General features: G+C 40.2%; 56 protein-coding genes, 4 tRNA genes and 1 riboswitch (1 of these 61 running past the window's edge). Of the genes, 22 read left to right on the forward strand and 38 right to left on the reverse strand.

What is annotated here, in order from left to right; translation table 11 throughout:
- Nucleotides 1-158: 158 nt before the first annotated feature.
- The 18 genes from ACS604_RS17060 to ACS604_RS17145 form a co-directional block, all read right to left on the reverse strand.
- Nucleotides 159-233: transfer RNA gene (locus ACS604_RS17060), tRNA-Thr, on the reverse strand.
- Nucleotides 234-246: 13 nt separating this feature from the next.
- Nucleotides 247-322: transfer RNA gene (locus ACS604_RS17065), tRNA-Gly, on the reverse strand.
- Nucleotides 323-359: 37 nt separating this feature from the next.
- Nucleotides 360-443, reverse strand: a tRNA-Tyr gene (locus ACS604_RS17070).
- A gap of 52 nt (nucleotides 444-495) precedes the next feature.
- Nucleotides 496-571: transfer RNA gene (locus ACS604_RS17075), tRNA-Thr, on the reverse strand.
- Nucleotides 572-669: 98 nt separating this feature from the next.
- Complete coding sequence (gene trpE, locus ACS604_RS17080; RefSeq protein WP_474772349.1) at nucleotides 670-2,163, reverse strand: anthranilate synthase component I; 1,494 nt, start codon at nucleotides 2,161-2,163, stop codon at nucleotides 670-672.
- 109 nt (nucleotides 2,164-2,272) lie between these two features.
- A complete protein-coding gene (locus tag ACS604_RS17085; protein ID WP_474772351.1) occupies nucleotides 2,273-2,941 on the reverse strand; it encodes a phosphoglycolate phosphatase in 669 nt (222 codons plus the stop codon).
- A gap of 65 nt (nucleotides 2,942-3,006) precedes the next feature.
- Nucleotides 3,007-3,636, reverse strand: coding sequence for an FHA domain-containing protein (locus ACS604_RS17090; protein WP_174731720.1), 630 nt, complete (start codon nucleotides 3,634-3,636; stop codon nucleotides 3,007-3,009).
- A gap of 40 nt (nucleotides 3,637-3,676) precedes the next feature.
- Nucleotides 3,677-5,950, reverse strand: coding sequence for a type II secretion system secretin GspD (gene gspD / locus ACS604_RS17095; protein WP_474772352.1), 2,274 nt, complete (start codon nucleotides 5,948-5,950; stop codon nucleotides 3,677-3,679).
- Between the two features lie 41 nt (nucleotides 5,951-5,991).
- The gene (locus ACS604_RS17100; RefSeq protein WP_474772353.1) at nucleotides 5,992-6,828 is read right to left on the reverse strand and encodes a type II secretion system protein N; all 837 of its coding nucleotides are present in this window, start codon (nucleotides 6,826-6,828) and stop codon (nucleotides 5,992-5,994) included.
- Nucleotides 6,828-7,571, reverse strand: coding sequence for a type II secretion system protein N (gene gspN, locus ACS604_RS17105; protein WP_474772354.1), 744 nt, complete (start codon nucleotides 7,569-7,571; stop codon nucleotides 6,828-6,830). Before gspN ends, ACS604_RS17100 begins: the two co-directional genes overlap by 1 nt.
- Nucleotides 7,572-7,902: 331 nt before the next feature.
- Nucleotides 7,903-8,229 carry an H-NS histone family protein gene (locus ACS604_RS17110; RefSeq protein ID WP_002053185.1) on the reverse strand — a complete coding sequence of 109 codons (327 nt, stop codon included), beginning with the start codon at nucleotides 8,227-8,229 and terminating at the stop codon, nucleotides 7,903-7,905.
- A 194-nt stretch (nucleotides 8,230-8,423) separates the two neighbouring features.
- Nucleotides 8,424-8,864, reverse strand: a complete 441-nt coding sequence (locus tag ACS604_RS17115) for an acyl-CoA thioesterase (RefSeq protein WP_023274336.1) — start codon at nucleotides 8,862-8,864, stop codon at nucleotides 8,424-8,426.
- Nucleotides 8,865-8,871: 7 nt separating this feature from the next.
- Nucleotides 8,872-10,065, reverse strand: coding sequence for a heme biosynthesis protein HemY (locus ACS604_RS17120; RefSeq protein ID WP_474772355.1), 1,194 nt, complete (start codon nucleotides 10,063-10,065; stop codon nucleotides 8,872-8,874).
- A 9-nt stretch (nucleotides 10,066-10,074) separates the two neighbouring features.
- Nucleotides 10,075-10,917 carry a hypothetical protein gene (locus ACS604_RS17125; protein WP_474772357.1) on the reverse strand — a complete coding sequence of 281 codons (843 nt, stop codon included), beginning with the start codon at nucleotides 10,915-10,917 and terminating at the stop codon, nucleotides 10,075-10,077.
- An 8-nt stretch (nucleotides 10,918-10,925) separates the two neighbouring features.
- Nucleotides 10,926-11,693 (reverse strand): uroporphyrinogen-III synthase, encoded by a 768-nt coding sequence (locus tag ACS604_RS17130; protein ID WP_474772358.1) that lies wholly within the window; start codon nucleotides 11,691-11,693, stop codon nucleotides 10,926-10,928.
- A 3-nt stretch (nucleotides 11,694-11,696) separates the two neighbouring features.
- Nucleotides 11,697-12,614, reverse strand: a complete 918-nt coding sequence (gene hemC / locus ACS604_RS17135; protein ID WP_474772359.1) for a hydroxymethylbilane synthase — start codon at nucleotides 12,612-12,614, stop codon at nucleotides 11,697-11,699.
- A 101-nt stretch (nucleotides 12,615-12,715) separates the two neighbouring features.
- Complete coding sequence (locus ACS604_RS17140) at nucleotides 12,716-13,456, reverse strand: LytR/AlgR family response regulator transcription factor (protein ID WP_474772361.1); 741 nt, start codon at nucleotides 13,454-13,456, stop codon at nucleotides 12,716-12,718.
- A gap of 60 nt (nucleotides 13,457-13,516) precedes the next feature.
- Nucleotides 13,517-14,656, reverse strand: coding sequence for a sensor histidine kinase (locus ACS604_RS17145; RefSeq protein WP_474772362.1), 1,140 nt, complete (start codon nucleotides 14,654-14,656; stop codon nucleotides 13,517-13,519).
- On the opposite strand from ACS604_RS17145, the gene argH reads away from it, so the two are divergent.
- Together argH and ACS604_RS17155 are read left to right on the forward strand one after the other, a co-directional pair.
- Nucleotides 14,647-16,080 carry an argininosuccinate lyase gene (gene argH / locus ACS604_RS17150; RefSeq protein ID WP_002121138.1) on the forward strand — a complete coding sequence of 478 codons (1,434 nt, stop codon included), beginning with the start codon at nucleotides 14,647-14,649 and terminating at the stop codon, nucleotides 16,078-16,080. The genes ACS604_RS17145 and argH overlap by 10 nt on opposite strands.
- Nucleotides 16,081-16,089: 9 nt before the next feature.
- Nucleotides 16,090-16,359, forward strand: coding sequence for an oxidative damage protection protein (locus ACS604_RS17155; protein ID WP_004795121.1), 270 nt, complete (start codon nucleotides 16,090-16,092; stop codon nucleotides 16,357-16,359).
- A gap of 306 nt (nucleotides 16,360-16,665) precedes the next feature.
- Here the strand turns inward: ACS604_RS17155 and phoU are convergent, their stop codons facing one another.
- From phoU to ACS604_RS17175, 4 genes are all read right to left on the reverse strand, one after another.
- Nucleotides 16,666-17,388 carry a phosphate signaling complex protein PhoU gene (phoU, locus tag ACS604_RS17160; protein ID WP_151964613.1) on the reverse strand — a complete coding sequence of 241 codons (723 nt, stop codon included), beginning with the start codon at nucleotides 17,386-17,388 and terminating at the stop codon, nucleotides 16,666-16,668.
- 105 nt (nucleotides 17,389-17,493) lie between these two features.
- Nucleotides 17,494-18,840 (reverse strand): multidrug efflux outer membrane protein AbuO, encoded by a 1,347-nt coding sequence (abuO, locus tag ACS604_RS17165; RefSeq protein WP_474772363.1) that lies wholly within the window; start codon nucleotides 18,838-18,840, stop codon nucleotides 17,494-17,496.
- A gap of 81 nt (nucleotides 18,841-18,921) precedes the next feature.
- Nucleotides 18,922-19,827, reverse strand: a complete 906-nt coding sequence (locus ACS604_RS17170; protein ID WP_474772364.1) for a DMT family transporter — start codon at nucleotides 19,825-19,827, stop codon at nucleotides 18,922-18,924.
- Nucleotides 19,820-20,401: a TetR/AcrR family transcriptional regulator gene (locus tag ACS604_RS17175; protein ID WP_474772365.1), complete on the reverse strand. Its 582-nt coding sequence runs from the start codon at nucleotides 20,399-20,401 to the stop codon at nucleotides 19,820-19,822. Before ACS604_RS17175 ends, ACS604_RS17170 begins: the two co-directional genes overlap by 8 nt.
- Before the next feature lie 107 nt (nucleotides 20,402-20,508).
- Between ACS604_RS17175 and ACS604_RS17180 the strand changes: the two genes are divergently transcribed.
- The 6 genes from ACS604_RS17180 (at nucleotide 20,509) to gluQRS (ending at nucleotide 26,894) form a co-directional block, all read left to right on the forward strand.
- A complete protein-coding gene (locus ACS604_RS17180) occupies nucleotides 20,509-21,594 on the forward strand; it encodes a hypothetical protein (protein WP_474772367.1) in 1,086 nt (361 codons plus the stop codon).
- Between the two features lie 34 nt (nucleotides 21,595-21,628).
- Nucleotides 21,629-21,763, forward strand: a riboswitch (TPP riboswitch).
- Between the two features lie 88 nt (nucleotides 21,764-21,851).
- Nucleotides 21,852-23,729, forward strand: coding sequence for a phosphomethylpyrimidine synthase ThiC (gene thiC, locus ACS604_RS17185; RefSeq protein WP_049838274.1), 1,878 nt, complete (start codon nucleotides 21,852-21,854; stop codon nucleotides 23,727-23,729).
- Between the two features lie 75 nt (nucleotides 23,730-23,804).
- Nucleotides 23,805-24,431: an NUDIX domain-containing protein gene (locus tag ACS604_RS17190; RefSeq protein ID WP_004795135.1), complete on the forward strand. Its 627-nt coding sequence runs from the start codon at nucleotides 23,805-23,807 to the stop codon at nucleotides 24,429-24,431.
- A gap of 4 nt (nucleotides 24,432-24,435) precedes the next feature.
- Nucleotides 24,436-25,248: a 3',5'-cyclic-AMP phosphodiesterase gene (gene cpdA, locus ACS604_RS17195; protein ID WP_004795136.1), complete on the forward strand. Its 813-nt coding sequence runs from the start codon at nucleotides 24,436-24,438 to the stop codon at nucleotides 25,246-25,248.
- 211 nt (nucleotides 25,249-25,459) lie between these two features.
- Nucleotides 25,460-25,996 (forward strand): RNA polymerase-binding protein DksA, encoded by a 537-nt coding sequence (dksA, locus tag ACS604_RS17200; protein ID WP_002121205.1) that lies wholly within the window; start codon nucleotides 25,460-25,462, stop codon nucleotides 25,994-25,996.
- Nucleotide 25,997: 1 nt separating this feature from the next.
- Entirely contained in the window at nucleotides 25,998-26,894 is an 897-nt protein-coding gene (gluQRS, locus tag ACS604_RS17205; protein WP_151964608.1) for a tRNA glutamyl-Q(34) synthetase GluQRS, read from the forward strand.
- A 50-nt stretch (nucleotides 26,895-26,944) separates the two neighbouring features.
- On the opposite strand, the gene ftsW is transcribed toward gluQRS, so the two are convergent.
- The 5 genes from ftsW to ACS604_RS17230 form a co-directional block, all read right to left on the reverse strand.
- Entirely contained in the window at nucleotides 26,945-28,141 is a 1,197-nt protein-coding gene (gene ftsW / locus ACS604_RS17210; RefSeq protein ID WP_004795141.1) for a putative lipid II flippase FtsW, read from the reverse strand.
- Between the two features lie 24 nt (nucleotides 28,142-28,165).
- Nucleotides 28,166-29,512: a UDP-N-acetylmuramoyl-L-alanine--D-glutamate ligase gene (gene murD, locus ACS604_RS17215; protein ID WP_049838276.1), complete on the reverse strand. Its 1,347-nt coding sequence runs from the start codon at nucleotides 29,510-29,512 to the stop codon at nucleotides 28,166-28,168.
- A 160-nt stretch (nucleotides 29,513-29,672) separates the two neighbouring features.
- Nucleotides 29,673-29,924, reverse strand: coding sequence for a DUF6587 family protein (locus ACS604_RS17220; RefSeq protein ID WP_013199125.1), 252 nt, complete (start codon nucleotides 29,922-29,924; stop codon nucleotides 29,673-29,675).
- A 20-nt stretch (nucleotides 29,925-29,944) separates the two neighbouring features.
- Entirely contained in the window at nucleotides 29,945-31,798 is a 1,854-nt protein-coding gene (feoB, locus tag ACS604_RS17225; protein ID WP_004795148.1) for a ferrous iron transporter B, read from the reverse strand.
- Entirely contained in the window at nucleotides 31,795-32,058 is a 264-nt protein-coding gene (locus ACS604_RS17230; RefSeq protein ID WP_013199126.1) for a FeoA family protein, read from the reverse strand. Before ACS604_RS17230 ends, feoB begins: the two co-directional genes overlap by 4 nt.
- A 143-nt stretch (nucleotides 32,059-32,201) precedes the next feature.
- Here ACS604_RS17230 and xerD point away from each other — a divergent pair, with 143 nt between their 5' ends.
- From xerD to thrC, 4 genes are all read left to right on the forward strand, one after another.
- Entirely contained in the window at nucleotides 32,202-33,122 is a 921-nt protein-coding gene (gene xerD, locus ACS604_RS17235) for a site-specific tyrosine recombinase XerD (RefSeq protein WP_151964605.1), read from the forward strand.
- A gap of 146 nt (nucleotides 33,123-33,268) precedes the next feature.
- Nucleotides 33,269-34,081 (forward strand): DsbC family protein, encoded by an 813-nt coding sequence (locus tag ACS604_RS17240; RefSeq protein WP_004795153.1) that lies wholly within the window; start codon nucleotides 33,269-33,271, stop codon nucleotides 34,079-34,081.
- Nucleotides 34,082-34,324: 243 nt separating this feature from the next.
- Complete coding sequence (locus ACS604_RS17245; RefSeq protein ID WP_005301642.1) at nucleotides 34,325-35,626, forward strand: homoserine dehydrogenase; 1,302 nt, start codon at nucleotides 34,325-34,327, stop codon at nucleotides 35,624-35,626.
- A 54-nt stretch (nucleotides 35,627-35,680) separates the two neighbouring features.
- Entirely contained in the window at nucleotides 35,681-36,820 is a 1,140-nt protein-coding gene (gene thrC, locus ACS604_RS17250) for a threonine synthase (RefSeq protein ID WP_004795157.1), read from the forward strand.
- A gap of 107 nt (nucleotides 36,821-36,927) precedes the next feature.
- On the opposite strand, the gene pbpG is transcribed toward thrC, so the two are convergent.
- Entirely contained in the window at nucleotides 36,928-37,974 is a 1,047-nt protein-coding gene (gene pbpG, locus ACS604_RS17255; RefSeq protein WP_147306163.1) for a D-alanyl-D-alanine endopeptidase PBP7/8, read from the reverse strand.
- Nucleotides 37,975-38,186: 212 nt separating this feature from the next.
- On the opposite strand from pbpG, the gene gacA reads away from it, so the two are divergent.
- The 3 genes from gacA to ACS604_RS17270 are packed head-to-tail and all read left to right on the forward strand — an operon-like array spanning nucleotide 38,187 to nucleotide 41,843.
- Nucleotides 38,187-38,822: a response regulator transcription factor GacA gene (gacA, locus tag ACS604_RS17260; protein ID WP_003654436.1), complete on the forward strand. Its 636-nt coding sequence runs from the start codon at nucleotides 38,187-38,189 to the stop codon at nucleotides 38,820-38,822.
- A gap of 10 nt (nucleotides 38,823-38,832) precedes the next feature.
- Nucleotides 38,833-40,401, forward strand: coding sequence for a sensor histidine kinase (locus tag ACS604_RS17265; RefSeq protein WP_238612804.1), 1,569 nt, complete (start codon nucleotides 38,833-38,835; stop codon nucleotides 40,399-40,401).
- A gap of 23 nt (nucleotides 40,402-40,424) precedes the next feature.
- The gene (locus ACS604_RS17270) at nucleotides 40,425-41,843 is read left to right on the forward strand and encodes a sigma-54-dependent transcriptional regulator (protein ID WP_174727229.1); all 1,419 of its coding nucleotides are present in this window, start codon (nucleotides 40,425-40,427) and stop codon (nucleotides 41,841-41,843) included.
- 2 nt (nucleotides 41,844-41,845) lie between these two features.
- On the opposite strand, the gene ACS604_RS17275 is transcribed toward ACS604_RS17270, so the two are convergent.
- The 4 genes from ACS604_RS17275 to lptF all read right to left on the reverse strand — a co-directional run bounded on the left by ACS604_RS17275 (nucleotide 41,846) and on the right by lptF (nucleotide 46,890).
- Nucleotides 41,846-43,030, reverse strand: a complete 1,185-nt coding sequence (locus ACS604_RS17275) for a S41 family peptidase (RefSeq protein ID WP_151821493.1) — start codon at nucleotides 43,028-43,030, stop codon at nucleotides 41,846-41,848.
- A gap of 15 nt (nucleotides 43,031-43,045) precedes the next feature.
- The gene (gpmI, locus tag ACS604_RS17280) at nucleotides 43,046-44,593 is read right to left on the reverse strand and encodes a 2,3-bisphosphoglycerate-independent phosphoglycerate mutase (protein WP_049838283.1); all 1,548 of its coding nucleotides are present in this window, start codon (nucleotides 44,591-44,593) and stop codon (nucleotides 43,046-43,048) included.
- Between the two features lie 126 nt (nucleotides 44,594-44,719).
- Nucleotides 44,720-45,790, reverse strand: a complete 1,071-nt coding sequence (gene lptG / locus ACS604_RS17285) for an LPS export ABC transporter permease LptG (RefSeq protein ID WP_151744796.1) — start codon at nucleotides 45,788-45,790, stop codon at nucleotides 44,720-44,722.
- Nucleotides 45,790-46,890, reverse strand: a complete 1,101-nt coding sequence (gene lptF / locus ACS604_RS17290) for an LPS export ABC transporter permease LptF (protein WP_013199136.1) — start codon at nucleotides 46,888-46,890, stop codon at nucleotides 45,790-45,792. The genes lptG and lptF overlap by 1 nt, the downstream gene beginning before the upstream one ends.
- A gap of 143 nt (nucleotides 46,891-47,033) precedes the next feature.
- Between lptF and ACS604_RS17295 the strand changes: the two genes are divergently transcribed.
- From ACS604_RS17295 to ACS604_RS17310, 4 genes are all read left to right on the forward strand, one after another.
- Nucleotides 47,034-48,482, forward strand: coding sequence for a leucyl aminopeptidase (locus ACS604_RS17295; protein ID WP_474772370.1), 1,449 nt, complete (start codon nucleotides 47,034-47,036; stop codon nucleotides 48,480-48,482).
- Nucleotides 48,475-48,882, forward strand: coding sequence for a DNA polymerase III subunit chi (locus ACS604_RS17300; RefSeq protein WP_474772371.1), 408 nt, complete (start codon nucleotides 48,475-48,477; stop codon nucleotides 48,880-48,882). Before ACS604_RS17295 ends, ACS604_RS17300 begins: the two co-directional genes overlap by 8 nt.
- Nucleotides 48,883-48,919: 37 nt before the next feature.
- Nucleotides 48,920-49,558: a cell division protein BlhA gene (gene blhA, locus ACS604_RS17305; RefSeq protein WP_004795179.1), complete on the forward strand. Its 639-nt coding sequence runs from the start codon at nucleotides 48,920-48,922 to the stop codon at nucleotides 49,556-49,558.
- A 130-nt stretch (nucleotides 49,559-49,688) separates the two neighbouring features.
- The gene (locus ACS604_RS17310; RefSeq protein WP_005301614.1) at nucleotides 49,689-49,907 is read left to right on the forward strand and encodes a hypothetical protein; all 219 of its coding nucleotides are present in this window, start codon (nucleotides 49,689-49,691) and stop codon (nucleotides 49,905-49,907) included.
- 61 nt (nucleotides 49,908-49,968) lie between these two features.
- On the opposite strand, the gene ACS604_RS17315 is transcribed toward ACS604_RS17310, so the two are convergent.
- The 6 genes from ACS604_RS17315 to glnK all read right to left on the reverse strand — a co-directional run bounded on the left by ACS604_RS17315 (nucleotide 49,969) and on the right by glnK (nucleotide 55,474).
- Nucleotides 49,969-50,628, reverse strand: coding sequence for a riboflavin synthase (locus ACS604_RS17315; protein WP_005301612.1), 660 nt, complete (start codon nucleotides 50,626-50,628; stop codon nucleotides 49,969-49,971).
- A gap of 43 nt (nucleotides 50,629-50,671) precedes the next feature.
- Nucleotides 50,672-51,964: a DNA adenine methylase gene (locus tag ACS604_RS17320; RefSeq protein WP_005301611.1), complete on the reverse strand. Its 1,293-nt coding sequence runs from the start codon at nucleotides 51,962-51,964 to the stop codon at nucleotides 50,672-50,674.
- Nucleotides 51,961-53,046, reverse strand: a complete 1,086-nt coding sequence (gene ribD / locus ACS604_RS17325; protein ID WP_474772373.1) for a bifunctional diaminohydroxyphosphoribosylaminopyrimidine deaminase/5-amino-6-(5-phosphoribosylamino)uracil reductase RibD — start codon at nucleotides 53,044-53,046, stop codon at nucleotides 51,961-51,963. The genes ACS604_RS17320 and ribD overlap by 4 nt, the downstream gene beginning before the upstream one ends.
- Nucleotides 53,047-53,061: 15 nt before the next feature.
- A complete protein-coding gene (gene nrdR, locus ACS604_RS17330; protein WP_004795187.1) occupies nucleotides 53,062-53,520 on the reverse strand; it encodes a transcriptional regulator NrdR in 459 nt (152 codons plus the stop codon).
- A 164-nt stretch (nucleotides 53,521-53,684) separates the two neighbouring features.
- The gene (locus ACS604_RS17335; RefSeq protein WP_474772375.1) at nucleotides 53,685-55,079 is read right to left on the reverse strand and encodes an ammonium transporter; all 1,395 of its coding nucleotides are present in this window, start codon (nucleotides 55,077-55,079) and stop codon (nucleotides 53,685-53,687) included.
- A gap of 56 nt (nucleotides 55,080-55,135) precedes the next feature.
- A complete protein-coding gene (gene glnK / locus ACS604_RS17340; RefSeq protein WP_000780326.1) occupies nucleotides 55,136-55,474 on the reverse strand; it encodes a P-II family nitrogen regulator in 339 nt (112 codons plus the stop codon).
- 278 nt (nucleotides 55,475-55,752) lie between these two features.
- Between glnK and ACS604_RS17345 the strand changes: the two genes are divergently transcribed.
- The 3 genes from ACS604_RS17345 to ACS604_RS17355 form a co-directional block, all read left to right on the forward strand.
- The gene (locus tag ACS604_RS17345) at nucleotides 55,753-55,980 is read left to right on the forward strand and encodes an accessory factor UbiK family protein (protein ID WP_474772379.1); all 228 of its coding nucleotides are present in this window, start codon (nucleotides 55,753-55,755) and stop codon (nucleotides 55,978-55,980) included.
- 65 nt (nucleotides 55,981-56,045) lie between these two features.
- A complete protein-coding gene (locus ACS604_RS17350) occupies nucleotides 56,046-57,533 on the forward strand; it encodes a YifB family Mg chelatase-like AAA ATPase (RefSeq protein ID WP_474772380.1) in 1,488 nt (495 codons plus the stop codon).
- A gap of 101 nt (nucleotides 57,534-57,634) precedes the next feature.
- Nucleotides 57,635-57,671, forward strand: the 5' end (the start) of a protein-coding gene (locus ACS604_RS17355; RefSeq protein WP_238612798.1) for an NADPH-dependent FMN reductase. 509 nt of this gene lie beyond the right edge of the window; only the first 37 of its 546 coding nucleotides appear in the window; its start codon is at nucleotides 57,635-57,637; its stop codon lies off the right edge, out of view.

Below are 57,671 nucleotides of genomic sequence, written 5' to 3' on the forward strand. Positions count from 1 at the left end.
AGCCTTAGCCATGTTTATAGTCCTCGTTTACGTCGAACACAATTCTGAGCAAGACTCAGCATCGACATATCGCCTAAAAAATCAAACACCCAATACTTGAAAAGCAGACTAATAAGCCTGCTTTTTAAATCTTTGTAGAAAATCTACTAAACTGTATCTGGAGCTCTTATCGAGATTTGAACTCGAGACCTCTCCCTTACCAAGGGAGTGCTCTACCACTGAGCTATAAGAGCGATTATCCTTCGATGGAGCGGGAGACGAGGGTCGAACTCGCGACATGCAGCTTGGAAGGCTGCCGCTCTACCAACTGAGCTACTCCCGCACGATGCTGGTATACTTAGCACTTCAATCGAAGTTAATGGTGGTGAGAGAAGGATTCGAACCTTCGAAACTTTCGTAGCGGAGTTACAGTCCGCCCCCTTTGACCGCTCGGGAATCTCACCATATCACACTTATTTCAGTGTTATCCTACACTTAACAACTTCACACTTTAGATGGTGCCGGCACACGGATTCGAACTGTGGACCTACTGATTACAAGTCAGTTGCTCTACCAACTGAGCTATGCCGGCGATTCTTAGTGTTTCGTACGTTTCGTATCGGAACGGTGTGCAGTTTAGCAAAACTTCCAAACGATGCAAGCAGTTTTTTAAAAAAAATTGCTAAAAACTCATAAAATCAATCCGTTTGACGATAATTCAACCGCTTTGATCACTGCGCGAGCTTTTATTTGGGTTTCATTCCATTCTGATTCTGGATTCGAGTCAGCAACTAAGCCCGCTCCAGCCTGTACATACACTTTTTTATCACGGATTACACACGTACGGATTGCAATCGACATATCCATTTCACCATGCCATCCTAAATATCCCACTGCCCCACCAAAAACACCTCTTTTCACAGGCTCTACTTCGTCAATAATTTCCATTGCACGAATTTTCGGTGCGCCAGATAAAGTACCTGCTGGGAAAGTTGCCTTAAATACGTCTAGTGCATCAATATCATCACGCACTTCACCTTGTACATTTGAAACAATGTGCATGACATGGGAATAGCGTTCAATCACCATTTGATCAGTCACTTGGACCTTCCCAATTTTGGAAACTCGCCCAACATCATTTCGACCAAGGTCAATCAGCATTAAATGCTCTGCGATTTCTTTTTCATCAGAAAGTAAGTCTTTTTCTAAAGCAATATCTTCTTCTTTAGTTTTTCCACGAGGTCTGGTACCTGCAAGCGGACGTACTGTCGCAATACCATTTTCGAGGCGAGAAAGAATTTCTGGTGATGACCCTACAATATGAAATGGCTTTTTATCTGTAATGGTTTGTCCTTGTACCAAAAATAAATAAGGCGAAGGATTTAAATGACGCAAAGCACGATAAACCTGTAAAGCTTCACCATCAAAATCAGAAACCATGCGTTGCCCAGGAACAACCTGCATCACATCGCCTGCACGGATGTATTCTTTAACCTTCTCTATGGTCTCAAGAAATTTCGCTTTACCTGTAATCGATTCAAAATGTGGGGGTGTATGCGGCTTAGCTTGCAAACTAACTGGTGTAGCCAACAACTGTTCCAATTGATCTAACTTTTTCTGCGCATCTTGATAAGCATTTGGCTGTGCTGTATCGGCATGAACAATTAAAAATAGAGTATCTTTAAGGTTATCAAAGACAATGACCGTTTTTGATAGCATTAACCACAAATCCGGCAATGTAATTGGATCAGCCGCAGGAACATTTTTTAAACGTGGCTCTATGTAGCGAACTGCATCATAGCCTAAATAACCAACCAACCCGCCAGTAAAACTTGGTAAGTCTGGTAAAAGCTCAGCTGGTGGAACTGTAAATTGCTTCTGGAATTCACGAATATATTCAAATGGATCTAGACAATCTTCTTGTGTGATCGAACCATCAGCATGCTGTATCGATAAAACGCCTGCATTGCATGAAAAAACTGTCGATTCACCCAAACCAATCATAGAGTAACGCGCCCAGTTTTCACCACCTTCAACCGATTCAAATAAATAAGCTTGTTTTTGCTCCTTAAAACGAGCAAAAACAGATAAAGGTGTTTCCGTATCTGCTAAACGCTGACGATAAACTGGAATAGTGTTGTAACCTGATGCTTTAAGCTGTTCGAATTGCGCTAAAGTAGTCATGAATTTTTCTCTAATATGGTTTCGATTTAAAAGTGTGTTTTTCTAGTTTCGATTTAGACACGCCATCGAAAAACCATACGCTTATTCATGCTGATCTCCATTTCACTCATTAGATAATTAACTCAGTCAAACTATCAACCACTTGCTGAGGTTTGCAATCATAGATATTTTCTCCATGATTATAGCCATAGCTAACCACAATACAATCAATTCCCGCACGACGCGCAGCCTCAATATCATTACTTGAATCGCCAATCATTAATGATTGTGACGCAGATATTTTTAGACTTTGCATGCAATGCAACAAAGGTAATGGATGTGGCTTTCTCTCCGGCAAGCTATCGCCTCCAAGTACAACTTGAAAATAAGAAGAAAGTTCTAATGCATCAAGTAAGCCTTGAGCAAGTTGCACAGGCTTATTGGTAACACATGCCATATGTATATTCAAAGTTTTACAATACTTTAAAAACTCAGTTACACCCGGATAAATTTGAGTATTCACACAAAGTTCCGCACCGTATATGTCAACAAATTTCTGCAAGAGAACTTTATGCTGTTCAGCATCTAATTTTCCAAAAATATGAAGCAGAACACTTTCACAGAGTTTAGACACTCCCTTACCCACCCATGCTCGGATCTGGGCTTCTGTTATTAAAGGCCATTCTAATTCTTGTAAACTTAAATTCATTGATCTATATAAATCAGCAGCAGAATCAACTAGTGTTCCATCTAGATCAAATAAAATTAAATCGCGCTTACTTAATTGTGCAACAGACATCTTCTTCTTCTCAAAATTTAAAAGGCATGCGTTTAGCATGCCTTGATTGTAAAAGCAGCAACGGATTATTTAAAGAATAACCATGCCAATAAAGCTAAAATTACTAAAATAATAATAGTGATTAAACCAACTGAGGCATTCTTCTGTTGCTCTTTTTCTTCAGCAACACGAGAAACAGGCTCCTCAAAGGCAACAGGTGATGGTTGTTTTACATTGACATCCACACCCTCTGGAATAGGTGCAGGCTTTGGTATAGAAACATTCTGTGGCATACCATCGCGACGAACTTCTGTTTCTGCAGCACGCTCTGCAAGACTTGGCATTCCTTGATCACTTAAGTCTTGTGTTAGTGCAGCAGTTTGCACTGGTTCTGCTTCGATTTCGGGTAACTCTAATATTTCTTTTGCAGGCGCTAATACAGAAAATTTAAAGCTAGCAAATTGAACAATATCACCATCATGCAGCTGCTTTTCTTGTTCAATACGAATATCGTTTACAAATGTGCCATTCGATGAATTAAGGTCTTGCACCCATAGCACTTGATCTTTTAGAAGCAATGCAGCATGGCGACGTGAAATTTCAGCGGCTTGCAATAATACATCAGCATCTTGATGGCGCCCAACTAACATATCACGATCAACATTAATTTCTTGGCCAGTAATTTCGCCAGTAATTGCTTGTAATTTCCAAGTCATGCGTATGTCCTATTCATTTTTTATCAATCATAACATGCTACTACGGTGCTGTGCTTGGACGCAGTGTCGTTGTTGTTACGGTATTTTTAGTACGATTAACTTCAGGTTCAGGCAACTGTAAGGTTTGTCTTTGAACCGATGGCTCTACAGCTACAGGTGTTGTTACTGTCGAGCTTTTGCCACCTGAAGGAACTTGCTGATAATTTTTTGGCTGAGAGCTAATACTTGGCGGTGTCATCTTTTGATTATAGACATCATCAACCTGTTCAGGCAATTTGGCAAAATTGCCATTTCTATCCATCGCTAATTGCAAGCTATAAAGTTGACTATAGCGCTGCTGAGACAAACGGCGCACATCGTTTGCATCACCTACAATCGTTGGGTGGATAAAAACGAGAAGGTTGCGTTTTACATTGCTTCTATTATCTGATCGGAACAATCGCCCAACATAAGGGATACTGCTCAACCCAGGTATGCCTTGTCTTGAAAGTGACGTATCATCCGACACCAAACCACCAAGGACCACTGTCTGTCCATGTTCGGCCAAAACAGCAGTTTTAATAGCACGTTTACTTGTTACCAAGTCAGCTGCTTGCCCGCGACTGTCTTGAACAGCAGAGACTTCTTGCTCTACTTCCAAACGCACTGTACCACCTTCACCGATATGCGGAACAACTTTTAATGTCACACCCACATCTTTACGTTCAACAGTTGTATAGGGATTAATACCTGTACTATTCGTAGTGACTGACCCTGTTACAAAGGGCACATTCTGACCGACAACAATATAAGCCTCTTCATTATCCATCGTCACAATAGATGGTGTCGAAAGCAAATTTGATTTGGTGTTGGTTTTAAGCGCTTGAATTAATGCGCCGTAAGCCTTACGGGAATTCTCAAAATTACCCAGAGCCAAAGTTGCCCCATTACCTTTATTGGCTCCCCCAGCAATAGCGGATGCTGCCCCAGCCGAGCCACCCGATAAATAACCAGCAGCAATAGAAGATAAACTAGCCCCAACATTACTAAAGCTAAGTAAACCAATCCCACTAGATAAATCACCTAGCGCCCATTGGATTCCAAGTTGGTCCGCATCATCCCCTGAAACTTCAATAATTGCAGCTTCAATCAGAACTTGTTGACGTCTAACATCAAGCTGCTGAATCGCAGATTCAATTTCACGCATTAATTGAGGATCGGCCTTAACCACTAACGAGTTTTGGGCATTATCCGCAATAATACTCACACCATTTTGGCTAAAGCTAGAGATACTGTTCTGATTACTATTATTTGAATTACCGTTTAAATTAATAGATGGTGTAGAAATCGAGCCCCCATTTGAACCAGAGGTATTTGAGCTGGAATTTTGGTTATTACCCATCAAATTATTGATCGGATTCGATGAGTTAGAAGAACTATTATTATTTGACGAAGAAACAGCTTGTCCTGTTACGAGGCCTTGCAAAATCTCAGATAAGTTTTTTGCACTTGCATATTTTAATCGAAAAACTTTTAAGCCACCTAAACGGTCTGCTGAAGGCACATCTAACATTTCAATCATATGGCGAATACGTTTACGCGTTTCAGGATCGCCCTTTACTAAAATACGATTCGTTCGGTTGTCTGCAATAATACGGATACGGGCCCCATTAAAATCTTTAGATGCTCCCGTAGCGCTCATTGCCTCAAGTTGAGTAATGATTTCTTCCGCTTGGCTCGATTGGAGACTTATTGCCTCAATATCATTTTGCCCCGTACCGTCGAGGTTACGAATGATATTTTCAAGTTGGTAGATGTTTGCAGCTCGGTCCGAAACAATCAGCGCGTTAGTCCCTGCTATCGCAGCCATATGTGCAAATTGCGGCATTAAAGGGCGAAGTGCTGGAATTAAATCATTTGGATTCGTATTTTCAAGCCAAATGACTCGAGTGACAATTTGATCACCACGCAGTCTATTTCTAGAATCGTAAGGGATTCCCGAATTCTTAACATTACTATCTGGCACAAGTTTGATGGTGTTCCCAGAAGGAATTGCCACTACCCCATTTACATTTAAGACCCCAAGAAACAGATCATAAACTTCATCTTTATTAAGTGGTTTATTCGATATTACTGTGACATTGCCACGCACCCGCGGATCTACTGCAAAGTTTTTCCCCGTAATATCTGCAACTTCATTAATAAATGCAGTTAAGTCAGCATCACGTAAATTGATCTTCCATGTCTGGGCATAAACGCTGCTACTCACTGTCGCAATCAATGGGGCAGCTGCAAGTAATGCCCAAAGTGGACGTTGATGATTCAATAAAGCCATAACTTGCGATAATTCCTAACTCTTATGGTGACGTGTTATCACTAAAAATTTTGTTGTATGGTCATCACTTGATCACCACGTTTTATTTCTAATTTCACTTGCCCAGCTCGACGAGCCTGTTCAAGTAACTGCACATCCGTTTGTCCTTGCCCAACCGTTTGACCGTTTAAGGAAACAATCCGGTCACCCGGCCTTAAACCTAACTTATTTCTAAGCGCAGTGGGTGTACGTTCTGTAACTTCAAAACCTTCGCTTGAGTTCCCGCTTACACCCATATCACGTAGATATTGTTCACGGTTCCCCTGCATTTGCTGAATAGCCTGTCCTAACGCCTCTTGAGTCGTATTAACTGGTGCCGATGACTGAGGCGCAGTAGCAGCTGGTTGCGAGACATCTGGCGTCATAGGTTGATATAAACCGTTTGGCAAGCCTTTAAACTGAAGTTCACGCGTACTTCCATTACCTTGACGCAATATCACGTGATCCCAATAAACTTCTGCCAACTGATAAGAGGTAGAACCTATTGTTTCTCCCACCCGATATCGGTCAGCAGTATTATCAAGCTTAATAACAGCCGAAGAAAAACGGTTCGGATAACCCAGCATCACGCCTTGTAATTCTAGGTTGACATTTTCCTGAGCTGCATTGGCTGAAGGTTCATTAAAAAGCGAAAAAGTACTAATGTTAGGAATTTGTGGTTGCTGTGATCCTAACTCTACCCGATCAAACTGCATCATTTGAGGAGGTGCAATCACCCACCAAAATAATGAAGCCAATTTCCAGCACAGCCATAGAATTAAAACGGCAAATACAACCACACTTAACCGATCTAATTTTTGCCATTGTAGATGCTGTAATTTCTCAATCCACACTTTCATTAGTTACCCCCTTGTATTAAGGGCTGACGAGAACTAATGACAAATGTATCTAAACCAGCTTTTCCATCATAAGATGGAATATTCAGTAATAATCTTTGCGTAAGCTGCACATCAAGCATCATGTTGGCATCTAATAAAAGATTCGCCATTTTTTGACTGCGTTGATCACGTATATCAACTTGTAGTTGACCGTTTTGATCTGTTAGTTGCCCAGTTAAAGAAGGCATATTCATCCGATCTTGACGATCACCAATATTATAAATTAAAGCACCGCCACCCCAATGCAATTGACCGTCAACTGCGGCGAAACCCTGCTCTTTTTTATAACTAAAATTAATATCTTTTAACTGGATACTATTCACAGGCCATTGCCAGTTCACAATTTGTTTTAATGTTTCAGGCGCAACCTGACCATTCATAGCTTTTACAATTACTTTTTTACCTACGCCATAGCCCATTACCCCAGATAATTGGGTATTTCCACTATGGATATCTACATCAGCAGCGAACCGTAATAAAAACAGGTCAAGAGGTCTAGTTTTCCAATGAATCGAGCCTCTCAAAGTACCACGCCGCCAATCTGCTTGGCCTTGCCAGATATTTCCACTTACATTGTGTAGAGTTTGATTATTCTTTGAAAATTTAGAAATTAGCCACGTCGCCGGGATCTGTAAAATAATAAAAATTAAAAATGCAATGAGTGCAAATAACCACCACTTCCATTGCTTAGACTTTTTCTTCATTCAGCCTTACCAACATGCAAATTATCGTCCTTATTTTGAGAGTAGCTCCCTAGTCTGACATTATGCATACTTTTTCAACATCGCCAATTCACTTCATATAAAAAAACCAAGCAATCGGGCTTGGCTTCGGTATTAAGACTATAAGTTGAACGTATGACAAAATCATGAAAACCTAGTACTAAAAGAACTAAATGCAAATTTGATCTCAACAATCTATTTAAAGATGAATCCAAACACCCAATTTCTTAAATAATTTTCAAAACACACTTTAGTTATTTTTATGCATAAAAAACCAGGCAAATCTGCCTGGTTTTTTAAATCGGCAATACGATTAGATTAAGAAATCTTCAAGTTTTGCGCCTTTTTCAATTTCAGCAACTAACCAACGTGGTTGTTTACCACGACCAGTCCAAGTCTCTTCAGAATTGTTTTTGTTGCGGTAACGTGGCTCAACAGATTTACGTGTTGTTTTCTTACGTTTTTGAGCGCCAAACTCAAGAAGTTGTTCAACACTAAAACCTACATTTTCAGCGATCTCGATAATTTGATTATAAGCATCTTCGATTGCTTGATCTTTTTTACTTGCAATTAAAGCTTCCGCTTCTTCTTGTAAGCGTTTTAACTCTTCAACAGATAATTCACTGATATCCGGTTTCATTAATAAATACTCCAGTCTTACAGACAATTCAAAATAATATAGACAAAATTTAAAAACATAAAATCAAGACCAATATTATTTATAATCTATTAAATAAGCAATAGTTTGAAAGCCATGTTCATCAGAATAACTAAAAAAATTACCTTTTAATTACATTATCAATTATAAATGAAATATATTTTATTAATATTTATTTAAGATAAATGTATTAAGTCATGTCCTACTGATTTTTCTAGTTCAATAATTTTTTGTTTTATTTCCTGAGGTATTTCACATTTTCGTTCTGTTAATTTATCTACGCAGACCATAACCGCTTCACCAGTAGCTACGATTTGTTGTTGTGTTTCGCTCCATAATATATAAGCCATACGGAATGCACTATTACGGAGCTCTTCCACACGAACACCGACTTTCAATACATCTGGATAAAAAACTGGCTTTAAATATTTACACTGACTTGAGGCTACAACGGTATATAATTGTGGGGTTAATATATTTATTGCTTCCATATATAAAATACGTGAGCTTTCAATATATCGATAATATTGTACATTATTGACATGACCGAAAGCGTCCATATCTCCCCACGCTACTTTCTGTTCATATATTATCGGGTAGACAGACAGTTCTTTCATTTTTGCCTCATATTTTAAATTTTAAAAAATTCGCATCATTTTCAAAGATTAGGTTTAACTGTTTGATTAACACTTCATCTTCATTAAGCGTAGACTTAATACGCAAATAGCTCATTAAAATATTATCTGGATATAATGATAATAATGTTTCAGCCTCTGCTTGTCGTCCAGTTGCCATATAGACATGCCATTTTGCAAAGGTTAAAACAGGCAAATTCATATATTGATTTTCAAACTCGATAATTTTTTCTTCGACATCTGCATAGTCTGGAACCTGTTTAAGCAGTTGTTGCTGAAACCACAGATAAAACACTTCTGGATCGAACTGTTCTTTTAATAAGTGTAGTGTTAAGGCTGCGTGCTGCATGCTCATATCAGGCATACGCGCCAATAGTTTGAGCCATAACAACTTACTGCTATAAGGTCGAGTTTGAATTTCAGACTCTAAATCTAGATAACGTTGTTGCAAAGCATGCAGATCATCAACAGAAGCTTCATCAAACTGCTGAAGGAGTTGCTGTAACCATAAATCACGGTGCTCAGCATCTAGCAAACCATACTTCATTGACCGTAAATACACCCATGGGTGTTGCAGCGCCAATTGCCCCCATAACGCTGTTAATCGTTGCTGGTAGGCTGTTTCTATTTCCTCAAGCCAAGGCGATAACTGATGCTGGTATAAAAACTCAAGATGAGTTAATGCACGTTCAGCTTCGTTTTGGGCTAAAAAGATTTCGATTCGTTCTAACTCTGCCAATTCAAATGCCATAGGCGGTGATTGATCTAAAGCAGCCAATGCTTTTGGATAGTCTCCACTTAAAACCAGAAATTTGGCATCAATAATATTTTTTAAAAGCGCTGACTGAGTAAAAACACGTTCAATAAATACACGTTGATCTTCGGCGGCCTCTAATAACCAGACAATACCTAATTGTTCATAGGGATGAAGGTTTTTAAACTGGAAGATGTTTTCACTTTTCCTCTGCTCGCGAGAGGAATAACGTTTAACCCAAAGCCAGACGAGTTGCGCAATAAAACTCATGACCACAAAAGCTAGAGTTAAACCCCAGACATTTGTTTGCAACTGCAATTGTCGCCAGTAAATGTAGACATACCCCATTCCATAGCCATAACTCAATAAAGCTAAAGCGGCAAAGAGTATTAAACTAATTACGAAATAAACCGACAGGAGGTGTTTCATATTTCCTCCTTATGAGCCAATTAGACCAAGTGTAGATAATTTAGGAACAGGCACGACAGATAAATGTGCCACTTTAGCAATACGTTTTTTTAACTGCTGACTCGTTGCATCAGGCATTTCATCTAGCTTTTGCATCACAGATTGCAACTCGTTTTGGTACTCTGTCATTTTCCCTTGATTGAGTGCCTGTTCAGCAATTAATAATCTTAATTGCACTTCTTTGAGCACCACACTTCGATTCATTAAATTAATAGACGGCGTTTCTACTTTTTCTATACGGAACCATCTTTTCCACCAAGATACAGACTCGGATTGATCCATCTCAAGCTTAGGCTGAGCTAAAGCTTGCTGAATATTTTTATCAATCGTCTGTAATAAATCATCGATCAATTGATGGCGCTGATTTTGAGCCAAAGTGAATTGTTGAACTGCTTGCTTATCCTGCTCAAGCGATTGGCTCAAACTATGTTGCAATGCGGGAGCAATTTCATAGTGCACGAGAGATAGCTGCAACTGATTTAATTGATCAACTGCATAAATCAATTGCTGCTGATCAATTGCAAATTGAATTAAATCTAACTTTTGTTTAATTAAAACTGTAGGAGCAATACCTGTCGGTGGAGCATCTGGGTGAGCTACCGAACTTAGTTTATCGCCTGTATTTACAGGTTGATTCTGTAATTGCCGCTGTAAAGCAACCAATTGATCATTTAGATTGGCATAGTGCTGTTCTGATTGAAGCAGACTTTGCTTAAGCTCAGGAACAGTACGAGAAATTTGCCACATATCGTAACTGAGCTTAGCCAACCAAGCCATGCCCAGTAAAATGATGATAGAAACAAGTTTTCTCATACGAATCCTTATAATGCCTGAATGTGATGAATCATCCCCGAAGGCGATAAATTTTCAAGTTGAATAATGTGAAAATGAGCCTGTTGTTGATCGCGATATTCTTTAACAATTTGAAAAAGGCGTGGTCCTAAAACCAGATATACACAATCAGGTTGTACATTATTTTTTGAACAAAGCTCTAACCAATATTTCCAGCTGGCCTCACTGGTAATTAAGACGAGCCATTTGTGTAAATTATAATTTGAATTCTGTGTCAGATGTTTGAATGTAGAATATGAGGTTTCTGGGCATTGCCGATGATATAAAACGAAATTTAAAATCTGAATGCCTTGCTGCTGCAAAGTTTCCATCATAAATTGACGTCCACCCTCTCCTCGCCAGAAAGCGACACTACCGTCCTGCTTCATATTATGAAGAATCGGTAGGTTTAACATTCCCTCAGAAGTTTCCACATCTGGAATATGTGTGTCAACGCCATATTCATGAAGGCGATTAGCAGTAGCCTGCCCGACCGCAATCCACTGAATATGTTTTAAGTCATCTAGCTTTAAACCACTTTGTATTAAGTACTGCATCCCCACATCAACAGCAGTTGGGCTGACCACAACAATAGCTTGTGCTTTAACTAATTGTTGGTAAAGCTGAAATAAATGTTCGGAAAAGGGTTTGGCAACAAGTTCTAAAAGAGGTAAAGACTCAACCTGATAACCTTCATTTTGCAAAGCATCTGTTAATTCAGCTGCACGAGAATCAGGTCGAGTATTAATAAACAACATGGTTTAGTAGAGAGCCTTTAAGAGCTCACCCGCACCTTGATCAAGTAAGTTTCGAGCAAGGTTTTCACCCAGTTGATGAGCATTACTAGCTTCATCTGTCAGTTCAGCACGTAATAATGTTTGCCCATCAGGACTTCCGACACGACCTTCAATATGGATTTGTCCATTTTGTAGTGTGGCATAACCTGCAATTGGAACCTGACAACCACCTTCAAGATAGGCATTAAAAGCACGCTCAGCACGTACACAAACATCTGTTTCTTCGTGCAATAATGGTTGAATTAAAGCTAATACATCTTGATCAGCTGCACGGCATTCCAAGCCCAACGCACCTTGGCCCACCGCAGGCAAACTAATATCTGGTGTTAAACAATGACGAATGCGCTCTGACAATCCTAAACGCTTCAAACCAGCGCTAGCTAAAATAATAGCGTCGTATTGACCATCATCTAGTTTCGCTAAACGTGTGCCCACATTTCCACGCAAGTCAATAATTTGCAAATCAGGACGTTGTTTTAAAATTTGGGATTTACGGCGTAAACTTGATGTGCCTACTTTTGCACCTTGAGGGAGGTCGGAAAATCTTTCAAATTGATTTGAAACGAAAGCATCTAATGGATCTTCACGTTCACAAATTACTGCCAAGGTTAGACCTTCTGGCAAAGCCATCGGGACATCTTTCATTGAATGTACAGCTAAATCTGCACGCCCATCTAAAAGTGCTGCTTCTAACTCTTTAACAAACAACCCTTTCCCACCAATTTTTGCTAAAGGCGTATCTAAGATTTTATCGCCTTGCGTGACAAATTTAACCAACTCCACCGTTAAATCTGGGTGAAGCTCCTGTAATCGGGCACGAATATATTCTGCCTGCCAGAGAGCAAGTGGGCTTTGTCGTGTAGCAATTTTCAAGGTTTTCATAAATTCAAGCATGGGCTGGTCAAACAATACACCCTAAACTTAACTTGATCCCTTAAAATTGCAAGTAAAATCTCGCACGCCCAAGATAACTCTTTTTAACTTTAGAGCTGATGGATCCGCTCTCTAAGCATAGATAAATGTCGACGACTCACCGAAAGTCGCTCATCTAAGCCACGTAAACGAACCTGATATTGCCCAGAGCTAACGAGCTCTAGTCCATCTAAATATGCAACTGCAACTAAGGCATTTCGATGAATACGAATGAATTGATCTGCAAATTCGGTTTCAAGCTCTTTTAAAGTTTCATCAATTAATACACTGCCATTTTGATGACGCACCGTGACATATTTTTGATCGGCTAAAAAATAATAGATATTTTCAACTGGAATTAGCTCAACCCCACGATAGGTTTTTGCAGCAATTTGATGTCGTTGTGTTTTTAGATCATGTAAAAAATCATGTTGTGGTAAAGCATTGAGCTGTGCTTGAGTAAGCTGAGTCAATTGACTAAAAACTTGTTCAAGCTCTTGAGGATCAATTGGTTTAAGAAGATAAGCTTGAGCTTGAGACTTAAATGCTTCCAATGCATGTTGGTCATAGGCTGTACAGAATACAATCGCAGGTCGAGGATTGAGCTGACTTATCTGTTCCGCACAGACAAGACCATTCATACCTGGCATTTGAATATCAAGTAAAATTACATCCGGTTGATGAAGCCGCGCCTGTTCCAAGGCTTCTTGTCCATGATGAGCCGTTGATGCAACTTCATGTCCCATCTTTGAAACTAAACGTGATAATCGCTCCACTGCAAGTGGTTCGTCATCACAAATCAGCACCTTCATTCATCCTCCTTGTCACCGTTAACTTGATCCATTTTTTTATGGTTAACTCTGACTAACTTATTATTTTGTTTGATATTGATAGCTCATAATGGTGGTATATAAGGTTTCACCTTTATAAACCTGAAATCTTACGGAACTCCCATAATATGCTTTCAGGCGCTGTTTAACATTTTCAAGCGCGATTCCATGCCCTTTCCTTGAATTTATTGTATCGTCTGTATATGGGTTGGTAATGACTATACTGACCTGATTTTGCAATATTTCAACCAATACCCCTATGGTTGCCTTACCCATCATTGGTTCTACCCCATGAAAAATACTATTCTCTAACAAAGGTTGTAATGTCAATAAAGGAATGGTGATCTGTTTGAGTTGCACAGGTGAAAGCTCGACTTTCCAATCTACTTTTAAGCGTTCTCCCAAACGGACCTGTTCAATCATTAAATATTGTTTACTTAGCTCGATTTCTTCATGCAGACTCACCAATTTCAATTCTTGAAAGCTGGCACGAAATAAACGTGACAGGCTAATAAGCATGCTCTCTGCTTTATCTGGATCTATCGTAATTAAACTGACTACATTATTTAGACTATTAAATAAAAAATGAGGATGAATTCGTGCTTGCATGGCCTGAATACGGGCATTTAATTCTGCATATTGCTGATGTAACCACTGTTCTCTGACATATAAATAACGTAGGCAGAAAGCCCCGAGTAATATTCCATAGCTTAGATATAAAGGCACATTGGTAAAATAAATGCTCCAGCCCTGCGTTAAAGAAGCATGTTTATTTAAAAGACCAAACTGAAAAAAATTACTTATTAAGGTGGTCAAGACAACAATAACTTGCAGCATGACAAAACCAATAGCTAAGGCAAATTCTTGACGCAAGCTGCTAAAAAAACCTTGAAAGCGTTCAACTAAAGCAAAAAAGGATAAAATTACCCAATTAATAAAAACGATGTATTGTAAAAGTCTCCCCCCGCTCAAGGCTTGCCAAGACTGCGCTTCAGCCAATGCCAAGACCAGTGCCAAAACATTACTTGCGATAATTAATTCGAATAAGTGTTGCCAACGCCCATTTTTCGTAAAAAAATAGAAAGAATTTTGATTTCGGTATGCTGTAGGAAACAACTTTGTTTGTTGAGCTTCGGCAAGTGATATACTCTTTTTTATTTTACTGAGCCACCATGACCACATCTTCAAATCCCCCTAATTCAGTAACCCCAGACCAAACCTCAGGTATGTGGGGTGGTCGTTTTTCTGAAGCGACGGACGCTTTTGTAGCCGAATTTACCGCCTCTGTTCAGTTTGACCAACGTTTTTATAAACAAGACATCGCTGGTTCGATTGCGCATGCTACCATGCTTGCGAAAGTTGGCGTACTCACAGAAGCAGAACGCGATGACATTATTGAAGGTTTAAGCACCATTCGCTCAGAAATTGAGGCTGGAAACTTTGAGTGGCGCATCGATCTTGAAGATGTTCACATGAACATTGAATCACGTTTGACTCAACGTATTGGTATTACAGGTAAAAAATTACACACTGGCCGTAGCCGTAACGATCAGGTTGCAACTGATATTCGTCTTTACCTGCGCGACGAAATTGATGATATTTTAAAATTATTAGAACGTTTACAAAAAGGCTTATTAGGCTTGGCTGCCAAAAATGTAAATACAATTATGCCTGGCTTTACACACCTACAAACTGCTCAGCCTGTGACTTTTGGTCATCACTTGTTAGCATGGTTTGAAATGTTAGTGCGTGATACCGAACGTCTTCAAGATTGTCGTAAGCGCGTTAACCGCATGCCACTTGGTTCAGCTGCTCTTGCCGGTACAACTTATCCGATTGACCGTGCTTATACAGCAGAACTTTTAGGTTTTGAAGCTGTATCTGAAAACTCTCTTGATGCTGTATCTGACCGTGACTTTGCCATCGAATTTAATGCTGCTGCAGCACTGATCATGATGCATTTATCACGCATGTCAGAAGAACTGATTCTTTGGACTTCTGCACAGTTCAAATTTGTGAACATTCCTGACCGTTTCTGTACTGGTTCTTCAATCATGCCGCAGAAGAAAAATCCGGATGTTCCAGAACTTATTCGTGGTAAATCTGGCCGTGTATTTGGTGACTTAATTAGCTTACTTACGCTCATGAAAGGTCAACCATTGGCGTACAACAAAGACAACCAAGAAGACAAAGAACCTTTATTTGATGCAATCGATACGGTTCGTGGTTCACTCATGGCTTTCGCAGATATGATTCCTGCATTAGTTCCAAATATTGAAATCATGCGTGAAGCTGCACTTCGTGGATTCTCAACTGCAACCGATCTTGCGGACTACCTAGTGAAAAAAGGCGTTGCTTTCCGTGATGCTCATGAAATTGTAGGTAAAGCTGTTGCATTAGGTGTTGCAGAAGAAAAAGATTTATCTGAATTAACACTTGAGCAATTACAACAATTCTCTGACTTAATTACAGCAGATGTGTTTGATAAAGCCTTAACACTAGAAGCTTCTGTAAATGCACGTGATCATATTGGCGGAACTTCACCAAAACAGGTTGAAGCTGCGATTGCTCGTGCCCATACACGTTTAGAACAGTTATACGCTTAAGGATAAACCATGAGTCGACAAGTATTTTGCCGCAAATATCAAAAGGAAATGGAAGGTTTAGACTTCGCTCCTTTCCCGGGTGCTAAAGGCCAAGATTTTTTTGAAAATGTTTCTAAGCAAGCATGGCAAGAATGGTTAAAACACCAAACTACGCTGATTAATGAAAAACGCTTAAACGTGTTTGAACCAGATGCGAAGAAGTTCCTTGAAGAACAACGTGAGAAGTTCTTTAACAATGATGAAAGCGTAGAAAAAGCTGAAGGCTGGAAACCAGAATAATCGGTTTGTTTTAGCTTCTTCATCATTAAAAAAGCGGGTCCTATACACATAGACCCGCCTTTTTTTACGTGAAACTTACACAAGCATAAAAAGCCTTACATAGAGCGAACAGGACTCTACATGACATCAAAAAGCAAAAAACTTAATATCAATTCATAGCAAGAAGAACACGATCCCTGTCGTGTTTAAGCACTTGATTTTCTGTCCTGAACTTCCCCCCAAAGTTCGGGACATTTTTTTATCTATTATTTTTAAAAATAAAAAAGCCTTGTTTTAAACAAGGCTTTTAAATATTTCAGCTCAAAATTACTTTTCGTGGACTTTAGCTTCAATTTCTTCAATTTTGGTATGACGAGCATCAAAGCCTTTTGCCATATAAATGACTTGCTCAGCAATGTTACGTGCATGGTCACCAATACGCTCTAAAGAACGTAAAACCCACATGACATTAATCACACGAGCAATGTGGCGTGGATCTTCAATCATGTAAGTCATTAATGTACGCGTTGCTGACTGATATTCACGGTCAATGTCAGCATCGGCTAAAAGTACACGTAAAGCTTGATCTGCATCTAAACGTGCAAAAGCATCAAGAGCATCATGAATCATGACACGAACTTGGTTACCAATATGACGTGTTTCCATGTAGCCACGAGGCGAACCACCCTCTTCACAAAGGTTCTGTGCAATACGGGCAATTTTTGCAGCTTCGTCACCAATACGCTCAAGGTCAGTATTGGCTTTACTCATGGCAATAACCATACGCAAGTCAATCGCTGCTGGATGACGACGAGCTAAAATTAGCGTCAGGCCTTCATCAATATCACGTTCATATTGGTTGACTGCATTATCTTTAAATTGAACATCAATCGCTAAATTTGCATCTGTATCAAGTAAAGCATGAATTGCATTGGCAACCTGTTGCTCGACCAAGCCACCCATGGTCATAAACTTTGTGTTTACATCTTGCAAATCTTCATTAAATTGAGAAGAAATATGATGGGTTAACACCGGATTACTTGGACTCAAGGGAAGCCTCCAACATGATGGCGCAGGAATAAAATGATTGAGCATTAAAACACAGCAATCATTAAGTTTTTATGACAAAATTAAATTTCAGATAAAAGCATTTTATTACTGATACGTTAACCAGCTATTAAGCTCAACCAGATCTTTTTCACCGAGCTGGCCTACCGCAGCTTTTAAACGAAGCACATTTAATAAATAGTCATATTGAGCATTAAGATAATCCTGTTTTGCAGAAAAAGCATTACGCTGGGCCAATAAAACATCAACCATACTTTTTAAGCCTTCGTTATAGCTCGCTTTCGAGGCTTGAGAAACTAAAGAAGATGAATCCATTGCAGCTTTTCTTGCTTCGAGTTTGGCTTGGTCCGTATCAACCTGCATAAATGCACTTTTCACATCAACATTGGCACGACGGATGGCTGCATCAAGTTGAGCCTGAGCTTTACTGGCCTCTACAGTCGCCTTTTTAATTGATGTTCGGGTCCGTCCACCATTAAATAAATTCCAGTTCATTTCTACCCCAACCTGATCAAATTTTCCGTCAGTCGAAATAAGAGTCTCTGGGGTCTGTTTGGTATAGCCATAGCTTGCCACAGCATCTATTTGAGGATAAAGCGCGGCTTTTTCTACACGGCGCTGATCTTCACTATATTGTTGTTGTAAACGTGCTTGCTGGATCTTTAGATTTTTTTGCTGGGCCAAAGAAATCCAATCATTAAGTTCTGCTGGATAAGGTTTTTGAAAAATAAAGTCACTTCGTAATACAGCAAGCTTATCTTGATAAGAACCAATATATTCAGACAGCTGCTCTTGGGCCAAAAGTAATTGAACATTGGTTGAAATACGATTAGCTCTCGCATTTTGATATTGGGCATTTGCTTCACTCACATCACTACGTGCCACCAAACCTTCTTTGAGTTTGGCATTCATCATATTCAGCTGCTCAAGCAACGCTTTTTCTTCTTGTAAGTATGCAACACTGAGTGCCTGCTGACGCAGAACATTAAAATAGGCTTCTGCTACATTTAAAACATGATCTTGTTTTTGTAGTCTCAAGGTAATTTCGCTTAAGGCAACCGAAGTTTTAACTTGTTTATAACCTTCCCAAGCATCCATTCGAAACAATGGCTGACGTGCTGTTAAGGTCGCTTGCCGAGTCGTTGAAGTATTACTCACCAAAGCATCAGAAAGTCCTTCTTGGTCAACACCCGGAAAGTTTGAACGTTTTACAGTTTGTCGATTACGAGTAATGTTTCCAGACAGTGTAACGGTGGGTAATAACGCTCCCGTTGCCAAGCCTAAATTAAGTTGATCTGCTTCAAATTGTTGTTGATTAGCTTGCCATGTCGGATCATTTTGTTTTGCGCGCTCATAAGTCTCAACCAAATCTAGAGCAAAACTCGAAGATGCAAAACTCCAAAGGCCAACAGCGACCATTAATTTTATTTTCATTGTTCAAATCAACGATAAAACTTGCCTTTAAGACTAAGAAAAATTCGAATCAAACTCAAGCCATTAAAAGTTTTAGTTTTTTTAAGCGTTATCAGTTTTTGACAATATTAAAATACAAATAAAAATCAAAAGCATGCCTATCCAACCCAACCATGAAACATGCTCACCCACCAACACAATCGCAAAAATCGCAGCAACTAAAGGTTCAAATAAAGTTAAGGTCGTCGCTTTGCTGGCATTTACTGTTTTTAAACCAAATCCAAAAAGTAAATAACCCAAAAACATAGGAATCAGCATCATATAGCCAGCCACAAGTAAATTGGTTGAGCTTTGTAATAACCCACCACCTGTAACCAACAAAGTAGGAAGCAAAATAACTGCCCCCCCACCCATAATCATGCCCATTGCAGCTTTAGAGGCAATACCGCGATCGATTAATCTTTTTGCAGCCCATGAATAAAGTGAATAAGTTGTAGCTGCGACAAGCCCAAGAAAAATACCAAAGTATTTATTCCATTGATTTGTACCGTCTAGAACCACATGACTTTCACCCATCGACAACATTGTTACGCCAAGCACACCGCACACAAAACTTAGAAACCAGATAGCTGATAAGGCTTTGCGATCAAAGAATTTCTCTAAAATTGCTGCGATCAATGGAGCAGTACCAATTGAAACCACGGTACCAATCGTAATGCCCGCATAATGCATTGAGGAATAAAAGGCCAAAGGATAAATACCAACCGCCACTACACCTAAAAACAGTATTAAAAGATTTTCTCTTATAAATTGTCGGTTTTCACGTATCGCTCGTGATGCAACCAAAGCTTGTAAAAGACCACCACCGCCCATCGCTACCGCACCAATAGCGAGTGGGCCAAGTGTTGGTGCAAATGCGGCCGCAGTACCTGTTGTTCCCCACAAAACAGAGGCAACTAAAATTGCAATTGTGCCTCCATAGCTACTATTTTTAATGAGGCTAATCATGTGGACATTCTCTATTTAAAATATCTTCTGCCATTTGTTTTGCTAATAGAAGTTGACGACTGTTTCCTTCTAAGCCTGCTCTTGCCATAGAACCTTCTAAAAGAAAAGAAAGCTGCGTAGCCACATAGCTAATCCGCTGTGACTCTGGGATTAATTTTTTTAAATGTTCAGCAACAATAGCCTCAACTTCTTCTTTATGTTGTCTTACCGAACTTCGCCCTGCACTATTTGCAGGAAACTCAGCCGCAGCATTCAATAACCCGCAACCTCGAAAGCCTTTTTCATAGGCAAATTCCGCATGGTCTTGATAGGCATCAAACACAGCTAAAATGGCTTGTTTCGCTGTTTTTGTTTTTTCTAAACGTGTTTGATAGAGATCGAGCCACTCTTGATGCCGTGCAGCAATGTAGGCATCAACCAGCTCACCTTTTGAAGAAAAATTATTATAAAGCGACATTTTAGCAACATCCGCTTTAGTCGTAACCGAGTTAATGCCTGTTGCAGTAATGCCATCGTTATAAAACAAGGTTGCTGCTGCATCGAGAATTTTCTGTCTTGCTGTTTTATCATTCATAGCTTTAATTTAAGTAGACCGACCTACCTAATAATAAAGATTTCTAACAATGATGCAATCTTTTTAAGCGTTATAATTTGAGCAATATTAATTTCTATAAAAGTACAATGATGAAAAAAGTTCTATTGATGAGTATGTGCAGTGCACTACTTTTAGCTGGATGTAGTAAAACATCAGAGCAAGATCAGGCCGTATCTAAAGAGCAAAAATCAACTGAGCAAAAGGTAACTCAAAAACAAGACAGTAGCTGCTTACAAATTATGGTAGCTATGCACACGATTAATCAGAACAGCAAAATAGAGGATTTAAATCAAATTAATGAAAAGCTTAAAACTTGTGTTCCCTCTTTAAAAAATGAGGAACAGCTTAAGTTAATTGATGCATCAACAACCATGTATCAACGTTTTATTAAACAAGACTACACTGAAAAAACAGGCAGAGCGTTTGAAGCATTTGGCTATGCCGTTTTAGAACATAAACAACAAGACCTTAAAAAGGTGATTCAAAGTCAGAAAAAGCTCTTCGCCCAACTGAGCCCGCGTGATCAATATTTACTTCAACATGAAGGCCAAGCCTACATTGAACTTCTTTATCAAGGTGAAGGCATGTTTATCTATCGACGTCAGCCAAACTATTTAGTTGATGTTTTTTCTAAAGCCTTACCAGCAGACCAAAAAGAGTTCTTAACTCGTATGGCGAAAGACAATCAAAATATTTTTTATAACGATGGTGCGTTGGCTATTTCTTGGAAAGAACTCACTGAACGTGCATTGTTTTGGGAAAAATTTATTCAAAAATATCCAAAGAGCCACTTTATTAGTGACGCCAAATTACTCTTTAACGAATATCGCTATTTTATTTTTTTTGGTCTCGATAATACGCCTGTGTCAGATGAATATGCCCCGAACACATGGTTTGATAAAGATGCACTTCAACAAATTCAGTTTCTATCTACACAAAGCCAATCGAGTTTAGCGAAACCTGCTCAACTATTTCTTAAGTTTATTGCCACGCCTGTAGAGGAGCGTAATAAGCAATTTAAAATAGATTTAACTGATAAGAATGGCGATAAAAAATCAAATTATCAAATGACTCATGAACAACTTGAGCAGCTATTAAAATTAGACTCCCCATGGAACACTGAAGTCTATCGTGACTGCCATATGGATGCGGTTTGTATAGATACAAATTGACAATGCCACCCAACCTAAAACATGTTAGTCTGTAAATCGCTTGACGGAGCGCGAGTAATAACTCGCTGAGATTGTGTAAATTTCGTGTTATCGCAACACAAGTTTGAACATGAGTACCGTTGAACCTGATCAGGTTAAGACCTGCGTAGGAATCAAGCCATCTGAAAACTTAAGCCTTAAATTTATCTAGCAAAGATAAATCCGCCATCGTTTTTGGTCGTGCTTGATTCGTTGATGTTATTCATAAGGATCATGTAATGAACCAGTTAACGAATCTCTCTTCTGCTGAAATTTCAGCACAACATGAACAAGATGCAAAAGATTTAACCCGCATCTTACCCGCTTCTAAAAAAGTTTATATTGAAGGTTCTCGTCCTGATATTCAGGTTCCGATGCGAGAAATTTCTTTAACAGATACTCCAACTGGTCTGGGCGGTGAACATAATCCCCCTGTTATGGTCTATGACACTTCAGGTGTTTATACAGATCCAACTGTTCAAATTGATTTAGACAAAGGTTTACCTTCAGTTCGCCAAAACTGGATTGAAGAACGTAACGATACTGACGTACTTTCTGGTTTAACTTCAACTTTTGGTCAAGAACGTTTAAAAGACATTCGCACCGCTGACATTCGTTTTGCTCACATTCAAAACCCACGCCGTGCTAAAGCTGGCAAAAATGTCACTCAAATGCACTATGCCAAGCAAGGTATTATCACACCTGAAATGGAATATATTGCAATTCGTGAGAATCAGCGCCAGCGTGAAGGTGTTGATATGCGTCAACATGCTGGACAAAATTTCGGTGCAAAAAACTTAAAAGAAATTACACCTGAATTTGTTCGCCAAGAAGTTGCTGAAGGTCGTGCGATCATTCCTGCCAACATTAACCATCCAGAACTTGAGCCAATGATTATTGGCCGTAATTTCTTGGTTAAAATTAATGCCAACATTGGTAACTCAGCGCTTGGTTCTTCAATTGACGAAGAAGTTGCCAAAATGACTTGGGCAACCCGTTGGGGTGCCGACACCATTATGGATTTGTCGACAGGTAAAAACATTCATGAAACACGTGAATGGATTATTCGTAATTCACCTGTTCCAATCGGTACCGTACCTATTTATCAAGCGCTTGAAAAAGTTGATGGCGTTGCTGAAGACCTGACTTGGGAAATCTTTAAAGACACACTGATTGAACAAGCTGAGCAAGGCGTTGACTACTTCACGATTCACGCAGGTGTATTGCTTCGCTACGTACCTCTTACAGCAAACCGTTTAACGGGTATTGTGTCTCGTGGTGGTTCAATCATGGCGCAGTGGTGTCTAGCACATCATGAAGAAAACTTCCTATACACTCATTTCGATGAAATCTGTGAAATCATGAAAGCTTATGACGTTTCATTTAGCTTAGGTGATGGCTTACGTCCGGGCTGTATTCAAGATGCAAATGACGAAGCACAGTTCAGCGAACTTAAAACACTAGGTGAACTTACTCATCGTGCATGGGAACATGATGTTCAAGTCATGATTGAAGGCCCTGGTCACGTACCAATGCACATGATCAAAGAAAACATGGATCTTCAGCTAGAAGTGTGTAAAGAAGCACCATTCTATACACTTGGGCCATTAACGACTGATATCGCCCCGGGTTATGACCACATTACATCTGCAATTGGTGCAGCCATGATTGGTTGGTACGGCACAGCAATGCTTTGTTATGTCACACCAAAAGAGCATTTAGGCTTACCAAACAAAAAAGATGTTAAAGACGGAATTATTACCTACAAGCTTGCGGCACATGCTGCTGACCTTGCTAAAGGACATCCGGGTGCTCAAGTTCGCGATAATGCCTTGTCAAAAGCACGTTTTGAATTCCGTTGGGATGATCAGTTCAACTTAAGTCTAGACCCAGACACAGCACGTAGCATGCATGATGAAACCTTACCCAAAGAGGCTCATAAATCTGCTCACTTCTGTTCAATGTGTGGACCAAAGTTCTGTTCGATGAAAATCACCCAGAATGTTCGTGACTATGCCAACAACCTCACTAATAGCAATTCAGAGGTTGAAGAAGGCCTCAAAGCGATGAAAGAGGTTTATCAAGAGCAAGGTCAAAAACTGTATCACAAAGTGTAAATATTCAAAAAAAACACTTGCCTAGCCATGATTCTCGGTTAGGATGAAATAAATAGATTTCGTCCTGACCGAATCATGAGTATTGTTGAACGTCCAAGTTATACATCTAAAGATGTCGAAGTAACATCACGTGAATCTCTATTCCGTGGTTTTATTCAAGTTGAAAAAGTCAGCCTTCGACATCGTCTATTTAATCAATCTGAATATACTCATGTATTGCAGCGTGAACTCGTTCATCGCCCTGAAGCAGCTGGTGTACTACTCTACAACGATCAAAAACAACAGTTTGCACTGATTGAACAGTTCCGTGTTGGGGCTTTAGATGATCCTCAATCACCGTGGCAGCTGGAAATAATTGCAGGCGTGTTAGATGGTGATGAATCACCAGAAAGTTGTATTCGACGAGAGAGCCTTGAAGAATCAGGTTGCGAAGTTCAAAATTTAGAGCATCTATTTAGCTTTTATCCATCTGCTGGTGCTTGCTCAGAGTTATTTCATCTCTATGTTGCCGAAACTGAATTACCCGCTGAAGGGGGTGTTTTTGGCGTAGATGATGAGGGGGAAAATATTCAACTGCACTTATTTAATTATAGTGAAATCCAGACTCTACTCGACAGCGGACGTTTAAGAAATGCTCCTGTCATTATGGCATTACAATGGCTGGCCCAACACAGCAAAACGATAATAAACCCGAAGAGGTAGGACGGTGACTTTTCAAGTCTCAACACTTTCACAAAAAGACCATGTCATTATACAAATTACCGATACCCACCTATTGGAGTATCCGCATTTAGAATTTGTGGGGATGAATCCTGAAGAAAGTTTTCATGCCATTATTCAACAGATCCTAAAAAAACATCCTGAAACTGATGCCATTATCCATACTGGAGATTTGGCTCAAGCACCAACGCCTATTACCTACAAACGTTATATTCAATATATGCAAACCTTAGGTCTGCCATTTTTTCAGACACTGGGCAATCATGATAACGTTGATCATTTTCCATTACATAAAGAAAATCATCAGGAACCTGTGGTCATTTGTTTAGGAAACTGGCGCATTATTTTATTAAATAGTGCAGTAAAAGGTCAGATCAATGGGCACCTGTCGCCAGAACAACTACAAAATTTAGCGGCATTACTCGAAGAATTTTCAGATCACCCTGTTTTATTGGCTTGTCATCACCATCCTTTTGCCATGAAGTCCAAATGGATTGATCATCACAAGTTACAAAACTCTAATGCTTTGCTTACCACATTAGGTCCATTTAAAAATGTAAAAGCTTTACTCTGCGGGCACGTTCACCAAGACTCACTAAACACTTGGCAAGGGATCGAATTTTTCTCGACCCCCTCAACAAGCGTTCAGTTTAAACCGTTTAGTAATGAGTTTGCCCTAGACCAAAATGCTCCCGGCTACCGTTACATTCGTCTAAAAAACGATGGTAGTTTTGAAACAGAAGTCTTCCGTCTTGAAAATTTTCAGGGTCTTATAAATACCAATATTTCAGGCTATTAGCTCTATTTTATATATGCTTATATGCAATTATGACTAGGGTAAACACGTTTTGAAATTATTTACGAGGCGGAATGACTATCATCTTGCAGGAAAAATCTATATGATGACGACCCGATGGGAAAATCCCATCGATGGTTTTCTATAAAAACACTTGCATATCACCATATTTTTTGCGTATAGATAATACGTGTATGATGAGGAATGCCCTATTATGGCGAATGACAACCACAACCAAGTTTTGGATGAACATACAGAAGTTGTAGTGGAAGGTGACAAAGCTTCTGCAAAACGTGCACGTAAAGTGAAACCTAAAACTTCTGACATAGGCACAACTGCAAGTTTATTTGGTATTGCACCTTATCAACCTAAGAAAAATGAAGAGTACATGTCTGAAGGACAGCTCGAGCATTTCCGACAAATTCTGCAAGCATGGAAAGCTGAATTAATGTCTGAAGTTGATCGTACGTTGAATACGATGCAAGACGAATCAACTGCATTGCCAGATGTAAATGACCGTGCCACCCAAGAAGAAGAGTTTGCAATTGAATTGCGTACACGTGACCGTGAACGTAAGTTAATTCGTAAAATCGAACAATCTATGGAAGCAATTAAAAACGAAGACTACGGTTTCTGTGAAACATGTGGTATCGAAATCGGTTTACGTCGTTTAGAAGCACGTCCAACTGCAACGTTATGTATTGACTGCAAAACTTTGGCAGAAATTAAAGAGAAGCAAAATAACGGTTAATATGACCGCTGTAGCTACTCAAGAGAAGCTTAGCTTTTCATACTCAGGCCGGTTTGCGCCCTCGCCAACCGGTCCTTTGCATTTTGGATCACTCATTACCGCCGTCGCTAGTTATTGTGATGCTAAAGCTCACCAAGGCAAATGGCTGGTTCGTGTCGAAGACACAGATATCCCTCGCATTTATCCGGGCAGTGAAGAGCATATTCTCACCTCACTGGAAGCCTTCCAGTTCGAACCCGATGCAGAAATCATTTTTCAAAAAAACCGTTTAGACATTTATGAAAGCGTACTAGATCAACTTAAAAAAGAGGGTCTAATCTATGCTTGTCAATGTACACGCAAAATGCTGGGTTCAAATGCCATCTATGCGGGCACATGCCGCAATCTGAATCTTGATTTTCAAGACCAAGCAATTCGGGTAAAAGTTAAAGATCAACAGATCTGTTTTGATGACCGACTGCAAGGACTTCATTGTTCTAATCTACAACATGACCTTGGAGACTTTGTTCTTAAACGCCGTGATGGGATTATTAACTATCAACTTGCTGTCGTCGTGGATGATTATCTACAAGGCATCACCCATGTCGTTCGAGGCTCAGACCTATTAGATAACACCGAACGTCAGATCTGGCTTGGCGAGCTTTTAGGATACCCTAAACTGAGCTATATGCACCTTCCTCTCGCCATGAATGATCAGGGACAAAAGCTTTCTAAACAGAATCTTGCTCAAGCACTCGATTTAACTAAAGCTCCTCAATTACTACAACAAGCCATACAAGCACTAGGCCAACCAAGCGTTGATTTAGACCGCCCCGAAGTGATGCTCAAGCAAGCTGTAGCACAGTGGAATGTTGATTTAATTCCACATGGGCAAGAGCTCAGAGGAACATATCTATAAATAAAAAAAGCCCGATTTGATATCGGGCTTTTTATAACAACTGAAATGCTTTAGAAGTTTGATTCTTCTCTTTCAGGGTTCACTTCTTGAGTTGATGCATCAATCTTTAAGATCAAGCTAATCATCGCAGCACACATCATTAAAGATGTACCACCATAACTAATAAATGGCAGAGTTAAACCTTTGGTTGGCATTAAGCCCATGTTCATGCCCGCATTTACCAAGATCTGAAGCAAGAAAATAATACTGATACCGTAAGCCAAATAACCTGCGCGAAGGTAATGATGTTTCAATGCACGATGACCAATTTTGATACAGCATGCCAACATCAAGAAAGACAAACCAATGACAATAGAAATACCAAAGAAACCAAACTCTTCACCTAACACCGCCAACATAAAGTCAGTATGCGCTTCAGGTAAATAAGATAGCTTTTGAACACTATGTCCTAAGCCTGTACCAAACCACTCACCACGGCCAAAGGCCATGAGTGCATTTGATAACTGATACCCCACCCCTAATGGATCTGCCCATGGGTCAGTAAACGAAATCAAACGCTGGAAACGATACGGCTCAAATAAGATCAAAAATACGATACCAGTTACAATCGCACCTAACATAATTAAGAACTGTGTTGGCGGTGCACCAGCTAAAAAGAATACCCCGACCATCATCAATACAATTACGATCGTAGCACCCAAGTCAGGCTCGGCAATAATCAAACCAACCGTAATTGCCATGACCCCACTTAAACGTAATAAGCCTTTCCAATGAGTACGAACTTCTTTGGCACGGCGCACAACGTAGTCTGCGGTAAAGATTGCCATCATGACTTTGGCAACCTCGGTTGGCTGTAAGGTAAAGCCACCGATCTTAATCCAACGTGTAGAACCGTTCACTTCTGAACCCACCACCAAAGCAGCAAGCAGCAGAACCATGGTCAACAGCCACAGCGGGAAAGTATTTTTAAACCACGTATTGAGTGATATCCGATAGGTCAAATAAGCCACCACAGCCGCAGCAACAATTGAAATACCATGACGAATCACATAGTGAAACGGGTTTTCATGCATATATTCAGCATAGGGCATCGAAGCAGACGCCACCATCACTGAACCGATACACAACAATGCAACGACACAGAAAATCAGGACATTACGTGGCGTCACTTCCGCTGGCCATTTAGGCAATATCCGTTCATACCAATGATTGATTTTCTGGATTGTGGTCTGAGCTAAGCCTGCCATACTACATTCCTAATCATGTTTTCTTTAAACCAACGAATTGACGCAGGCAACAAACTGCTGACCACGGTCATTATAACTTTTAAACATATCAAAACTTGCACAGGCTGGTGATAACAACACCACATCTTCAGCTTGTGTTTCACGTTGACACAGCTCTACAGCTTCTTTGAGTGTTGCTGCATGCAAAATTTTGGTTGCGCCCTGAATTGCTTGTTCAATAACAGGAGCATCTTCACCAATCAATACCACAACTTTGGCATATTTTTCGATAGAAGAACGTAATGGAGCAAAATCTTGACCTTTACCCTGCCCACCTAAAATCAAGGCAACCTTACCTTTTTTAACCTCAATTGCAGCACCTAAACCGTCAATTGCTGCAAGTGTAGCACCAACGTTGGTTCCTTTAGAGTCATTGTAGTAACGCACATCATGTACCGTTCTCACATACTCACAGCGGTGCTCTAATCCTTTAAATTGTTTTAACGTTTCAAGCATCGACTCCATAGGCAAACCAATTGCTTCACCTAATGCCAAACACGCTAAAGCATTGGCTACGTTGTGCATGCCTTGAATATATAAATCTGAGCTTTTAATTAAACGCTGCAAACCACGTGCAAGCCAAAGCGTGCCATCACCATCTCTTAAAACACCATATTGATTTAAGTCTGGTGCATTTAGACCAAAGCTTTGCATTGGGGTTGTATCTGGAACAAGGGGGCGACTTAAAGCATCATCACGGTTAAATATTACTTTTTTAACGCCTTGGAAAATACGGTGTTTTGCTTGGTGATAACCCCACATATCGCCATGACGATCTAGATGGTCTTCACTCATATTAAGGACCACAGCAACCTCAGCATTTAAATGTGAGGTGGTTTCCAACTGAAAACTTGATAGCTCAAGTACAAGCAACTCTGGTTGGTCTTTTAGCAAGTCTAGAGCTGGGCGTCCTAGGTTTCCACCCACAGCAACTTTTTTACCTGCATCTTTAGCCATTAAACCAATTAAAGTTGTTACTGTACTTTTGGCATTAGAACCCGTAATAGCCACAATAGGCACTTCGGTCGCACGGCGTAATAATTGAATGTCGCCTACCACTGAAATTCCTTGAGCAATAGCTGCCTGAATTTCTGGTAATTGCGGTGCAAGGCCTGGGCTTAAAATAATTTCTTCTGCTTGTAATAATAATTCTTGGTCAAGTTGACCAAAACTGGTTTTAACGCCAGCTGGAATCTGGTCATGACCAGGAGGGGTTGGACGAGAGTCCGTTACTGCAACTTGGTAGCCTTGTTCATGCAGGAAATTAACAGCAGAAACACCTGATATTCCTAAGCCTGCGACAACTTTTAATCCACCACGTTGTATTAACATTTTTGCCCCACAATTTATCAATCGACAGAATGGCAAAAATGTTAGCACTTTGCTGTTTTGAATGCTTTTTCAGTTTGAACTTTATTCATCTTTTTTTGTGTCAGTGCGTAAAAAAGCCATCAATATGATGGCTTTTTAAACGAAACAGGAAATACTAAATTTATTGCCATTTAATCGGCTTAATTTCTTGAACTGTATTGGTAGGTTTATCTTCGCTTGAACAACCACAGCCACCAGCACAACCAAAGGTCATTTTTGGTTTAAGCCATTTTGCCAAGGTTGTCCAACCCTGCTTTTCACAAAATACAGAGAGTGATGAAAAGACTGAATTTGCTGTTTTTGGAAATACTTTCTTAAAAACAACAACTGCACTCCAACTCACTACAACCGCAATAATCAGATATTGAATCATATACAACCTCCTTTCTTGCTTTAACCCCAATAGTGGGAAGCAATTTGATAGGTAACAAACGATGCCAAATAAGCCAAACCGAACAGATATGCAGTCATGGCAGCAACATGTTTCCATGAACCTGTTTCACGTCGTACTGTTGCCAACGTAGCCAAACAATGTGGGGCATAAATGAACCACACTAAAAGCGACAATCCTGTTGCCAAAGACCAACCTGTGCCATCTGCACTAATCAGATGTGACAAACCTTGTGCTACAGCATCGTCACTCGTTGCAGACAAGGCATAAACCGTACCTAATGCTGCAACCACAACTTCACGCGCAGCCATTGCTGGAATTAAAGCAATACAGATTTGCCAGTTAAATCCAATTGGAGCAAATAAAGGTTGAATAAGGTGTCCGAGCATACCGGCAAAACTATAATCTATAGCAGGTAATGTCGCCCCTTCTGGTGGTTGTGGGAAAGTACACAAAAACCAGAGCAAAATAGAGAGCGCAAAAATGATTCCGCCGACGCGTTTCAAGAAGATCTTTGCACGGTCGAGCAAACCGATTCCCACACTTTTTAAATCAGGGAAACGATAACTTGGCAGCTCTAGCAATAAAGCATGCTGTGACTTATCTTTTTGCAAAAATTTCATTAAAAATGAAACACAAAGAGCGCTCACAATACCAGCCATATACAGACCAAATAACACCAGACCTTGTAAGTTGAAAAGCCCCCAGACCATTTTCTCTGGAATAAATGCAGCAATCAACAAGGCATATACAGGTAAACGTGCCGAACACGTCATTAATGGTGCAACCATAATGGTTGTAAAGCGATCACGAGGGTCACTAATACTACGCGTTGCCATGATTCCAGGTACTGCACAAGCAAAGCTTGAAAGTAAAGGAATGAAGGCACGGCCGCTTAAACCAGCTTGAAACATTAATTTATCAAGCAAAAATGCTGCACGCGGTAAATAGCCAGATTCTTCCAATACTAAAATGAAGAAGAACAAGATAAGAATTTGTGGCAAGAACACAACTACGCTACCTGCACCTGCAATAATTCCGTCAACAACCAAACTATGCATTAGAGGCTGTGTAATCACAGTTCCCACGACTTCACCTAACCAGCCAAAGAAGCCTTCAATGCCATCCATGAACGGAGCTGCCCAAGCAAAAACTGCCTGAAACACAATAAACATCATGAGCGCAAGGCTAAGCAGACCTAGAACTGGGTGTAAGAAAATTCGATCTAGAAAATCAGTACGCTTATCTCCCTGATCGACATATTGAACAACATCTTTAAAAATCATATCGATTTTTTGATGATGAGTTCCAGTTAAACCACTCAGTTCTGTCTGTGGCACACTGTATTTTTCTTGATCAAGAGCATGTAATAGATTTTCAATACCCGCATTACGGACAGCAACTGTTTCAACAACGGGTACGCCCAAACGTTGAGACAACTTTTGAGTATTAATTTGGATGCCGCGACGACGCGCTTCATCCATCATATTCAATACAATTAAAATCGGACGGCCAAGCTCGATCATTTCGAGCACCAGTCCTAAATGCAATTTTAAGTTAGTCGCATCAACCACACACAAAAATGCATCTTGCTGCCCTTCTTCTGCAATCTTACCCAAGCAAACATCCCGGGTAATAACTTCATCAGGACTAGTTGCATTTAGACTATAGGTACCCGGTAAATCGAGTACACGCACTGCTCGACCTGACGGTAACTGAAATTGACCTACTTTACGCTCAACAGTTACGCCCGCATAGTTTGCAACTTTTTGTCGAGTTCCAGTTAAATGGTTGAAAAGAGAGGTTTTACCGCAGTTAGGGTTTCCCACAAGGGCAATACGTAACGCATCACTCATGCGGGTACTCCTTCTTCTACTAGAATTTCAATTTTTTCCGCTTCTGCTTTACGTAAAGCGAAACGAGTAAAGCCAATTTGGATCAAGATCGGATCACCACCAAAAATACCTTTGGTAATCACTTCCACTCGTGTGCCGGGTACAAAGCCCAGACTTTCCAAACGAATTGCGACCAAATCTTGCTGCTCGGACTCTACTTCTATCCGATTCACTTTGGTGATGGTCGCCGCTTGCTTCACTTTTAAAGCTGATAAACGCACCGCATCCGATCCTAAACCTTTTTTTCTAGTATACATATAAATGAGAATAATTACCAAATAAGGTTAAATTTCACTTCTTATTCAGTTTAATCGACAAACCTTAAAGTTTCTTTTACAGTACAGAGGTTTAGAGGATCTAGTGTATGTTGAATAAAAAACCGCGTATTCCAAGCCCAGTTCAAATTCCTGAACATTTAAGCTTTTTACAAGGTTTTCGCGACTATTTAGTTGCACAGACAGTAAGTCCTCATACACGAAATGCTTATTTATCAGACCTTATTCAATGCAGTGAACTTCATAAAAAAACAGCTCTTCCACAGTGGACAAGTGATGATATTGCTGATGTTTTGATTGAGTTGACCAAAGTTGGGAAAAGCCCCCGCTCAATTGCCCGCTGCTTATCTGCTCTACGCCAGTTTTACAAATTTTTACGTGAACAGAAATTACGAAGCGATAATCCTGTAGCAACTCATCATTCTCCAAAAATTGGACGAGCCTTACCTAAAGATCTATCTGAAGAAGATGTTGAAGCACTGATTCAAGCACCTGATATCAATACGGCACTTGGCTTACGTGATCGGGCAATGTTTGAAGTACTTTACGCGTGTGGTTTACGTGTTTCAGAACTACTTAACTTGCGATTAGAGCTTATTAATTTAAAACAAGGCTATTTACGTGTTACAGGTAAAGGCAATAAAGAACGTTTAGTTCCGTTAGGACAATTCGCCTGTGAATGGGTAGAACGCTATTTGAGTAATGCTCGGCCTCAGCTCTACAAAAGCTCGACTGACTATCTTTTTTTGACCCAACATGGCGGAATTATGAGTCGGCAGAACTTTTGGTATGCCATTAAACGCTATGCGCTTCAAGCCAATATTCAGGCTGAACTCTCACCTCACACCTTACGTCATGCCTTTGCAACGCATCTGCTCAATCATGGCGCTGACTTACGTGTAGTGCAAATGTTACTGGGTCATAGCGATTTATCTACTACACAAATCTATACGCATGTTGCACAAGTACGAATGCAACAATTACATGAAAAACATCACCCTAGAGGGTGATAAAGCTTTAAAGCCCCAAGCAAGCATTTCATATCAATCGTTTGATTTCGTTCACAAAGGTTAAGAAAGTTTTAACAATACACATTAGATTTTTTGTTATGCTTAGCAGCTTCTGACTATAAATACTGATGAAATAAGGGTTATCTATGTCTTTTACCCGCTCTCAAATTTTTCTTGCCTGCGCTCTGGCATCTAGCCTTTTGTTCAGTGCTTGTTCTAAAGAAAACAAACCACAAAAAGAAGATGCGCTCACAGCGACTGCACCTGCTACCGGGGAAGCTTCAACCATTATTGAACGTAATGATAAGCAGCGTTTGATCGAAACTTTGCAGAAACAATTTAAGAATGCAAATATCAACGCCAAAATTTTAGATATCAAGCCGACAGAAGTTCCTAATTTGTATTGGGTAAATCTCGAAGGGATGACATCAATTTATACAACCAGTGATGGAAAATATTTAATTCAGGGTGATGTAATCCGATTAGGAGGCAAAGAGCTTCATAATATTGGAGATAATCTTCAAGCTTCGGAAAATAAAAAGCATCTTGCTGCTTTAAAAAATGAAGATCTCATTGTCTACCCTGCAAAAGGTAAGGCTAAACACGTGATTTATGTGTTTACCGATGCAAGTTGTCCTTATTGCCATAAACTACATGAACACATTCCTGAAATTAATGAAAAGGGTATTGAAGTACGCTATATCGCTTGGCCACGTGGTGAGCAATTTATGCCGACCATGGAAGCTGTATGGTGTAGTGCAGATCGTAAAGCTGCCTTTAGCCAAGCAGTACAAGGTGTCAATATTCCGCCTGCTCAATGTAAAAACCCTGTTCGTGAACAATATCAACTTGGCTTAAACATGGGTGTAAATGGTACACCTGCTATTTATAGTGTTGATGGCGAGTACTTAGGTGGATATCTAACACCTGATGAATTAATTAAACGTCTGAATAAATAATCCACTTAAAGTTGATGAATGATTAATCATCCATCTCTTACAAAAAGCGCTGCTCTCATTGCAGCGCTTTGTTTTTTCAACAAATAATGCTTTAACTATCTGTGTTTAAAGACTGATCTACTCTTCTTTTCCAAACATCGTACTCTAATTCATTGAACAGGTACTAAAAGCGCTAGAGTCTGGCGTTTTTTTTAGCTATGATCTAGCTTCAACTAAATGATTAAATGATGAATGGAGTGTGACGTGAAACCAGTTCGCCTGGCAATACTCGGTCTAGGAACCGTAGGTGGAGGAGCCCTTAAACTACTACAAGAAAATGCCGCTGAAATTAAACGTCGCACCGGTCGAGAAATTCAAATTACCCACGTTGGAACACGTCGTCCTCGTCCAGATCTAGAATTGGAAGGGATTAAACAAAGCGCAGATTTACTTGATATCGTTCGTCAACCAGACGTTGATGTGGTTGTAGAAGTAATGGGTGGTATTCATCCTGCTTACGAAGTTATCATGGAAGCAATCAAACACGGCAAACAAGTCGTGACTGCAAATAAAGCTTTGCTCGCTGAACATGGCAATGAACTATTTAAAGCAGCTGAAGATAATGCTGTACAAATTGCTTATGAAGCAGCAGTTGCTGGCGGTATTCCAATTATTAAAGTGATCCGTGAAGGTCTTGCTGCAAACCATATTGAATGGTTGGCAGGCATCATTAATGGTACAGGCAACTTTATTCTGACTGAAATGCGTGAAAAAGGTCGTGCATTTGATGATGTATTAAAAGAAGCTCAAGAACTTGGTTATGCAGAAGCAGATCCAACTTTTGACGTTGAAGGTATTGATGCTGCGCACAAGCTTACAATTTTAGCGTCTTGTGCGTTTGGTATTCCTCTTCAGTTTGATAAGGTCTATACCGAAGGTATCAGTAAAATCACTGCACAAGATGTGAAATATGCAGAAGAACTTGGTTTCCGCATTAAACACCTAGGAATTGCACGCCGCGCTGAAAAGGGTATTGAACTACGTGTTCACCCAACGCTCATTCCAGATGAACAGCTTATTGCGAATGTAAACGGCGTTAAAAATGCTGTTTTAGTTCAAGCGCATGCTGTAGGTCCAACGCTCTATTACGGTGCTGGTGCTGGTGCTGGTCCAACAGCTTCTGCTGTTGTTGCCGATGTAATTGATATTGTTCGTGACATCTCTTATACCGAAGACGGTGCAGGAACAATTCCTCAGTTGGCTTTTGAAGCATTAACAAATGTGCCAATTTTAAGCCGTGAAGAAATGACCACAGGTTATTACATCCGCTTAAATGCAGAAGATCAAACTGGCGTACTTGCAGATGTTACTACCATCTTAAGCCGCGCTGGAATTAGTATTGATGCCATCATGCAACAATCCCGTTTAAAAGACCTTATTCCAATCGTGATTCTGACCGATCCAATCGTTGAATCTAAAATGGATGAGGCTCTTGCACAAATCCAAGCATTACCTGCAATTCGTGGCGAAATCGTAAGAATTCGTTTAGAATCGCTCGATAGTTAATCAGGTTGAGGGAAAGATTCCCTCTCCCGCTTCACCTCTAATTGGAACACCATCATGTCTAATGCCAATCGTTATACTGGTCTTGTAGATCGTTATCGTGACCGTTTGCCAGTTTCGGCAACTACTCGTGCTATCTCTTTGGGTGAAGGCAACACCCCACTCATTAAACTTGAGAATATTCCACGTATTATTGGCAAAGATGTTGAAATTTATGTGAAATATGAGGGTTTAAACCCAACTGGTTCATTTAAAGACCGTGGTATGACCATGGCTGTAACCAAAGCGGTTGAAGAAGGTTCTAAAGCGATTATCTGTGCATCTACGGGTAACACTTCTGCTGCTGCTGCTGCTTATGCTGCACGTGCAGGTATCAAAGCATTTGTTTTGATTCCAGAAGGCAAAATTGCAATGGGTAAAATGGCGCAAGCGATGATGTATGGTGCGATCACTATGCAAATTCGTGGTAACTTCGATGATGGTATGCGTCTTGTAAAAGAAGTTGCTGATCAAGCGCCTGTAACGATTGTAAACTCAATCAACCCGTACCGTTTGCAAGGTCAAAAAACCATTGCTTATGAAATCGTTGAAGCTTTAGGCCGTGCACCTGATTATCACTGTTTACCTGTAGGTAACGCAGGTAACATCACTGCTCACTGGATGGGTTATACCGAAGCTGTAGCAAACCAACCTGCTGATCAGTTTGAACAAGTGATTTATGATGCAGCTACTGATCAATTCACTGGTCCAAAACCTGAAGGTTTACCAACAATGGTTGGTTACCAAGCTTCTGGCGCAGCTCCTTTCTTACGTGGTGCTCCAGTTGAAAGCCCTGAAACAGTTGCAACTGCAATTCGTATTGGTAATCCACAAAGCTGGAACCATGCAAAAGCTGTAGTACGTGACTCTAAAGGCTGGTTCGATGAACTTCAAGACAGCGAAATTTTAGAAGCTCAACGCTTACTTTCTATGTATGAAGGCGTATTTGTTGAGCCAGCATCTGCTGCTTCTATTGGCGGTGCGATTCGCGACATTAAAGCAGGTAAGATTGCTGAAGGTTCTGTCATTGTATGTACAGTAACTGGTAATGGCTTGAAAGATCCTGACACTGCAATCAAACAATGTGCTGATGCAGTAATGTTGTCAATTGATGCAACAATGAGCCAAGTAAAAGATTCGATTTTATCTAATATGTAAAATCTGAGTTTTCAAAAAAACGGCTGTTCAACACAGCCGTTTTTTTATGTCTTTTTTATAGCCATAAAAAAACGCTTCTTGATAGAAGCGTTTTTAGAATATTTAAATTAAATACGTTTTGGTAAATTACTTAACCAACCCAATAGGTTAGTTGCATCGTTATTACGTGCCTGCGTACTTGGCTCACCAAGTAATACAATCACTGCTGGACGCGAGTTTACAGTCGTATGCATGACAACACAGCGACCTGCTTCATTGATATAACCTGTTTTAGACAAGTTAATATTCCAACCACCATTACGCACTAAAGCGTTGGTATTATTAGATTTCAACACGCGATAACCCAAGTTAAAGTCATAGGTCGGTGTAGTTGAGAATTGACGAATCAAACCATATTGAGAAGCTGTACTGGCTAAAATCCCTAAGTCACGCGCAGAAGATACATTGCGTGGATCTAAACCAGTTGACTCATAATAATGCGTTGCATTCATACCTAAAGCACGTGCTTTAGCGTTCATTGCCGCTACGAATGCAGGACGTCCGCCCGGATAAGTACGCGCTAAAGCTGCCGCTGCGGGATTTTCAGACTTCATCAAAGCAAACAACAATACTTCTGCACGGTTCATTTTATCGCCAACACGAAGTGTTGAACTTGAATTTTTACCGTTTGCCCCAGCAAAATCGATTTGCTCAAGCATAATTTCTTCTGACATGTTTAAACGAGCATCTGCTGTTACCACTGCTGTCATTAACTTGGTAATAGATGCAATTGGCACAGAAGCATTGGTATTTTTACTAAACAGCACTTCACCCGTTTGCGCATCCATCACTAACGCAGCTCGAGCACTTACGCTCGGCTGAGCATTGTAACCACTCGTATCACGAATTGGAGCAAGCTTAGGAGCAGATGCTATAACTTTAGGTGCATTACTACCACGTAAAGTTGTAGTTACAGATGTTGATCCTTGAATAGTCGGCTCATCATCTTCATCATTTAACAGTTGACTAACGTCAGCTGAAGACCAATTTAAATTTGCAGTCCCAGTACTCCCTGAGGACGGGTTATTGACGAGTTCTGCAAAGCTTGTTGAACTCAAACTAAGCAAAATAGACATGCTTAGCACATGTATTAAAGACTTTTTAGAATTTTTCACGGCACAATACTCGACTCAGGGTGATACACATTTGCGCTTACTATAATTATGCCTTACATTTGAGGTATAAGGTATAACGCTTTTACCGACACAATTGTGCACAACTATTCGCTCACTATATAAGAATAGGATTGCTAATTTTGTCATTCCATTGCAAGCTAATTTTGCTTTATGTAACAAAAAACTTGTTTTTTGAAAGAAAGGAGGTCTTCTTGATTACAGTTTTAGTTGTGGATGACCATGAACTTGTACGTACAGGCATTTGCCGTATGTTAGAAGATCATGCCGATGTAGAGGTCATTGGACAAGCCGAATCGGGTGAAGAAGCAATTGCTATTGTTCGTCAGAAACATCCTCAAGTTGTGTTGCTTGATGTCAACATGCCAGGCATCGGGGGCGTAGAAACGACACGTCGTTTACTACAAACCGCACCAGACACAAAAGTTATTGCTGTAAGTGGTTTATCAGAAGAACCGTACCCTTCTCTTCTGCTTAAAGCAGGAGCTAAAGGCTATATCACTAAAGGTGCTCCAATTACAGAAATGGTTCGGGCAATCAACAAAGTCATGCAAGGCGGCAAATACTTCAGTGCCGATATTGCTGAGCAGTTGGCGAGTTCCTATCTATCTGACACGCAGCAATCGCCTTTTGACGCTTTATCCGAACGAGAAATGCAAGTTGCAATGATGGTTGTAAATTGTATTAGTGCTCAGGAAATTGCGGACAAACTTTTTGTAAGTGTAAAAACGGTTAATACTTACCGCTACCGTATTTTTGAAAAACTCGCTATCGATAGCGACGTTAAACTCACTCATCTTGCGATCCGTTATGGTTTGATCAAGCCATAATTAAACTTATATGCAATTTCCCTTAAACTCATCGTTGTCCCATACGATTTTTCGTTTGGGCACGTGGTATGGTTTATATCGTCTTATTATTGCGGTTAGCCTCAATATTATTTTGGTTTTAACCGATGCTCAAATCGACAATAGTCTACAACAACCCGCTTTATATTCTTATACCCTGCTCGGCTATTCCATATTAAGCCTTCTTCAGCTTTTGTGTTTTAAGTTTGTTGCAACTCAGGCAACTAAGCAGCTTATTTTATTTTTTGTAGTTGATGTTATCTGCCTGAGTTTACTTACATTTTCTGTAGGCGAACCAAATTTACAACTCAGCTTACTGTATGTTATTGCTATATTTACCTCGGCAATTTTACTCAGCGCAAGAATGTCTTTACTCATTACATTACTTGCTGTCATTGCCGTTATTTACCAACGTTTTGTTGGTAGTTTATTTGACTACAATAATCTAAATACGATTGGTAATAGTGCCTTATTAGCCTTCTTATTTTTTGTGGTACACGGCATCGGGCAAATTGCGGTACAGCGCTTTAAACTACTTGAAGCACTGACTTTCCACCAATCTATAGAACTCTATCAACTACAAAATATTAACCGCTATATTTTGGAACAAATTGAAGAAGGCTATTTGGTTCTAGATGAAAACTACGACATTGTTTTAAGTAATCCAGCTGCCTGCTCTCTGTTAGGGATTCCTCCTCAATTTGCGAGTGAAAAATACCCTTTAGCGAAATGGCACCCCGATTTATTTGAAATTCTTAAGTTTGATAACCTACAAGAAGGTGATCGTTTTATTTTTGAGTCTCGGCTATCGGCATATTCTATTAACATTAAAGTGCAACATCTTGTGGTGCCGCAACAAGCATTGACGCTACTCATCTTACAAGATGCACAGCAAATTAATCAGCAAGCTCAACAACTCAAACTTGCCGCTTTAGGGCAACTCTCAGCAAGTATTGCACATGAAATCCGCAATCCACTTGCAGCAATTGTGCAAGCAAATGAACTACTTAAAGATAGTGATTCAGAACAGCAAAATACTTTACGCCGTATGATCGGTAAGCAAACCAAACGCATCGATAGTATTGTTCAAGACACATTAGGACTGGCCAACAGCGAAAGAACTTACCCAATCCAGATTGAATTAACCAACTTCATAAAGACGTTATTAGACGAAGATCTTTTAGATGTTAAACATTCAATACAGCTTAAAATTTCCGACTCATTCTTAAAATTATTATTTGACGAGAAACAACTCAGACAGGTACTCATTAACCTTGTCAGAAATGCCTTACGACATAATGCACCCGATTCACCTCATATTTTGATCAACATTCATTCACAGACAAATAAAATATATATTGATGTGATCGATTACGGCGAAGGGGTTTCAAAACGTGATATATCTCAATTATTTAAACCATTTTTTAGTACCGAAATTAATGGAACTGGTTTAGGATTATATTTGTCTCATAGTTTTTGTGAGGCAAACCATGCAAAGCTCACTTATGTAGAGCAAAAACAAGGGGCATGCTTCCGAATGGAATGCCCAATAATATATTGATTTTTTATTAGGTTTTTGGGGAAATGGCAGAACAGCAACCACTGGTTTTGCTTGTAGACGATGAAGAAGATTTGTGCCTTTTAATGCAAATGACTCTTGCACGAATGGGGATTAAAACACATCTTGCTTATCGGGTTGAACAGGCCAAACAACTCTTTACTCAGTTTCATTATGATGCTTGCTTAACCGATTTAAACCTACCCGATGGTAGCGGTTTAGAATTGGTTAAACACGTTTCTCAAACTTACCCACACACACCAATTGCAGTTTTAACTGCATACGGCAATATGGATATTGCAATTGCAGCGTTAAAGGCAGGAGCTTTTGACTTTGTAAGTAAACCTATTAACCAAATTCACTTAGATCAGTTATTAAAAAAAGCGCTAAATCAGCCAAAACCAGAGCATGAGTTCGGTGAAACAACTTTGGAAAATGACCTATTAATTGGACGTTCTCCCCCAATACAAAACTTACGAACAGCTATTAAAAAAATAGCCCGCTCTCAAGCTCCTGTGTTTGTTACAGGCGAGTCTGGTACAGGTAAAGAGGTTGTGGCTAATCTTATTCACCGCTTGAGTAATCGCAGCGAAGGTCCGTTTATTGCGATTAACTGTGGAGCCATCCCAACCGAGCTCATGGAAAGTGAACTTTTTGGACATAAAAAAGGAAGTTTTACTGGAGCGACCCAAGACAAACAAGGCCTTATTTTGTCAGCTCATGGTGGCAGTTTATTCTTAGATGAAATTGCCGAATTGCCTTTAAGTATGCAAGTTAAATTGCTTCGGGCAGTGCAAGAGAAAAAAATTCGTCCTGTAGGTTCAGATCAGGAAATTGATGTTGATTTTCGAGTAATCAGCGCCAGTCACCAAGATTTAGATTTATTAGTCCGACAAGGTAAATTCCGTCAGGACTTATTTTTCCGTATTCATGTGATGGATATTATTTTGCCACCACTACGTGAGCGCGGTGGCGATATTTTGTTATTAGCCAATCATTTTATTCAAAAAGTTTGTATGGAATGGGAAATTCCAAGCAAACAATTAACTACAACTGGTGAAACTTATTTATTACAGCAAGATTTCCCGGGTAATGTTCGTGAATTAAGAAATATGATTGAACGAGCTATTACCTTAAGTGATGATGAGTTTATTGATTTAACACATCTAGCACCTCTTCTTAGAAGCAGTAGTGTTAACTCTCAAATCACCACTCAACCATTGAATGACACGTCAACTGCAATTGCCCAAACTCGACCAAAACTACCAATGGAAGGTTTAGAACGCTACTTAGAAAATATTGAAAAAGATCTTCTATTGAACGCATTGGACATGACTCATTGGAACCGAACATTAGCAGCTAAAAAGCTAGGAATGACTTTTCGTTCTTTACGCTATCGACTAAAAAAGTTTGGCTTAGATACCGAATTGGGAGAAGAAGTATAAAACTACTTTTTCTTTAGAAATAAGTCTGCAACGCGATCTAAATAGACGTCTTCTTTCATTTCTGGGGGCAAAGGATAGGTCTGATTAGGCTGAATACCTTGCCCTTCAATCATATTGCCGTTTGGCGTGTAATAGTGTGAGACTGTCATTTGTAGTGCCGCACCACTTGGTAAAGGAAATAGTTTTTGCACTACGCCTTTTCCATAACTTTTTTCACCCATGACCCATGCACGCTGGTGTTCTTTCATCGCTGCGGTAAAAACTTCGGCTGCTGATGCGGAGCGATGATTAATTAATATACCTAATTTTATATTTTGAAATTCATTGCCGGGCAAAGCCTGAAATTGCTGATTACCTTCCGAACGACTTTTAGTTGAAACAATAATTCCATTATTTAAAAATAAATCTGCCGATTCAACTGCTGCCGATAACAATCCACCCGGATTATTTCGTAAATCGATTAAAACGGCTTTTAAACGTGGCGAACTATTTTCTTCAATTAACCGTTTAATTTCATTAGCAGTGTCTTGCTGGAATACTCTAATTTTGAGTACTAAAACCTGATTATGTAGCATTACAGGTTCGATATCGGTTTCTATTTTTTTATTACGAACTAAGTTAATGTTTCCACTTAACTCTTCTGCTTGCACTTGAAGCGTACTTCCGATAGAACCGTAAAGCAGTCCAAGTACCTGATCTTGGTTTAAATTTTTTAGGTCCTGATTATCAATCTTGAGAATCGTCTGACCATTTCTCAAACCTAATTTGTATGAGTCTGAACCCGTTTTAAGATCACGAATTATCCATTTATGGAGATGCAATTCAGGGCTTAACGCAAAATCCACCGAGGCAAGGTCACCTTCGGTATATTGAATGAGTTGACGATATTCTTCTGCCGACAAATATCGTGAATAACGATCCAGCCCACTCACTAGCCCTTTAATGGCTTGTTGAAATAAGGCATCGTCAGACTTCACATCGACATAGTTATCTCGAACGATTCCATAGATTTGTACAAACTGTTGAATCGACTCGATCGGCACCTCTGCATAGCTATGTTCCGGTTCTTCCGAATCAGAATGCAAAGGTGACAATTTCTCTTTTACAACTGGCGCCGCAAAAGCAAATTGGCTGCAACACAGCAACATACTTACAATAAGTTTTTTATATTTAATGTGTTGCAGCATCCAATCACCTTTCGTTTATGCAGATAATGTAATCAGGTTACGTCCTTGCATTTCAGCAGGAACAGGAATCTGCATTAAATTGAGAATCGTTGGTGCTACATCGGCAAGCACACCACCTTCTGCAATTGTTGCTTGTGTTGGGCCAACATAGATAAACGGTACAAGTTCCGTTGTATGTTGAGTATGAACTTGACCACTCTCGTAGTCTTGCATCTGTTCAACGTTACCATGGTCAGCAGTAATGAGCATGTGGCCTTTTTTCGCCATAACTGCCTCATAGACACGACCTAAACAAGTATCAACCGCTTCAACTGCTTTAACTGCCGCATCAAAAATACCTGTATGGCCTACCATATCACCATTGGCATAGTTCACAACCAATAAATCGTATTCACCAGAATTAATGGCTTTAACCAATTCATCAGTTACTTCATAAGCACTCATTTCAGGCTTAAGATCGTATGTCGCAACGTTTGGAGATGGAATTAAAATACGTTTCTCACCTGGATATTCATCTTCACGCCCACCACTAAAGAAGAACGTTACATGAGCATATTTTTCAGTTTCGGCAATACGTAACTGAGTTTTTCCAAGAGAAGATAAATATTCACCAAGTGAGTTTTTGAGAGCTTCTGGCATGTATGCAACTGGTGCATCAATGCTAGCCTGATAACGCGTAAGCATCACAAATTTAGAAAGATTTGGTACAACTTTACGCTCAAAGCCAGCAAAATCTTTCTCTACAAATGCGCGAGTAATTTCACGAGCTCGGTCAGCACGGAAATTCATAAATACAACACTATCGCCATCTTGCACTTTAGCAATATCACCAATGCGAGTCGCCTTTACAAACTCATCATTTTCATTGGCTGCATAAGCTAACTCTAATCCTTCCACTGCTGTTTGTGCAGTACGAAGTGCCTCGCCTTCAGTTAACAAGCGATAAGCTTGTTCAACGCGATCCCAACGGTTGTCGCGGTCCATTGCAAAGTAGCGGCCAATCATGGTCGCGATACGGCCTTGACCCGGATATTGAGCAAATAATGCATCTAATTTTTCTAAAGATGGCTGAGCACTACGTGGAGGGGTATCACGGCCATCAAGGAAAGCATGTAAATAAACTTTTGCACCGCGTTTTAATGCAAGCTCACACATCGCCACAATATGGTCTTCATGTGAATGGACGCCACCTTCTGAGAGCAAGCCCATAATATGAACAGCACCATTAGCAGCTTTGGCCTTTTCAACAGCGTCAATCAACACTTCATGTTTAAAAAAGTCGCCAGTACGAATATCTTTAGTAATACGGGTAAAGTCTTGATATAACACACGGCCTGCGCCAAGGTTCATATGACCAACTTCAGAGTTACCCATTTGTCCATCAGGTAAACCAACATCTTCACCAGAACCAGAAATTAGACTATTTGGATGCTTTGCGGTCATTGCCGCTAAATTCGGTGTTTTTGCTGCAAGAAAGGCATTATCTTCAGTCGCTTCACGGTGACCAACACCATCCATAATGACCAGAACGTGAGGGATCTTGCCAGCAGTTGCATCCGTCATAATCTATTTCTCTTTTGTCTACAATTTCGTCACAATATCTTACCGAATTTTCGGTCAAGACTCTATTTTTTCCTATGGCTTTCACCAATATCTACGATTGATGAAAACCATAAATTTCAATTATTACTAGCGAGCGCGGTAAAGCAGATAACTTCCGGCACCAAACATTAACAAGATAGGTACGAGTACGAACCATGCAGGAGATGGGGCATAAACCAAGCTGGCATAACCCAAGAAATCCTGCAAATAATAGAAACTCAAACCAATAAACAATGCGATCACCAAACGGAAACCCATCGATTGTTGGCGTAGTGGCCCAAAAATAAATGAACATGCCACGAGAACCAGAGCAATCAACGAAAATGGCGAGGCAACTTTTTGCCAGAAAGCCAATTGATAGGTCTTTGGAACCTGACTATATTCATCCATATAGCGCATAAAACTGATGAGCTGGCTTGGCGATAAATCTTCAGGATCTAAAGTCACCATGTGCACATATTTAGGCTGCAATGCTAAAGAAAGCGATTGTTCGTCATGGTCGGTTTTGATGGCATTTCCTGCCGCCAAAATATCCATTTGTTGTGCTTTCTTCAAAGCCCATTGACCATCTTTTACGAACTGTCCTTGCTGAGCATTGATTAATGATTGCAAATAATAGTTCTGGTCAAAATCGACCACTTGAATATCTTTTAAATTGCCCTGAGAGTTAGCATAGTCGATATAGATAAATCGCTGCCCTTCACGTGACCAATAACCTTTTACTTCACCTAAAGCAGCTACAGAGCGGTGACTTTTAACACTTTCTGCTTTTTCATTGGTATATGGAATAACCCATTCACTTAAAGCAAAAGACAAAATAATAAGCAGTAAAGCTGAGCGCATCACCCAACCAACAATACGCCACAAGCTAATACCAGCAGAGCGCATAACAATAAGTTCACTGCTGGTTGCTAGTGACCCTAAACCAATTACAGCACCAATCAAGGCAGAAATAGGCAAAATTTCATATAGATAACGAGGAGCGCCCCATAATACATAGATGAGAGCTTGCCATGCGTTATAGTCTGGTTTGAGCTCACCCAACTCGCCCAGATACGTAAATAAGATCTGTAAAATCGACAAAACAACTGTGGTGCCAAACATTGCAAGCGCAGTGGTTTTCGTCACATATTTGGCAACTATTCGACGTGCTAACATTATAATTTCACTCGCTTGATCTGTTTCTTGATTTTTGGTGCCAACTTCTGTTTACGTGAAAATAAGGCTGCTGCAACACCATAAACCACCAACACGGCAGGATAAGCCCAAATATCGAGTTCTTCTTTACTAATACGAGTCTTGATTGCAATCATTAATACAATCAGACTGGAAAAAATAAAAATCGCCGGAATAAGACGGTAATAACGACCTTGTCGTGGACTCACCTCAGACAATGCCACAGAAAGCATTAAAGCAATAATAATGGTGAATGGTCCAAACAAACGCCATCCCAACTCACTTCTTATGACTGGATCATTTGTTTTTGAAAAGAGTTTAGTCGTTGATAATGCTTCTACATCGCCACTTTCAAACTTAACATCTTTGTCATTTTCTAAACGTAGACGATAAGACTGAAACTCTGCTTGTGTGTATTTTGGTTGTCCCGGGAATATTTCATAACGGCGGCCTTGCACCAGATCAACGACATTGGCTGTGTCATTTGCAACTTCTACACGAGTCGCTTCTTTTGCCAAGATCATGACATCTGGCTTATCTTCTTTGGTCGCACGTTGATAAAAGAAAATGTCCTTCAAGTTCTTTCGGTCTTCTGACAATGAACCTGCATAAATCGTATAGGGTCCAGAAGAGATAAATTCTCTTGGGCGAACCAAATCGAAGCCTGTCCTAACCGCTTGGGTGGTGGTTAATTTTTCAAACTCACGCAGTCCCCACGGCGTCATCCAGAGCATAAGCACAGACTGACAAACCATATAAACAAGCGTCATTGGAATGAGTAATCGTGCCAATTGGTGACGGCTCACCCCACTACCGTTCAGTACTGCCATTTCATGGTCAACATATAAACGACCAAACACCAACATTAAGCCAATGAAAAAACCCAGTGGTAAAATGAGTGTTAGAAATTCAGGTAAACGATATCCAATGATGCTAAATAAGATACTGGCATCTAAACGCCCCTGCGCCGCCACACCAAAGTATTTGATCAGACGACCACCCATCATGATTAAGGTCAATAAAGAAATGACCACTAATGAGGTAGAGACAACTTGCTTGACGAGATAACGCCGAATAATCAAAGTAATACTTCCAAAAGGCTAATCGGGACGACTGCTAGTTTACCCGAATGTTAAAAATATAAAACCGCACATTGCAACGCTATGCTTGAAAGTGTTTCAATGTTTTAATTCATCATAACTTTCTATAGGCAATCACGACAGCCATGAAATTTACAACTTATACAACTTTTCCCGAACAGACATCTAATGAATCTTTGTGGGTTTTAGTTGATTCAGAACAGCTACAAAGCAACGTCAACACATATCAAATCAATAACCTAGAAAGCGTTCTGAACGCTACCCAATTTAAAGGCAACTTCAATGAAACTCTGCCTTTATTTGGTCAGATTTCAAATCAGCCTCACAGCCAATTACTTGGCTTAGGAAAAACAGCTGAACTTCAGGCAGTCAAGCTCGCTAAACTTGCCCAAACGATTATCAAATCGACACAAAATAAATTTAAGCATATCGCAATTGATATTGCTGCGTTACCTGTCGAGCACCATTATTTATTTGCTTTAAGCTTAACTCAAGCAGCTTATGGTTATGATGAGTTTAAATCGAAAAAAAATGAATTTGTGTTACAACAGGTTGATTTAATTAGTTCAACAACTAGCCTAGATGAAAAACAACTGGCTTTAGTACATGCAGTACAGTCTGGTCAGTCTTATGCACGTGATCTTGGCAACCGTCCGGGCAATATTTGTTTCCCAGAATATTTGGCAGAACAGGCTCTAGCTTTAGCCGCAGAATTCCCTGACTTACTTAAAGTAACTGTTTTAAATGAGCAACAAATGGCTGATTTAGGCATGTATGCTTTTCTTGCAGTCAGTAAAGGATCTGAACGTCCGGGCCGTATTGTAACGCTCGAATATCAAGCACAGATTGATCAAGCTCCGGTTGTTCTCGTTGGTAAAGGCGTAACTTTTGATACAGGTGGTATTTCATTAAAACCAGGCCTTGGCATGGATGAAATGAAATTCGATATGTGTGGTGCAGCATCTGTACTTGGTACCATTCGTGCCCTATGCGAAGCAAAACTTCCTATTCATGTCGTTGGAGCGATTGCAGCAGCAGAGAATATGCCTTCTGGTAAAGCAACTCGTCCAGGTGACATTGTGACCACCATGAGCGGTCAAACTGTTGAAATTTTAAATACAGATGCTGAAGGCCGTTTAGTACTGTGTGACACATTGACCTATATTAAACGCTTTAATCCAGCAGTCGTGGTTGATATCGCGACCTTAACAGGTGCGTGTGTAGTCGCTTTAGGCAAAGTACTCAGTGGGTTGTTCTCACCAGATGATGCTTTGGCAACAGAACTCCAACAAGCTGGCGAACAATCATTTGACCGTGTATGGCGTATGCCAGTGATTGATGATTATCAAGAATTACTTGATTCACCATTTGCAGATATTGCAAACATCGGTGGTCCATATGGCGGCGCGATTACAGCTGCATGTTTCCTTGAGCGTTTTACACGTGAATATCGTTGGGCTCATTTAGATGTAGCAGGAACAGCATGGTTATCTGCTCCAGCTAAAGGTGCAACAGGTCGTCCAGTACCATTACTCATGCAATTTTTAGCGAATCGTGTAAATACGAATGGCTAAAGTTAGTTTTTATCTGTTTGAAACCAGCGAAGAACGGCAAGTCGATAGTGCTTGCCGTTTATGTCGAAAAATATTACAGAAACATCCTAAAATCTGGTGGTATTGCCCAGATGTGCAGCTACAACAGATGCTTGATGAAAAATTATGGGAATTCGACCCTGTCAGTTTCATTGCGCATGGCATTGACCAGACTGATGCTGCTGTATGTATTTCGGCTAAACAACCACTTGAACAAGGCCTGTTAGTATTTAATTTTAACAATCATGCACTTGAACAAGTTGATCATTTTAGCCACATTATAGAAATTGTTGAAAATAATGAAACAGCCAAGCAAATTGGTCGAGAAAAATTTAAAATGTATCGCCGTTTGGGTATAGAACCGCGGACCTTTAAATTATAACGCGCTAAAATGTAAATACTGCTGATCAAGGAGAAACATGGTGGCATTAAATGTCGGGCAAGATTTTAAAAAAAGATGGTTAAATGCGCCTGAAGCTGTCCGTCATACCTATCAACAGGACCTGGCACGTATTTGTGACTTACTAGAGCCTCAAACGCCTATTCAGCTTTGGGTTTTAAATGATGAAAAAGCGCAGTTAGAATCACAGCAAAAAATTGAACAAGCCTACGCAGATCTTAAAGCAGAGCTCATTGAGCAAGCACGTATTCGTCGTCAACTCGCTTTAGAAAAATCGCTTGCTGACAAACGTGCATCAGAAGCTGCTTATGCTGCGGAGTTGCAAGCAGATGAAGTTCGAAAATTTAATGAACAGACTGAAACATTACACACATTACGTAGCCATTTAGAACAAGAGGTTGCAGAGCAAACTGCGCGTTATCAAAAAAACCCTGAAACACCAGCAGTCAATTATTCTGCTGGGGTAAAACTTAGTATTACCGATGATCAAATCTTATCTGAACTTGAAAGTTTACGCATTCGTTTAGAACTTGAAGCTGAGAGCTTAATTGAACAGTCGGTAACAGCTTTCCGAGCCAAGCTAAATTCAGCAGCTCAAGAAGAAATTGAATACATTTTAAAGAATTCTAAGTTTTCTGATGAAAAAATAGAAAAGTAAAGTTTTTAAGACTCCCTTTGTCATAAAAATGACATTTAATTGTCACAGAATAGTCATGCACAATATTCTTTTAGTTCAAATAATTATTAGAATATCGCATCGTTATTTATGAAAATTAATGAGGGTAAAAATGGACATTCCGCATCAGATTTCAATGCAACTTGAGCAGCTTAATCAGGGTGAACAATGGACATTTTCAGCACAAGAACTTTATATGAGTCATAATGACTTTAACTCTTTATCTATCTTACTCACACGAGAGTCAGAAAAAGGCGAATTTTCAATTACACGCACCCAACATAATAAACCATGGGTCGGCACAAACTCGGTTACGCTAACCAAGCAATAAATTTTCAAAATAAAAAAACCGGAACAAGTGTCCGGTTTTTTTATTTTAACGATTTAGCTTTTTATTTTAAAAAACCATTCTCAGCTAAAAAAGCCATACTAATATTTGATTCTGTTTTTTGTTCAGCAGCCTTGTCACCTAGCAATAAACGCTCGATATAACGCGCTAAAACATCGACTTCAAGGTTTACTTTACTACCAACTTGCCATGTTCCAATGTTAGTACGCTCTGCTGTATGCGGAATTAAGTTTAAGCTTAAAATATTTCCACGTAAGTGGTTAATCGTTAAGCTAATCCCATCTACGGTCACAGAACCTTTTTCTGCTAAATATTTAGCAAGTTCTGCGGGTGCTGTAACTTCATAATAGATTGAGCGAGCATCTTCACGTACCACAGTAATTTCACCCACACCATCAACATGGCCACTGACAATGTGTCCACCAAAGCGTGTTGTCGGTAACATTGCCTTTTCAACATTGACACGTTGCCCAACTTTCCAGTTACCTAAAGTTGTTCGATTCAAGCTTTCACGAGAAACATCCGCTGCGTACCAGTTATCACCCCATTCAATCACGGTGAGACAGATTCCATTGGTCGCAATTGAGTCTCCCAAATGTACATCGGACATATCCAGATCAGTCTGAATACGTAAACGCACATCACCACCTACGCTTTGCAGGCTTTCGACTTTTCCTAAACTTTCAATAATGCCTGTAAACATGGCTCAATCTCCAAATCTTTTTACACTGCTTAAATTGCAGCGCTTACCAAAGTGCGAGCTGTGTACTATTACCTGAGGTATCTACACCACCTAGCTCAGCGAAGTGGTAAAGCTGGCCTAATAACTGACGTAATGGTGGTCCTGACTTAGCATGAGTATCAGTAATTACAATAAACTCAAGCACGCGTGCACGTTCAGACTGTCGCTGTTTACTTACTCGATAGCGTGGAACATCTTGTGTTAACAAGGTCACTTTGCCGCGCTCCAGATTAGCCATAAGCAAATCTTTAGGCTCGATATTACCATCAGTTGAATAACTGGTCAGAATATAGCGGGCATTGATGGTTGAAAGTAACTTTTCATACGCATCTTTCGCATATTTAGAAGAGTTATATGGACTTGGACGCTCTTTACGCCAAGCTCTATCAATTCCACTCTTATAACCTTTAGTATCTGGTGAAGGTAAATCAACCTGATCCCATAAAGTTAATGCATTCAAAACATGGTAATTACTGCTGTATGCATGCTGGTTATATGGTGGATCAAGATAGGCAACATCGACTTCAAAACCACTCATTTGATTTGCTAGATGCTGTGAATCTACACACCACATTTCAGCAGCAGGACGCTTACGGTCACCAATCTCGCAAAAACGGCTTGGTGTTAACCAAAGCAATGACTCAATTCGTTCTAATGCAGTTTGTGTACGTCCGCCCCACCCTTGGTGAAAGCTTTTAAATACACCACTGGTGTTACTCACAAAACTTGCTGAATAGAGTAATGGTGCAAGCAAAGCACTCATTTCTACATCATTAATTGCACCTTGTGCCTGCCATGTTGCAATCTGCTGGCGAATCGCATCAATACGCATACCATTACGGCGTTTAAAGAATAAACGGTCACGAGTTGGATCGTATACATCATCGTTACGGGGGCAAAGGTTATGCGTTACCCAACCTTTAACTTCAGGTAAGCGATTTAAATAGTCAATTGCCTTCTGATAGCCACCTAGCTCTTTAAATGCAGGTGCATCGGTACAAGCTAAAATCGCATGATTTAAAGCATGGCTATAAGGCTCCCAGTCATTTGCAATGACACGGTAACCATTTTGACGTGCTAAACGAGACACGACACCACTGCCGGCAAAGAAATCGGCAAAAATCGGAGGATTCTTTTTCTTGCTATTCAGTGTCCCTGTAATTTCAAGGGCTTCTAAAATTAGATGGAGCAATCGGCGCTTGTTACCTAGGTAAGGAACAAGCTGATGGAAAAGATATTCGTCTGTCGTACGGGCCGCATGACGACGTTTGTGATAAACCGAAGGCTCTGAATTCATACTTTCTCTTGCGTAGGGATTAACCTTAAGCGTATATCTTGATCAAGTTGTGTCACATCAAGAAGTGTAAAACGAAGTTGTTGTGCCATATATTCAAACTCTGCATTGAACATGGCTCTTGCACTTTTCCCCAAAAATGTTGGGGCAATATAACTGATCAACTCATCTACCAAACCTTCTTGTAAAAAGGCAGTAGATAATGTCGCACCGGCTTCCACCAATACATCATAAATTTGATGTTGCTTAGATAGGGTCTGTAACAGCATTTTTAAAGGCTGAATTTCTAATTGTATCACGCCTAAATCGGCAAGTTCTTCGCGATATGGTCCCATGACCAGCACAGTTTCAGGGTTTTCTAAAATTTTAGCGTTAAGTGGCAAACGCCCTTGACGATCTAAAACAACCCGTTTTGGTTGAGCAACTGTCTCAATATCAACATGACCGAGTGAACGCACATTAAGCTGACAATCATCTGCAATCACAGTTTCAATACCTGTAATCACTGCTCCTGAAATAGCACGCCAATGCTGGACATCCTGACGTGCAACTGCACCGGTAATCCACTTCGATTCACCAGATGTCATTGCCGTACGTCCATCTAGACTTGAAGCTACTTTTAAGCGTACATAAGGCATGCCTGTAGACATCGCCTTTAAGAAACCTTGATTTAATTTCTCTGCTAAATCTTCACAAATGCCAACATCTACTTCAATTCCGGCATTTTTCAAAATCTGAACACCCTTCCCCGCAACAAGCGGATTTGGATCAGGGCATGCCACAACTACTCTTTTAACCTGTGCTTTAACCAGTGCTTCAGCACAAGGAGGCGTTCGCCCATAATGCGCACATGGCTCAAGCGTGACATAGGCTGTTGCACCTTGTGCTTGTTCAGCTGCCTGACGTAAAGCAAATACCTCTGCGTGTGGTTGACCCGCTTTAGGATGGAAGCCTTCACCAATTAACTGATCATCTTTGACAATGACACAACCAACATTTGGATTAGGCTTAGTCGAATATAGACCTCGTTTGGCAAGTTCAATAGCTTGCTGCATCCAATATTGATCTTTTTTCAACTCAGACATAAAAATCTCAAATAGTTATTGTTCACGTTGTTGCATTTGCTCAATTTGACGACGAAACGCCTCAACATCCTGAAAATCTTGATATACAGAAGCAAATCGGACATAAGCGACATGGTCAAGGGCAAATAGAGATTGCATGACGATTTCACCAATTGTTCTAGATTTTACGTCACGTTCACCTAAACGGCGAATCTGCAACTGAATATCACTTAAAACTGTTTCGATCTGCTCTTGTGTGACCGGACGTTTTTGCAAAGCATGCATTAACGAACGACGTAATTTGGCCTCATCGAAAGGTTCATTTTTTCCATTCGATTTGATCACACGGGGCATTACCACTTCATAGCTTTCAAAAGTGGTAAAACGTTCACCGCAACTTACACACTCACGACGTCGACGAATCTGACAGCCTTCGGCGGCTAAACGTGAATCGATGACTTTACTATCTGCGGCGTTGCAAAATGGACAATGCATAGCGGATTTATAGGGTCGATTACTTTGACCTAGTGTAGCAAAATTTCTACACTTACAGAACCAGCATTCTATAAGACAAAAAAACAGCCCTGAGCAAGATCAAAGTATCGCTTTGATCACAGCGCAAGACTGTTCTTTTAAGACAGCAGATATATTAATGATGATTATTCAATACGTTCGCCATGTTGGCTTAAATCCAGACCCATGCGCTCATCATCAGCGTTCACACGGATACCAATCACAAGATCAATCACTTTAAGAATAACGAAAGTCGCGATACCACTGTAAACCATGGTTGCCAATACGCCTTCAACTTGTACCCATAATTGGCCAGCGAATGTTGGAGCTAAGGTAACGTTAGCTGCTTTAATAATTTCGTCACTGTAGAATACGCCAGTTAAAATCGCACCGACAATACCACCTACTGCATGTAAACCAAACGCATCCAAAGCATCGTCGGCTTTAAGTAAGCGTTTAAGTGCAGTAATACCCCAGAAGCACACTACGCCACCGATAAGGCCCATGACTAAAGCACCGCCTACACCGACAAAACCTGCTGCTGGTGTAATCACAACCAAACCAGCTACCGCACCAGAAGCACCACCTAATACAGATGCTTTGCCACGGATCATACGTTCAACAACCAACCAAGAGAATGCAGCAGCGGCAGCAGCAACTTGAGTCACTAAAATTGCCATACTTGCACGAGCACCCGCGCCTAATGCACTACCACCGTTGAAGCCGAACCAACCCACCCAAAGTAAGCTTGCACCAACAACTGTTAGAGTCAGATTATGAGGAGCCATAGATTCACGGCCAAGGCCAATACGTTTTCCAAGCATGTAAGCAGCAACGAGACCTGCAACACCTGAGTTGATGTGTACAACTGTACCACCAGCAAAATCTAATGCGCCTGCTTTAAATAACCAGCCATCTGTTGCCCAAACCCAGTGAGTAATTGGTGCATAAACAACAAGTACCCAAATTGCAATGAATGCCATGAAAGCTGAATATTTCATACGGTCTGCAATAGAACCACTAAGGATTGCAACTGTAATAATGGCAAAAGTCATTTGGAAAATAACAAAGAGACTTTCAGGAATTGTCCCGCTCAATGCATCAAACGCGACTCCGTTGAGCATTGCTTTAGACAAATCACCAAAAAATGCACCTGTGCCAGAGAACGCGATTGAATACCCTGCAATCACCCACAGCAAACTTACTAAAATTGCAGCGGAAAGGCTGAACATCATAGTACTTAATACATTTTTCTTACGTACCATACCGCCGTAGAATAGTGCCAAACCAGGAATGGTCATTAATAGAACCAAAGCTGTTGAAACTAAAATCCAAGATGTATCGCCTGTATCAAGTTTTGGTGTTGGTGCTGGAGCTACTGGAGTTTCAGCAACTGGTGCTTCTGCAGTGGTTGCAGTAGCTGGAGATGTTGATGTAGCCGCAACTTCCGATGTAGGCGTTGTTACAGCATCTTCTGCCCAAACGGCAGTACCACCCAAAAGAGCGCCTGATAGACTCAGCGCCATAAGCATTTTTTTCATTCGTGTCCCCCAACCTCATTTGCGAGTTATTTTCTACTCAGCAAGCTTTGTGCCAATTAGACAGCATCTGGTCCAGTTTCACCCGTACGGATACGGATAACTTGTTCCAGGTTAGTCACAAAAATCTTACCATCGCCGATTTTTCCAGTGCTTGCTACACGAGTAATTGATTCAATTACCGCGTCAACCATTTCATCACTAATCGCAATTTCGATTTTTACTTTAGGTAAGAAATCAACCACATACTCTGCGCCACGGTAGAGTTCTGTGTGTCCTTTTTGACGACCAAAACCTTTAACTTCAGTTACGGTAATCCCTTGTACACCAATGTCAGAGAGCGCTTCACGCACATCATCCAATTTAAACGGTTTTACAATTGCAGTTACAAGCTTCATGTTTGTTTCCTTCGGCTTCTTTTCACCAGTAAGGTTTTATGTTCAATTTTCATGCCAATATTTCAAAGGTTGAGGGAAATGAATCTATTGCATGAACTTTCTTTATAACCTATTTAGTGATCAAGATGTAGATGAGCTATTAAAAATAAAATGAATTTTCAGTATCGTTGAGTGCTGATTTAATGTTCTATTTATACTAAAAGAATTGAAACCTATATCCCACGTTCAAGCAGTGTTAAACTATAAACCATAAGGTAATACAACACTTTGGATATCTCATGCTAGAAACATTATTACAGGCCATTTTGGAACAAATTGATGAGCCTAAAAAAGATTTGGAAAAAAATTTACGTGCTTTATTAAATGAAGCAGTCGAAAAGTTGGATCTTGTTTCCAAACAAGAGATTGACCGTCAAAAGACTGCACTTTACTCGGCCACTCAACGTTTAGAAGAGCTACAAAAACAAGTAAGTCTGTTAGAAGAAACTTTAAAGAATAAAAAATAAGCACCAACGTAGCGCACTTATACTTTACAACGATTAAAAATGAAGCACCATAATGGAACAATAAGATGTCTTTTTCTAAAATTTATACACGGGGACTTTTGGGTTTACATGCACCTCTGATTGAAGTTGAGGTACATGTAAGTCAAGGCTTACCTTCTCTTACCATTGTCGGACTAGCAGAAGCGGCAGTCAGAGAAAGTAAAGACCGAGTTCGCTCAGCCATTATTAATAGTGGATTTCAATTTCCAACTAAACGGCTGACCATTAATCTTGCACCAGCAGATTTGCCCAAAGATGGGTCACGTCTGGATTTACCAATTGCTGTAGGCATTTTAATTGCTTCTGGTCAGCTTCCTGAAAACTGTGCCGAAGATTTTGAATTAATTGGTGAGTTAGCGCTGGATGGGCATGTAAGACCAGTGTCAGGTACTTTAACTTTGGCAATGGCCTGTCAACAGGCCAAGCATAAAATGCTTTTACCTCTCGATAATAGTCAAGATATTAACCATTTACCGGACCTTGAGTGTTATCCGGTGAGCCATTTAAAAGAAGTCTGTGAACATTTTTTGGGCATGAAATCTCTATCTTCGATTGAACCTTCAACAACATCAAATCAAATGCCTTATAAATTTGATTTGGCAGATGTAAAAGGTCAGCTACGCCCACGTCGAGCACTAGAAATAGCCGCCGCCGGGGGACATTCTCTGCTCTTTAAAGGACCACCGGGCACAGGTAAGACTTTACTCGCTTCGCGTCTTCCTTCAATTTTGCCACCTCTTTCTAATCAAGAAACACTTGAAGTTGCGAGTATTTATTCGATTTCAAATACACCACATACGTTTGGTCAGCGTCCTTTTCGTTCGCCCCACCATACGGCATCAGCAATTGCACTGGTTGGGGGCGGATCTCATCCTAAACCGGGTGAAATTACCCTATCTCACTTAGGTGTGCTCTTTTTAGATGAACTTCCAGAGTTTGATAGAAAGGTGCTAGAAGTTTTACGTCAGCCACTTGAGTCAAAAGAAATAATTATTTCACGAGCAGCTCGGCAAATTACGTATCCAGCTAACTTTCAGCTCATTGCTGCGATGAACCCCTGCCCATGTGGTTATGCATTTAATCAAGACAGCCGTTGCCAATGTTCACCTGAGAGCATTAAGCGCTATCAAAACCGTATATCGGGCCCGCTACTTGACCGTATCGATTTACATATTGATGTACCGCCTTTAAAAGCTCAGGAATTGCAAGATCCAACGCCTGTTGAAGGCTCTACGGCTGTAAGACAGCGCGTGATTTCTGCTTATGAACAACAAATGCAAAGACAAAATTGTTTAAATCAAGCGCTTTCACCGAAGCAACTTGAGCAATATGCAGTACTTGATAGTACTTCACAGCGAATGATTGAAATGGCACAGCAACGTTTAAATCTATCGGCTCGTGCTTATCACCGTGTTTTACGAGTAGCACGAACCATTGCAGATTTGGCTCAAAGCGAGATGATCCAAAGTCCTCATCTCACAGAAGCACTCTCCTATCGAGGCAATCATTCTTAAGGTACAACAGCGGATCGTGTATCCGCTTTTTTAATATGTATATGAGTTGTTCATTAGAGAATTTGTTAAAGCCTATATAAAAAGGCAAAAAAGAGGACGCTATGAAAATTTTGGCTATCTCGGGTAGTGCAAGAAAAG

This window comes from Acinetobacter sp. Li1LvA2 (assembly GCF_056156705.1).

Excerpts from the sequence above, each read along its gene's own strand:
- ACS604_RS17130 (WP_474772358.1), bottom strand. The coding sequence starts at position 11,693 with ATGTTGTTTATTAATACTCGACCTGATTCTCGTGCAGCTGAATTAACA.
- thiC (WP_049838274.1), top strand. The coding sequence starts at position 21,852 with ATGAACCAGTTAACGAATCTCTCTTCTGCTGAAATTTCAGCACAACAT.
- ACS604_RS17115 (WP_023274336.1), bottom strand. The coding sequence starts at position 8,864 with ATGAAAGAACTGTCTGTCTACCCGATAATATATGAACAGAAAGTAGCG.
- ACS604_RS17085 (WP_474772351.1), bottom strand. The coding sequence starts at position 2,941 with ATGTCTGTTGCACAATTAAGTAAGCGCGATTTAATTTTATTTGATCTA.
- ACS604_RS17155 (WP_004795121.1), top strand. The coding sequence starts at position 16,090 with ATGAGTCGACAAGTATTTTGCCGCAAATATCAAAAGGAAATGGAAGGT.
- ACS604_RS17265 (WP_238612804.1), top strand. The coding sequence starts at position 38,833 with ATGCAATTTCCCTTAAACTCATCGTTGTCCCATACGATTTTTCGTTTG.
- feoB (WP_004795148.1), bottom strand. The coding sequence starts at position 31,798 with ATGAGTGATGCGTTACGTATTGCCCTTGTGGGAAACCCTAACTGCGGT.
- glnK (WP_000780326.1), bottom strand. The coding sequence starts at position 55,474 with ATGAAGCTTGTAACTGCAATTGTAAAACCGTTTAAATTGGATGATGTG.
- ftsW (WP_004795141.1), bottom strand. The coding sequence starts at position 28,141 with ATGGCAGGCTTAGCTCAGACCACAATCCAGAAAATCAATCATTGGTAT.
- dksA (WP_002121205.1), top strand. The coding sequence starts at position 25,460 with ATGGCGAATGACAACCACAACCAAGTTTTGGATGAACATACAGAAGTT.
- nrdR (WP_004795187.1), bottom strand. The coding sequence starts at position 53,520 with ATGCATTGTCCATTTTGCAACGCCGCAGATAGTAAAGTCATCGATTCA.
- ACS604_RS17125 (WP_474772357.1), bottom strand. The coding sequence starts at position 10,917 with ATGAGAAAACTTGTTTCTATCATCATTTTACTGGGCATGGCTTGGTTG.
- xerD (WP_151964605.1), top strand. The coding sequence starts at position 32,202 with ATGTTGAATAAAAAACCGCGTATTCCAAGCCCAGTTCAAATTCCTGAA.
- ACS604_RS17300 (WP_474772371.1), top strand. The coding sequence starts at position 48,475 with ATGGCTAAAGTTAGTTTTTATCTGTTTGAAACCAGCGAAGAACGGCAA.
- ACS604_RS17345 (WP_474772379.1), top strand. The coding sequence starts at position 55,753 with ATGCTAGAAACATTATTACAGGCCATTTTGGAACAAATTGATGAGCCT.
- ACS604_RS17240 (WP_004795153.1), top strand. The coding sequence starts at position 33,269 with ATGTCTTTTACCCGCTCTCAAATTTTTCTTGCCTGCGCTCTGGCATCT.
- thrC (WP_004795157.1), top strand. The coding sequence starts at position 35,681 with ATGTCTAATGCCAATCGTTATACTGGTCTTGTAGATCGTTATCGTGAC.
- ACS604_RS17100 (WP_474772353.1), bottom strand. The coding sequence starts at position 6,828 with ATGAAAGTGTGGATTGAGAAATTACAGCATCTACAATGGCAAAAATTA.
- ACS604_RS17120 (WP_474772355.1), bottom strand. The coding sequence starts at position 10,065 with ATGAAACACCTCCTGTCGGTTTATTTCGTAATTAGTTTAATACTCTTT.
- ACS604_RS17310 (WP_005301614.1), top strand. The coding sequence starts at position 49,689 with ATGGACATTCCGCATCAGATTTCAATGCAACTTGAGCAGCTTAATCAG.
- ACS604_RS17270 (WP_174727229.1), top strand. The coding sequence starts at position 40,425 with ATGGCAGAACAGCAACCACTGGTTTTGCTTGTAGACGATGAAGAAGAT.
- abuO (WP_474772363.1), bottom strand. The coding sequence starts at position 18,840 with ATGAAAATAAAATTAATGGTCGCTGTTGGCCTTTGGAGTTTTGCATCT.
- ACS604_RS17315 (WP_005301612.1), bottom strand. The coding sequence starts at position 50,628 with ATGTTTACAGGCATTATTGAAAGTTTAGGAAAAGTCGAAAGCCTGCAA.
- ribD (WP_474772373.1), bottom strand. The coding sequence starts at position 53,046 with ATGTCTGAGTTGAAAAAAGATCAATATTGGATGCAGCAAGCTATTGAA.
- ACS604_RS17090 (WP_174731720.1), bottom strand. The coding sequence starts at position 3,636 with ATGACTTGGAAATTACAAGCAATTACTGGCGAAATTACTGGCCAAGAA.
- gluQRS (WP_151964608.1), top strand. The coding sequence starts at position 25,998 with ATGACCGCTGTAGCTACTCAAGAGAAGCTTAGCTTTTCATACTCAGGC.
- blhA (WP_004795179.1), top strand. The coding sequence starts at position 48,920 with ATGGTGGCATTAAATGTCGGGCAAGATTTTAAAAAAAGATGGTTAAAT.
- ACS604_RS17140 (WP_474772361.1), bottom strand. The coding sequence starts at position 13,456 with ATGAAGGTGCTGATTTGTGATGACGAACCACTTGCAGTGGAGCGATTA.
- ACS604_RS17220 (WP_013199125.1), bottom strand. The coding sequence starts at position 29,924 with ATGATTCAATATCTGATTATTGCGGTTGTAGTGAGTTGGAGTGCAGTT.
- ACS604_RS17110 (WP_002053185.1), bottom strand. The coding sequence starts at position 8,229 with ATGAAACCGGATATCAGTGAATTATCTGTTGAAGAGTTAAAACGCTTA.
- ACS604_RS17295 (WP_474772370.1), top strand. The coding sequence starts at position 47,034 with ATGAAATTTACAACTTATACAACTTTTCCCGAACAGACATCTAATGAA.
- ACS604_RS17350 (WP_474772380.1), top strand. The coding sequence starts at position 56,046 with ATGTCTTTTTCTAAAATTTATACACGGGGACTTTTGGGTTTACATGCA.
- ACS604_RS17170 (WP_474772364.1), bottom strand. The coding sequence starts at position 19,827 with ATGATTAGCCTCATTAAAAATAGTAGCTATGGAGGCACAATTGCAATT.
- ACS604_RS17335 (WP_474772375.1), bottom strand. The coding sequence starts at position 55,079 with ATGAAAAAAATGCTTATGGCGCTGAGTCTATCAGGCGCTCTTTTGGGT.
- gspD (WP_474772352.1), bottom strand. The coding sequence starts at position 5,950 with ATGGCTTTATTGAATCATCAACGTCCACTTTGGGCATTACTTGCAGCT.
- lptG (WP_151744796.1), bottom strand. The coding sequence starts at position 45,790 with ATGTTAGCACGTCGAATAGTTGCCAAATATGTGACGAAAACCACTGCG.
- ACS604_RS17190 (WP_004795135.1), top strand. The coding sequence starts at position 23,805 with ATGAGTATTGTTGAACGTCCAAGTTATACATCTAAAGATGTCGAAGTA.
- gspN (WP_474772354.1), bottom strand. The coding sequence starts at position 7,571 with ATGAAGAAAAAGTCTAAGCAATGGAAGTGGTGGTTATTTGCACTCATT.
- hemC (WP_474772359.1), bottom strand. The coding sequence starts at position 12,614 with ATGAAAACCTTGAAAATTGCTACACGACAAAGCCCACTTGCTCTCTGG.
- argH (WP_002121138.1), top strand. The coding sequence starts at position 14,647 with ATGACCACATCTTCAAATCCCCCTAATTCAGTAACCCCAGACCAAACC.
- trpE (WP_474772349.1), bottom strand. The coding sequence starts at position 2,163 with ATGACTACTTTAGCGCAATTCGAACAGCTTAAAGCATCAGGTTACAAC.
- ACS604_RS17180 (WP_474772367.1), top strand. The coding sequence starts at position 20,509 with ATGATGAAAAAAGTTCTATTGATGAGTATGTGCAGTGCACTACTTTTA.
- murD (WP_049838276.1), bottom strand. The coding sequence starts at position 29,512 with ATGTTAATACAACGTGGTGGATTAAAAGTTGTCGCAGGCTTAGGAATA.
- ACS604_RS17320 (WP_005301611.1), bottom strand. The coding sequence starts at position 51,964 with ATGAATTCAGAGCCTTCGGTTTATCACAAACGTCGTCATGCGGCCCGT.
- ACS604_RS17275 (WP_151821493.1), bottom strand. The coding sequence starts at position 43,030 with ATGCTGCAACACATTAAATATAAAAAACTTATTGTAAGTATGTTGCTG.
- ACS604_RS17145 (WP_474772362.1), bottom strand. The coding sequence starts at position 14,656 with ATGTGGTCATGGTGGCTCAGTAAAATAAAAAAGAGTATATCACTTGCC.
- gpmI (WP_049838283.1), bottom strand. The coding sequence starts at position 44,593 with ATGACGGATGCAACTGCTGGCAAGATCCCTCACGTTCTGGTCATTATG.
- ACS604_RS17175 (WP_474772365.1), bottom strand. The coding sequence starts at position 20,401 with ATGAATGATAAAACAGCAAGACAGAAAATTCTCGATGCAGCAGCAACC.